This is a genomic window from Allobosea sp. GW823-FHT01F03 (assembly GCF_058798075.1).
The window spans coordinates 2870894-2926501 of the sequence record NZ_CM179505.1; the positions used below are offsets into that span (position 1 = coordinate 2870894).

Sequence of the window (55608 nt, forward strand, 5' to 3'; positions counted from 1 at the left end):
CTACGATCTGCTCGCCGCCTATGCGCAGCAGCGCCAGCGCCATGTGCGCACGCCGATGAGCGTCGGCCACCGACAGGTGCTCTCGCTGGTCGAGGCGCGCGAGGCGCTGTCGCGGCTGGTCGGCGAAGCCGGTGAGTGGACGGCGCTCGACGGCTATCTCGCGCAGTACATGCAGAGCCATGGCATGCCGGCCGAGACGATGACGGCGACGGTGAAGGCCTCCTCGCTCTCGGCCATGCTCGAAATGGTGCGCGAGGGCTTGCTCGACCTGCGCCAGGACGGCGCCTTCGCGCCGCTCTATGTCCGTCGGCGCTCGTCCCGGCCGCCGTCTCTGGGATTGTGAGGACCTGATCCGCATGGCCCCGGCCGAAGCCCAGAGGGACGAGGAAGACGAGCGCTGGGACGGCGCCGAGGCGCTGGCTCGCGCCTGTCGCATCGCGGAGGCGCTGCTCTTCGCTTCGACCGCGCCGCTTTCGGCCGAGGAGCTCGCCAAGTCGGTGCCGGCCAATGTGCCGATCGAAAAGGTGCTGGTGGCACTGGAGCAAAGCTATGCGATGCGCGGCGTGACGCTGAAGCGCGTCGCCGGCGGCTTCGCCTTCCGCACCGCGCCCGATCTTGCCTATCTGCTGGCGCCGGAGGCCGAGGCGCCGCGCAGGCTCTCGCGCGCCGCGCTCGAGATCCTGTCGATCATCGCCTATCACCAGCCGGTGACGCGGGCCGAGATCGAGGAGATCCGCGGGGTCGCCACGGCCAAGGGCACGCTCGACATCCTGCTCGAGGCCGGCTGGGTGCGGCTGCGTGGCCGCCGCCGCTCGCCCGGGCGGCCGGTGACCTTCGGCACCACGAAGGGCTTCCTCGACCATTTCGGGCTCGACCGCATCGACGACCTGCCCGGGCTCGACGAATTGAAGGGCGCCGGCTTCATCGAAGGCCGGCTCTCCAAGGACCTCTCGGTGCCGGTTCCGGACGACGATCCGGACCTGCGCGCCGACGAGGATCCGCTCGGCGACCTGTTCAGCCCGCTTGACGAAGGCGGCTAGCCGCCGCACAGCGCGGGCGAGTAGGGTATGTCGACCCCACGCCCGCCCCGTCGTCCTGGACAAGCCGCTTCAGCGGCGTAGTCCGAAATCCATCGTAGGTCTCCGCTCTTTGCGATGGATCCCGGGACTTCGCTGCGCGAAGCCCAGGATGACGAGGATTTCATCAATTTTGGAGAACGTATTGGCTCGTAGCGAAAGCATGATGCGCCGGCTGGGCTGGGGACGGCGCGGCACCGCCGGCGCCGCCATCCCGGTCTCGCTCGGCTTCGACGAGGTGACGCAGCGATTCGGCGGCGTGACCGCGCTGGACGCCGTCTCGCTGACGGTCGCGCCGGGAGAGGTCATTGCGCTGCTCGGTCATTCCGGCTGCGGCAAGACGACGCTGCTGCGGCTCGCCGCCGGCGTCGAGCGGCCGAGCGCTGGCCGGGTTCTGCTCGAGGGGAGGGATGTCGCCTCGGCCGACGCCTTCGTCGAGCCGGAGGAGCGCGGCGTCGGGCTGGTCTTCCAGGACTACGCGTTGTTCCCACATCTCAGTGTGCGCGAGAATGTCCGCTTCGGCCTGCGTGGCTATGGCGATGCGCAGGCGGATGCCACGGCCCTGCGGGCGATCGCGCGCGTCGGCCTCGCCGATCTCGCCGAGGCTTATCCACACATGCTTTCGGGCGGCGAGCAGCAGCGCGTCGCGCTGGCGCGGGCGGTGGCGCCGCGGCCCGGCGTGCTCCTGATGGACGAGCCCTTCTCCAATCTCGACCGGCGCCTGCGCGACACGGTGCGCGACGAGACCATGGCGCTGCTCGATGAAATCGGCGCGACCTCGATCATCGTCACCCATGATCCCGAGGATGCGATGCGGATCGCCGATCGGATCGTGCTGATGCGCCAGGGTCGGATCGTTCAGATCGGTACAGGCGAGGAGCTCTATCGCAAGCCCATCAGCCTCTTTGCCGCCCGATTTTTCTGCGATCTTACCGAAATCGACGGGACGGTCGTGCGCGGCGCCGTCGATACGCCGATCGGCCGCTTTCCCGCGAATGGACTGGCCGAAGGCGCGGCCGCGGTGGTCTGCGTACGCCCGCAAGGCGTCCGGCTCGTGCCCAGGGGCTTCTGCCTGCCCGGCAGGGTGGTGATGCGGCGCTTCCTTGGCGAGGTGGACGAGCTCCAGATCGCGGTCGACGGGCTCGACAAGCCGCTCACGGCGCGCTTCGCGCAACCGGGGTCGGTTCGCGAGGGCGAGGATGTCGGTCTCGACATCTCGACCGACGAAGTCCTTGTGTTCCCTGCTGGGGACACCTAGTTTCCGGCACAAGCGACTGGCCCGGCTGGGAGGTCGGAGGCTGGGTTCAATTCGGAGGAATTTGCGATGGGTGGCGTCAGTATCTGGCACTGGGTCGTCGTCGGTGTCATCGTCATGCTGCTCTTCGGCCGCGGCAAGGTCTCGGAGCTGATGGGCGACGTCGCGAAGGGCATCAAGTCGTTCAAGAAGGGCATGGCGGAGGATGATCCGCCGGAGACCGCCGCGCAGCCGGCCGATCCCAAGGTGATCGACCACAACGCGCAGACGGCCAATCCCGCCCCTGCCAAGGCCGAAACCAAGGCCTGATGGCGCGCCGCCAGCGTGCGTCCCGATCGGTCGCGCGCGGCCGGACGCAGAGGAATGCGCTGGATCGATATCTCGAGCAGGCCGGCCCGCAAAAGTGGTTTCCACTTGCGGCCGCGCATGCTCTAGAGCGGCGTGGGTGGCGAGAGGACTAGCCGTCGATGTTCGACATCGCCTGGAGCGAATTATTGCTGGTCGGGGGCGTCGCGCTCATCGTGATCGGCCCCAAGGAATTGCCGGGCGCGCTGCGCACTGCCGGACAGATGGTCGGCAAGGTCAGGCGCATGGCCGCGGAATTCCAGGGGCAGTTCAACGATGCGATGCGCGAGGCGGAGCTTCACGACCTGAAGAAGCAGGTCGAGGACATCGGCACCTCGGTGCAGGCCTCGACCAATTTCGACCCGATCGAGCCGATGAAGGACTTTGGTACGCCCGCGGCGCCGAAGCCCGACGAGGCGGCGGTCAAGGAGGCGGAAGCCAAGCTCGCGGCGATTCCCGGGCCGGAGCCCTTGCCAGAAATCGTGATCGATCCGGCACCGGTTGCGGCCGCCGAGGAGCCGGCCAAGCCGAAGCGCCGGCGCAAGACGGTCGCCACCGAGGAGCCCGTGATCCCGGAGGCCGAAGCCGCGTCGCCGGAGCCGGTCGCCAAGCCCGCCCGCAAGCGCAAGCCCAAGGCCGCCCAGAATGAAGACGGGAGCCCGGCATGAGCCTCGCCGAGGTGAAGACGCCTTCGGATCGCGAGGGCGAAGATGAGATCGAGGCCTCGCGCGCTCCGCTGATCGACCATCTGATCGAGCTGCGCGCGCGGCTTATCAAGTCGCTGGTCGCCTTCCTGATCATGTTCTTCGTCTGCTTCGCCTTCGCGACGCAGATCTACAATCTCCTGGTCCAGCCCTATGTCTGGGCGGCGGGGCCGGGCGCCAATGTCCAGCTGATCTACACGGCGCCGCTGGAATATCTCTTCACGCAGATCAAGATCGCGGCGTTCGGCGCGGGCTTCTTCGCCTTCCCGGTGATCGCGACGCAGATCTACAAATTCGTCGCGCCGGGGCTCTACAAGAACGAGCGCCAGGCCTTCGCGCCCTATCTCGCGGCAACGCCGATCTTCTTCGTGCTCGGCGCGGCCATGGTCTATTTCTTCGCCATGCCGGTGCTGATGAAGTTCTCGATCGGCATGCAGCAGGCGGCGACCGAGGGACAGGCCGGCATCCAGCTCCTGCCCAAGGTCAGCGAATATCTCTCGCTGATCATGACGCTGATCTTCGCCTTCGGCGTCTCTTTCCAGCTGCCGGTGATCCTGACCCTGCTCGGTCAGGCCGGGATCGTCTCCTCGCAGTTCCTGAAGGAGAAGCGCCGCTACGCCATCGTCTTCGTCTTCGTGGTCGCAGCCGTGCTGACGCCGCCGGACGTGATCTCGCAGCTGATGCTCGCCGTGCCGATGCTGTTGCTCTACGAGCTCTCGGTATTCGCGGTGCGCCATGTCGAGAAGAAGCGCGACGAGAAGAAGGCGGCGGAAGAGGCGGCAGAGAAGGCCGGCGAGTAGGTCGCTGAACGGCTTCGGCTGAACTCGTCATTCCGGCCGGAAAGCGGCGCAGATCCAGAATCCATCCTAGAGCGATGTGCACTACGATGGGTTCCGGTGCTTCGCTTCGCTGCGACCGGAATGACGGAGGTGATGGTGTGGGTCTACATCATGGCCAGCGGCTGGAACGGGACGCTCTATGTCGGCGTTACCAACAGCCTGAGCCGGCGCATGGCCGAGCACCGAGAGGGCAGGGGCTCTGAGTTCGCCCGGAAATATGGGGTCGTCCATCTCGTCTATGCCGAGCGTTTCGCGCGCGCCGCCGAAGCCATCGCGCAAGAGAAGTTGATGAAGCGCTGGCGGCGCGAGCGGAAGGTCGCGCTGATCAATGCCAGCAACCCAACTTGGCGGGACCTCTACGACACCATCCATTTGGATTGATCGGGGTGCTCCCTTTCCGTCATCCTGGGCTTCGCGCAGCGAAGTCCCGGGATCCATCGTAGAACTCCGGAGTTCCGTGATGGATCCCGGAGCTGCGCCGCTGGCGCGGCTTGTCCAGGATGACGGGGAGGGCGGTGGATAGGCAGCTGCCAAGGATGGCAGTTCCCTCGCGCGCCGTCCCGGTCTACAGCATCACGCTCTTTCGATTAACGGCGTGACTGGCGATGTACGACATCAAATGGATTCGCGAGAATGCGGAAGCGTTCGACCGGGGGCTGAAGCGGCGCGGGCTGGAGGCGCTGTCCTCCTCGCTGCTCGCGCTCGACGACACCCGCCGTGCGGCCATCGCCAAGGCGCAAGCCGCGCAGGAGCGCCGCAACGCCCTCTCCAAGGAGATCGGGAAGGCGATGGGCGCGAAGGACCTCGCCCTCGCCGAGAAGCTCAAGGCCGAGGTCGCGGCGCTGAAGGATGCCGGTCCTGCGCTCGAGGCGGAGGAGCGGGCCGCGGTCGAGGCGCTCAGCGAGCAGCTCGCGGCGATCCCGAACCAGCCGCATGAGGACGTGCCGGAAGGCGCCGACGAGCACGGCAATGTCGAATACAGCCGCCATGGCGAAAAGCCGGAGCAGGGCGGCAAGCGCCTGATCGGCGTCAACCAGCCGAAGGAGCATTTCGAGCTCGGCGAGGCGCTCGGCCAGATGGACTTCGAGAAGGCGGCGAAGCTCTCGGGCTCGCGCTTCGTCGTGCTCGACCGTGGGCTCGCGCGGCTCAACCGCGCCATCGGCCAGTTTATGCTCGACACCCATGTCGAGGAGCATGGCTACACCGAGGTCAACCCGCCGCTGATGGTGCGGGACGACGCGATGTTCGGCACGGCGCAGCTGCCGAAGTTCCGCGACGACCAGTTCATGGCAGCCGATATGGAATGGCGCGGCAATAGGTTGAACGAAATCCTTGCGCCGTTGGACCAACAGCTGGAGGCTAAAGGATCAGCCTTCGAAAAAGTGCAAGAACTTATTGAAGCCGCTGACACTAGCGAGCAGTTCTGGCTCATCCCCACCGCCGAGGTGCCGCTGACCAATCTGGTGCGCGAATCGATCCTCTCCGAGGAGGAGCTGCCGCGCCGCTTCACCGCGTTGACGCCGTGCTTCCGGGCCGAGGCCGGCTCTGCCGGTCGCGACACCCGCGGCATGCTGCGCCAGCACCAGTTCGAGAAGGTCGAGCTCGTCTCGATCACCGCACCGGAAAAGTCGCACGAGGAGCATGAGCGCATGCTCGCCTGCGCCGAGGCCGTACTGAAGAAGCTCGACCTGCATTATCGCGTGATGACTTTGTGCACCGGTGACATGGGCTTTGCCTCGCAGAAGACCTACGACATCGAGGTCTGGCTGCCGGGCCAGAAGACCTATCGCGAGATCTCGTCCTGCTCGGTCTGCGGCGATTTCCAGGCGCGGCGGATGAACGCCCGCTACAAGACTAGGGACGGCAAGGGTCCGTTCTTCGTCCACACCCTCAACGGCTCGGGCACGGCGGTCGGCCGCGCCCTGATCGCGGTTATGGAGAACTACCAGAACGCCGACGGCTCGATCACCGTGCCGGAGGCGCTGGTTCCCTATATGCGCGGGGCGACCCGCATCGAGAAGGCGTGACGGCGGGCGCCGCCTCACCCTTCTCCCCCTGCGGGAGAAGGTGGCCCGAAGGGCCGGATGAGGGGTCGCGCCACCGCTCGTGCTTGGGTATCGGGAGAGAGATGGCCGGCAACGCCGCGCGACCCCTCACCCCAACCCTCTCCCGCAGGGGGAGAGGGCGTCCGTCGCGGTTCGCCGCCCCTTCATTGCCTAGCTGAGAGACCGTTCGACATGCGCATCCTGGTGACCAATGACGACGGCATCCATGCCGAGGGGCTGGCCGTGCTGGAGCGCATCGCCGCCCAGCTCTCCGACGATGTCTGGGTCGTCGCGCCCGAGACCGACCAGTCGGGCGTCGCGCATTCGCTGTCGCTGTCGAACCCGCTGCGCCTGCGCCAGATCGAGGAGAAGCGCTTCGCCGTGCAGGGGACGCCGACCGATTGCGTGATCATGGCGGTGCGCTCGATCCTCGCCGACGCCAAGCCCGATCTCGTGCTCTCCGGTGTCAATCGCGGCCAGAACGTCGCCGAGGACGTGACCTATTCCGGCACCATCGCCGCAGCGATGGAGGGCACCCTGCTCGGCATCCCCTCGATCGCGGTGAGCCAGGCCTACACGCCGGGCGACCGCAACAAGATCAGCTGGGACTGCGCCGAGCAGCACGCGCCGCCGATCATCCGGCGTCTGCTGGAGGAGGGGATTCCCAAGGACATCCTGTTCAACCTCAACTTCCCGAATCTCCCGCCGGCCGAGGTCAAGGGCGTGGCGGTGACGGTGCAGGGCCGGCGCGACCAGGAACTGGTCAAGCTCGAGCCGCGCCAGGATGGCCGTGGCAACCCGTATTTCTGGATCGCCTTCCAGCGCTCGAAGCGCGACCCGGCGAACGGTACGGATCTGCGGGCGCTGGCCGAGGGCAAGATCTCGCTGACCCCTCTGGAACTCGACCTGACCCACGAGCCGACACTGACCCGCTTCGCACAGGTCTTCGCGTGACGGAGGGCGCCGGCTCGGCGGTGCTTGGCTGATGAGCTGTGACCGTCATGCCGGGCAAGCGGAGAAGCTGCGCAACTCCGGAAATCTTCGGAGGGCTCTGCGCCCTGCGATGATTTCACGCGCTCCGCTGCGCTGCGGCCGGAATGACGGCGTTCGGTTTCAGCGCGGCGAGCGACCACTCCGGTTCGGGACGGGAATGCGATGACCGAGGAGGGGGCCAGCAGCGAGAGCGAGCGCACCGTCGCCTTTCTCCTCTCGCTTCGCGCGCGCGGCGTGCGCGACCTCGCTCTGCTGCGGGCGATGGAGAAGGTGTCGCGCGAGCATTTCGCGCCGTCGCGCTTCGCCGATCTCGCGCGTCAGGACGTCTCCGTGCCCTTGCCCTGCGGCCAGACCATGACGGCGCCGCACACGGTCGCGGCCCTGCTCGGCGCGCTCGAGCTCAAGCCCGGCTGCCGGGTGCTCGAGATCGGCTCCGGCTCCGGCTATGTCGCGGCGCTGATGGGGACGATGGGCGCGCAGGTCGTCTCGCTCGAGCGCTACCGCACGCTCGCTCTCGCCGCCCATGAGCGGCTGGCCGGAGGCGGCTTTTCCGGATCGGTCGAGCTGCACCATGCCGACGGCTTCCAGCCCGATCGCGCGCTCGGCCGCTTCGATCGCATCCTCGTCAATGGCGTGATGCAGGCGTTGCCTGAGGCGCTATTGGCCCGGCTCGGGCAGGGCGGGCGCCTCGTCGCGGCGCTGCCGGGCGAGGGGGGCACCCGGCGCGTCGTGGTGACGAGCGGTGAGAACGGTTTCGAGCATGCGCTCGGCCCGGCGATCCGCCTGCCGCCGCTGGCGCCCGGCCTGGCGCTGGCGCTCTGAAGGCCGGTCGGGAAAGGAAGCCCTCAGCCTGAGGCGCCGTGCGGCAGCGTCTCGCAAGGATGCTCGGGATGGTTTTCCTGAACCTGCCGAGGCGTCTTTCGCCACTCCATCCATGCGGAACGGCTCCTCAGGATCAGGGCTGCGGGAAACTCGAACAGGCGCCGAGGCAGAGTTCGCCGGCTTCAAAATTTACGCCGGCTCCTCCTCGCGAAACGGTTTCGTAACCTAACCGCCGCTTTAATGCGGACCATAGAGTTGCGTCGTTCGCGAGTGCTGAGTCCATGCGTAAGCAAGTTGAGTTGGCAATGCCGAAGCCCCTGGTCCGCCTCGTGTCGGTCTGCGCCCTCACGGTCGCTCTCGGGGCCTGCTCGGAGGCTACGCGCTTCACCGAGGCGCCGTTCAGCAATCCCTTCAGGACCGCTCAGGCCCCGTCCGGCTACGATCCGGCCACGACCGGTTCGATCGGGCGGTCGTCTCCGCAGCCGGCCCCGTCGCGTTCCTACGAATCCGCTTCGGTCGCCCCTGCCGGAGGTGTTCGCAGCCAGCCGCTGCCGCCGCCCAGCTCGGCCGTCACCTTGCGCTCGGCTCCTGCGGCCTTGCCGTCCTCCTCTCCCGCTGTCGTCGGTTCTGCGGCGGGCTGGAGCGCCCAGGGCGGGACGCCGATCGTCCTGGCTCATGGCGAGACGCTCGATACGATCTCGGGCCGCTACGGTGTACCGCGTTCGGCGCTGATGTCGGTCAACGGCCTGTCGAGTGCCGAGGTCACGCCTGGCACGCGCATCGTCGTCCCCGTCTACAATGCCAGCGGTAGCCAGACCGCCTCGCGCCAGCCCTTGCCGAACGAGAGCCGCAACGACGCCAACCGGTTGGCGCCGCCGCCCGCTTCGTCGCCGGCGGCGCGTCCGGTCGCCGCCATCCCCGCTGCGCGTCCCGTCGCCGCCGCCCCGAAGGCGGTCAGTGCTGCCGAGGCGAAGGCGCAGGCCGCTGCCGAAGCCAGGGCCAAGGCCGCCGCCGACGCCAAGGCGATGAACGAATCGCGGGCCCGCTTCGCTGCCGAGGCCAAGGCCAAGGCGGCTGCGAAGCCGGTGGCCGAGGCCAAGCCTGCGACGCCGGCTCCCGTCGCTGCCGCCAAGCCGAAGGCCGCGACCCAGGTCGCCAGCCTGCCGGCCGAGCAGAAGCCGGTGGTCCAGTCCAGGCCGGAGCCGAAGCCGGTCGCCGAGCCGCAGACCACCGCCAGCCTGCCGCCGAAGGCGGAAGAGCCGGCTGCCGGCCCGAGCGCCGATTTCCGCTGGCCGGCCCGCGGCCGCGTCATCGCCGGCTACAATGGCAAGGGCGGCAACGAGGGCATCAACATCGCGGTGCCGGAAGGCACACCGGTCAAGGCGGCCGAGGGCGGCGTCGTCGCCTATGCCGGCAATGAGCTCAAGGGCTACGGCAATCTCGTGCTGATCCGCCACCCGAACGGCTACGTCTCGGCCTACGCCCATAATGGCGAGATCAACGTCAAGCGTGGCGACCAGGTCAAGCGCGGCCAGGTCGTCGCCAAATCCGGCCAGTCCGGCAACGTCAACTCGCCGCAGCTGCATTTCGAGCTGCGCAAGGGTTCGACGCCGGTCGACCCGGTTCCCTACCTGAACAACTGAGCCGAATTTCACCATTCGACCGGATTCGCGAGACCCTGCCGGTCGACACGAGACGGGGCGGTCCCAGGAAAGGCCGCCCCGTTTTCTATTTTTCCTTCTCCCCTCGGGGGAGAAGGAACTCACCCCTCGAGCTTCTTCTCCAGCCGCCCGGCCAGGTCCTGAATGTACTGCCAGGCGGTGCGGCCGGAGCGCGAGCCGCGCGTCGTCGCCCATTCCAGCGCTTCGCGGCGCAACTGCTCGGGCTCGATCGCCAGGCCGAAATGGCTGACATAGCCGTCGATCATGGCGAGATACTCGTCCTGGCTGCATTTGTGGAAGCCGAGCCAGAGGCCGAATCGGTCGGATAGCGAGACCTTTTCCTCGACGGCCTCACCAGGATTGATCGAGGTCGAGCGCTCGTTCTCGACCATCTCTCGCGCCAGCAGGTGCCGGCGGTTCGAGGTCGCATAGAACACGACATTGGCCGGCCGGCCTTCGACGCCGCCGTCCAGCGCCGCCTTCAGCGATTTGTAGGAGGTGTCCTGCCCATCGAAGGAGAGATCGTCGCAGAAGACGATGGCCGGATGCGGGTCGGCCTTGAGCAGCCCCATCAGCACCGGCAGGCTCTCGATGTCCTCGCGATGGATCTCGATCAGCTTGAGCGGGAGGGCGCCGGGCGGCAGGCGCTCATTGGTGTCGGCGTGCACCGCCTTGACCAGCGAGGACTTGCCCATGCCGCGGGCGCCCCAGAGCAGGACATTGTTGGCGGGCAGGCCGCGGGCGAAGCGCTCGGTGTTCTCGGCCAGCGTGTCGCGCACCCGGTCGACGCCGCGCAGCAGCGTGAGTGCGACGCGGTTGACCTTCGGCACCGGCGAGAGCGCATGGGCGGAGGCCTGCCAGACGAAGGCGTCGGCGGCGGTGAGGTCGGGTACCCGCCGTGCCGGCGGGGCGAGGCGCTCCAGCGCCGCGGCGATCCGCAGCAGGGTGTCGAGGGTCTGGTCGGAGGCGATGTCGGTCATCGGAAAGGGCTTCCGCTGGTCTGGATTGTACCGAACGGTACGGTACGCTCCATAGATCGCAGCGCAAGCTCGAAATCAAGACCATTGCGCGAAGGGCAGGGACCTCATAGGTGAGGGCGGCGAAGGGGGAAAACCGTCCCCTCGCATTGATTTCAGCTCGCCGCTGACTATAGTCCGCCCGTTTTTGCAACCCCCGCGCCGGCCGGCCGAACACTCGGCCCGGCGACGTGAAGGAGCCTTCCCGTGATCACCCCCGCTTTCGCCCAGGGCCTTGGAGGCGGCGGCACCAACGACATCCTGATGTCGCTCGTGCCGTTCGTCCTGATCTTCATCATCATGTGGTTCCTGATCATCAGGCCGCAGCAGAAGCGGGTGAAGGCCCATCAGGAGATGATCAAGAACGTCCGCCGCGGCGACACGGTCATCACCTCCGGCGGCATCATCGCCAAGGTCTCCAAAGTGGTCGACGACAGCGAGATCGAGGCCGAGATCGCCGATGGCGTGCGCGTGCGCATCCTCAAGGGCATGGTCCAGGACGTTCGCTCCAAGGGCGAGCCGGTCAAGAGCTGAAGGCGCGCCGGGCACGGCTGCGCAGGGTATCTGAGGCGGGGGCCGGTCTTCTGATCGGTTTCCCTCGGAGCCCTCCCGGACCGCGCCGACGCAGAAAAGGCTTCCCAAGCAGATGCTTCGTTTCCAGGCCCGCAAGGTCATCGTCCTCCTCCTCGTCCTGCTCTTCGGCTGCGGGCTCGCATTGCCGAATCTGTTCTCGCCCGAGACCCGCAAGGCGATCGAGCAGGGCGCTCCGTCCTGGATTCCGAAGTTCCTGTTGCCGATCCATGCGGTCACGCTCGGGCTCGACCTGCAGGGCGGCTCGCACGTCCTGCTCGAGATCGACCGGGCCGATCTGATCCGCAGCCAGATCATGCAGCTGCGTGACGATGTCCGCCGCATCCTGCGCGAGGAGCGAGTCTCCTTCCAGGGCGGCATCGGCCTGACGCCGCGCGGCGTGCAGCTGCGCGTTCCGGATGCCGCCGACCGGGCCAAGCTGTTGCCGAAGTTCCGCGAGCTGGCGCAGCCGGTCGGGACCCTCGGCGCCTTCGGCCCCTCCGGCAACCAGACCATCGAGATCAGCGAGACGCCCGAGGGCGTGATCCAGCTCAACGTCACCGAGGCCGGATCGAACGAGCGCATCCGCCGCGCCGTCGAGCAGGCCATGGAAGTGTTGCGCCGGCGCGTCGACGCACTCGGCACGACCGAACCGAACATCCAGCGCCAGGGCCTCGACCGCATCCTGGTGCAGGTCCCCGGCCTGCAGGATCCGCAGCGCCTGAAGGATATTCTCGGCCAGACCGCCAAGCTGCAGTTCCGTATGGTCGCGGATTCGCCCGGCGGCGATGTCGACATGCTGCCCTCGCAGGATGCCGGCGGACAGCCGATCCCGGTGCAGCGGCAGGTGATCGTCGAGGGCGAGGACCTGATCGATGCGCAACCGGCCTTCGACCAGCGCACCAGCCAGCCGATCGTCAATTTCCGCTTCAACATCCGCGGCGCCCAGCGCTTCGGCCAGGCGACCACCGAGAATCTCGGCCGCGCCCTGGCGATCGTGCTCGACAACAAGGTGATCTCGGCCCCGGTCATCCAGTCGCCGATCACCGGCGGCTCCGGCCAGATCTCGGGCAACTTCACGGTCGAGGCGGTCAACAACCTCGCCATCCTGCTGCGCGCCGGCGCGCTGCCGGCGAAGATGACGATCGTCGAGGAGCGCACCGTCGGCCCCGGCCTCGGACAGGATTCGATCCAGGCCGGCAAGATGGCGACATTGATCGCGACCGTGCTGGTCATCCTCTACATGATCGGCACCTACGGGATCTTCGGGGCGATCGCGAGCGTCGCGCTGCTCGTCCATGTCTGCCTGATCTTCGGCCTGATGTCGCTGCTCGGAGCAACCATGACCCTGCCGGGCATCGCCGGCATCGTGCTCACCATCGGCACGGCGGTCGATTCGAACGTGCTGATCTATGAGCGCATGCGCGAGGAATCGCATCTGGGCCGCTCTCTGGTCTCGGCGCTCGAGGCGGGGTTCACGCGCGCCTTCGCCACCATCATCGACTCGAATATGACCATGCTGATCGCGGCGGTCGCGCTGTTCTCGCTCGGCTCCGGGCCGGTGCGCGGCTTCGCGGTCGTCTTCATCCTCGGCATCCTCACCACGGTCATCACCGCGGTGACGCTGACCCGGATGATGATCGCGTTGTGGTATCGCCTGGCGCGGCCCAAGACCTTGCCGTTCTGACGCTGCTGATTCAGGAGACTTAAGAGCATGCGTCTGCTTCGCATCGTTCCGGACAATACCCGTTTCAAGATCGTCCGCTTCCGGCGGTTCTCGTATCCTTTCTCGGCGCTCTACTCGATCCTGACGCTGGTGCTCTTCGTTACCGTCGGGCTCAATTTCGGCATCGATTTCCGCGGCGGCACGCTGATGGAGATGCAGGCCAAGAACGGCAAGCCCGACATCGCCCATGTCCGCCAGACCGCGAACGCCTTCGGCTTCGGTGAGGTCGAGGTCCAGGAGTTCGGCAGCGGCGGCGAACTCTCCATGCGTTTTGCGCTGCAGCCCGGCGGCGAAGTGGCGCAGCAGGGCGTGGTGACCAAGGCGCGCGCCGCCTTCGCCCAGGACTATGATTTCCGCCGTGTCGAGACCGTCGGTCCGCGTGTCTCGGGCGAACTCGTCCAGGCCGGCACGATCGGCGTCGTGCTCGCGATCATCGGCGTGCTGGTCTATCTCTGGTTCCGCTTCGAGATGCAGCTCGCGATCGGCGCCATCGTCGGCACGATGCACGATATCGTCCTGACGCTCGGCTTCTTCCTGTTCACGCAGCTCGAATTCAACCTGACCTCGATCGCGGCGATCCTGACCATCGTCGGCTATTCGCTGAACGAGACGGTGGTGGTGTTCGACCGCACGCGCGAGCTCCTGCGCCGCTACAAGACCATGCCGGTCGAGGAGCTGCTCGATCTTTCGGTGAACTCGACCCTGTCGCGCACCGCGATCACCTCGACCACGACCGTGCTCGCGCTGATCGCGCTGGTGCTCTTCGGCGGCACGGCGATCGAGGGCTTCGCGCTCGTCATGCTGTTCGGCGTGGTGGTCTGCACCTATTCGGCGATGTTCATCTCGACGCCGGTGCTGCTCTATCTCGACGTCCGCGCCGGTCGGCTCGACCAGAGCGAGGATGCCGCGGAGGCCAAGGCCCGCGTCTGAGCGGGTCTCCAGCCGGGATCGGATAATGGCGCGTTTCGACGGCTTCGTGCCCGGCAGGCACCTGATCGATGCCTTCGGCGCCGGCGGTTTCCGATTTGCCGAGATGAGCCATCGCGGCTCGATCCTGGCGACACCGGGCGGGATCAGGATCTGGCCGGTGTTGCGCTTCGCCGAGCTGACGCTCGAGAGCCTCAAGCCCGTCTTCGACGAGGCGGAGGCGATCGACTTCCTGATCCTCGGTATCGGCCACGAGATCGCCTTCCTGCCGCCGAGCCTGCGCGATCCGCTGCGCGAGGTCGGGATCACTGTCGAGGCGATGGCGACGCCGGCGGCGGCGCGGACCTATAATGTCCTGGTCGGCGAGGAGCGGCGCGTGGCGGCGGGACTGATCGCGGTGGAGTGATCGCGTCGTTCTCGGCTCTGCGCTGCGCTTCGCCCGAGAATGGACGGGTGTCGATCAAATCCCATCGGCCATGCCCGGCTCGCGTAGCCAATCGGGAATGGTGGGCCTAGACTGCCGGCGACTTCGGATCGCGCTGCGGCGATCGCAGGAGGGCACATGACAACCGAAACCGAGCATCGTGCCGGCACCGCACCGGCACCGTTGTCGCAAGCCTATGCGCATTGCGCGGCGCTGCTGCGGGAGGCCGATCCCGACCGCTATCTCGCTTCGCTCTATGCGCCGGAGGCGCTGCGGCCGGGGCTGCACGCACTCTATGCCTTCAGCCATGAGGTCGCGCGCGTGCGGGAGCTGGTCAGCGAGCCATTGCCGGGCGAAGTTCGCCTGCAATGGTGGCGCGACGTGCTGGAAGCTGGAGACAGCGGCGGGGGGGCAGCGCATCCGGTGGCCCAGGCGCTGCTCGATACGGTGCGGCGCTTCAGATTGCCGGTTGCGCCGCTCTCGGGGCTGATCGAGGCGCGCGTCTTCGATCTCTATGACGATCCGATGCCCTCGCTCTCGGATCTGGAAGGCTATGTCGGCGAGACCTCGAGCGCGCTGATCCGGCTCGCCTGCCTCGTGCTGGCGCAGGGACGCGATCCTGGTGGTGCGACCGCTGCCGGCCATGCCGGCGTCGCCTATGCGCTGGCCGGGCTGATGCGTGCCTTTCCCTGGCATGCGGCGCGGGGACAGGTTTATCTGCCGGCCGACATCCTCGCCCGCAACGGCGTCACCCGCGAGGACATCGTGCGCGGGCGCGGCGGCCCCGGCGTCGACTACTCGCTGAAGGAATTGCGGGCGCTGGCGCGGATCCATCTGCGCAAGTTGAACGATCTCAGCGCGACCGTGCCGGCGGCGATCCGGCCGGCCTTCCTGCCGGTGGCGCTGGTCGAGCCCTATCTGAGGGTGATGGAGCGGCGCGGCTATGATCCCTACCGGACCATCGTCACGCTCTCGCCGCTGCGGCGGCAATGGTCGCTCTGGCGCGCCTCGCGGGGGCGCTGAGGCGAAGATCGTCGCTGCCTATGGTGGTTGTGCTCGCGGGAGGTAGCCATCGGCGCGCCTGCGACGCGCCGATGGGTGTAGGGTGGGCCGTTATTCGTGCACCGAGCGATTCTGGATGACCAGGATCGCGAAGATCGCCAACGCACAGCAGGCCATCAGATAGGCGGCGACATAGGTCGGCCGGCCATCGGCGGCGCCGACCAGTGCCTGGGCGATCAGCGGCGTCGGCCCGGCGACCAGCACTCCGTTGAGCTCGCGCGACATGGCGAGGCCCGAGAAGCGATAGCGCGTCGGGAACAGGTTGGTCAGGAAGGCTCCCTGCGCGCCGGCCATAGCGCCGAAGCCGATGCCGTAGCCGAGGCTGATGCCGAGCGTCGACCAGAACAGGCTGCCGGTGTCGAACATCCAGAACAGCGGATAGGCCAGCAGCAGCACGAACAGTGCGCCGCCCATATAGACCCTGGCGCTGCCGATCCTGTCGGCGAGCGTGCCCATGAAGGGCACGCCGGCAATGCCGAAGAGCGAGCCGATGGTGACGGCGATCAGCCCGTCAGTGCGGGCCATGCCGACCGTGTTGGTCATGTAGCTCAGCGAGAAGGCGCTGAGGATGTAGGCATTGGCGTTGTGGCCGGTCACCGAGAGGAAGCCGAACAGCACCTCCTTCGGGCTCTTGCGGAAGAGTTCGCCGAGCGGGACCTGCTGCTCGTGCTTCTTGGCTTCGGCGCGGGCCATGGCCTCGACATATTCCGGGGTCTCGTCGAGATGCTTGCGGATGTAAATCGCGACGAGGAAGAGCGCGCCGGAGAGCAGGAAGGGCACGCGCCAGGCCCAGCCGAGCAGCACCTCTTCCGGCAGATAGGAAATCACCAGGAAGGAGAGCGTCGCCAGCATGATGCCGACCAGCGTCGCCGCATTGGGCAGGCCGGTATAGAAGGCGCGCCGGTTCGCCGGGGCGTATTCGGCGACGAGGACGATCGCGCCGGCGAGTTCGGCGCCAGCGCCGAAGCCCTGGACCAGGCGCAGCAGCACCAGCAGGATCGGCGCGGCGATGCCGATGCTCTGATAGGTCGGCAGCAGGCCCATCGCGACGGTGGCGAGGCCCATCAGCAGGATGGTGAGGATCAGCGCCGGCTTGCGGCCGAACTTGTCGCCGATATGCGAGATCACGATGCCGCCGACCGGCCGGGCGAAATAGCCGACCGCGAAAGTCGCGAAGGCGGCGAGAAGGCCGGTGGCGGGCGACAGGTTGGGGAAGAACAGCTTGTTGATGATCAGCCCGGAGGCGGCGCCGTAAAGCGCGTAGTCATACCATTCGATGACCGTGCCGACCGTTGCGGCGGTCACGGCCTTGCGGATGTTCGCGGCGCTGGCCTGCGGCCGCGAGCTATGCGTACTAGTCATAATTTAGAGCGTCTCCAGTCCTTGGTCCTGCATTTGAAGCGGGACTGTTAGAGGCCTGGAGCAGGCGCAGCCACGGCCTCAGGGCCTGCCTGCCATGCATCGGGCGACCGCGCCGGAGGCGCTCGCGTCGCCGCCGGCGCATGCGCTGAGGAAGCCGCGAAGCGGTTCCTGGAAGCTATTGAATATCAAAGGCTTGCGAGCGCCGCTTGCGTGCCTGATTCAGCTTACGGAAGGGCATGGTCAGCGCCGCCGCGCAGGGCGGCGGCGTTCACATTCGTGTGGGTGTAGCCGCTGCTACTCGGCCGCCCGCGCTTGCGTGCCCGAGATCCAGCCGTCGAGCGCGCTCTTCGCCCTTGCCGTGAGCGCCTGCTTGCGGGCGACGCTCTTGGCCGGGCCTTTCAGGCGCTTTCCGTCCGGGCCATGGCTGGCGACGCCCTCGATATGCGGGAACAGGCCGAAATTGATGTTCATCGGCTGGAAGGAGCGCGGGCCCTCGTCGATGGTGACGATATGGCCGCCGGTGATGTGGTTGACCAGCGCGCCCAGCGCCGTCGTCGCCGGCGGCAGCTCCAGTTCCCGGCCGAGCCGCTCGGCAGCGGCGAGGCGGCCGGTGAGTAGCCCGATCGCGGCGCTCTCGACATAGCCCTCGCAGCCGGTGATCTGCCCGGCGAAGCGCAGGCGCGGATCGGATTTGAGGCGCAGGGTCGGGTCGAGCAGCTTCGGCGAATTGAGATAGGTGTTGCGGTGAATGCCACCGAGGCGCGCGAATTCGGCGTTCTGCAGGCCGGGGATCATCCGGAAGATCGAAGCCTGCTCGCCATATTTCAGCTTGGTCTGGAAGCCGCTCATGTTGAACAGTGTGCCGAGCGCATTGTCCTGGCGGAGCTGGACGACGGCATAGGCCTTGACCGTCGGGTTGTGCTTGTTGGTCAGGCCGACCGGCTTCATTGGTCCCCAGCGCAGCGTCTCGCGGCCGCGCTCGGCCATGACCTCGATCGGCAGGCAGCCGTCGAAATAGGGCGTGCCCTCCCATTCCTTGAATTCGGTCTTCTCGGCGGCGAGCAGCGCGTCGATGAAGGCCTCGTACTGGTCGCGGTCGAGCGGGCAGTTGATGTAGTCGGCTCCGGTGCCGCCGGGGCCCGGCTTGTCGTAGCGCGACTGGAACCAGGCCGTTTCCATGTCGATCGAGTCGAAATGGACGATCGGGGCGATGGCGTCGAAGAAGGCGAGCTCGCTTTCGCCCGTCAGCGACTTGATGCCCTCGGCCAGGGCCGGCGAGGTCAGCGGGCCGGTGGCGATGATGACCTTGTCCCATTCGGCCGGGGGCAGGCCGGCGATCTCGCCGCGGGCGATGGTGACCAGCGGATGCGCCTCGAGTGCCGCCGTCACCGCCTGCGAGAATCCGTCGCGGTCGACCGCGAGCGCACCGCCGGCCGGGACCTGATGGGCGTCGCCCTTGGCCATGATCAGCGAATCGAGTCGGCGCATCTCCCAATGCAGCTGGCCGACCGCATTGCTCGTCGAATCATCGGAGCGGAAGGAATTGGAGCAGACCAGCTCGGCCAGCCCCTCCGTCTTGTGCGCGTCGGTGCCGCGCACCGGGCGCATCTCGTGCAGGATGACGGGAACGCCGGCCTGGGCGATCTGCCAGGCGGCTTCGGAGCCGGCGAGGCCGCCGCCGACGACGTGGATGGGTGAGGTGCTCATCGCCGCGATGTGTCCGCGCGCGCGCGGAAGGTCAAGGGGCAGGAGGCGTGTCAGGCCCCAAAACGCAAAATGCCCGCTCGAAAGCGGGCATTCGCTCTTCGACCAGACCGAGGGGAGGACACGGTCCGGGAGAAATCAGGCGTCTTGTGTTCAGACCGCGGCGTGCGAGCGCGCGACGAACTGGATCTCGGAGCGCGACAGGCCGAGATCGTCGAGCTCGCGGTCGGTCAGACGGGACAGCTCACGGACGGTCTCGCGGTAGCGAAGATAGGCGCGGATCTTGGCGGCGATCATGGTGACGAACATGGTGGTTCTCCTTGTTATTGCAGGGCTCAACCCCTGACAGCGATGAATTCGTTGTGCACTGCATATAGAGCGATCAGCCTGCTTATTGCAGGGGCTGTTCCATCAGTTCCGTTATGCTCTGGATGCATGGTGAATTAAGAGACCGTTTGGAAAGTTCCCCAGACCCGCGCAGGGCGCTTAACAATTCGGTAGGAACTGTGAAATTCATGCCTTTAATCTGGGCAAATCGGGCGATCGGCGACGGCGCTTGAGGAAGATGCCCAAATATGCGTCGAAATGCCCGAATCTGCCATGCGATGTTGCGCCGCAATATGGTTAGGGCCGGCGCCGCCGCCGAAAGAGGGCGTTCACCATGACGGGTTTCGCATATGCGATATGGTCGCGAGGGCGCCGTTCGGCAATGACAGGCCGGGCCTCGCAAGCGGGAGGCGAGGGCGCGGCAGGAGAGGGCGAATGGGCAGCTATGGCTATTGCGAGCGCACGGATCCGTCGTTCTGGGCCGAGCCGCTGAATGCGTGGAGCAACGGTGCCTTCCTGCTTGCGGCGCTGGCCGGTCTGATTCTGCTGTGGCGTGTGCGCCGCGCCGACTGGCCGGTCGCCATCTTGATTGCCCTGGTCTTCGCCATCGCGATCGGCTCGTTCCTGTTTCACACCATGCCGCGGCGCTGGACGCTGCTTGCCGATGTGGTGCCGATCCAGCTCTTCGCCTTCTTCTATTTCGGTCTGGCGCTGCGACGCTTCTTCGGGCTGGCGCCGGCGGCCGCGCTCCTCGGCACGCTCGCCTTCCTGGCTGCCTCCTCGGCGCTGGCGGCAGTTCTCGCGCTCTGGCTGCCGCCGGTCCTGCGCGGCTCGACCGGTTATGCGGGCTTCGTGCTGGCGCTGTTCGGGGTCGCGGCGGTTCTGGTGGCGCGCGGACAGGCCGGCGCGACCGCCCGCCAGATCGGGCTGGCCGGCCTCGTCTTCGGGCTGTCGCTGGCCTTCCGCTCGCTCGATGGACTGGCCTGCCAGCACGTGCCGTTCGGGCTGCACTGGGCCTGGCATCTGCTCAATGCGACCGTGCTCTACCTACTGCTGCGTGCGGCGCTCACGCATCGCAGCGCTTCAGCTCGCATCTAGCGCTGCTGCCGGTCGGGCGCTGCTCAGCGCACGACGACCACGCCGCGGCGCGCCGGCACGACGACGGTGCCGCGGCGGGCAGGGGCGACCACGACCGGGGCCGGGCGGCGGACTGCGACGGCACCGCGCGGGCCCGCGCAAGCGGCGCCGCGAACCCCGCGGGCGCAGGCCGTGGCGTCGGCCGGCGTCGAGATCGCTGGCGCCAGGGCTAAAAAGCCGCCTGTGGAGACGGTGAGCAGGACAGCGAATCTCAGAAGGCTGTGCATGGTGGCATCTCTCCGTTTCGGGGATGGTGAGCCTTGTTTCCTGCGTCGCGGCAACTGGCGGCGCTGCATCTGATCGTCTGCCCCGCTCTGGTGTTCCGCAAGGGAATTCTGTCTCGCTCAGGCTGTCAGGGCGCTTGACGATGTGTGATCCATTATATAACAAATAAATTATATAAGGAGATGGAGATGAACGGGCTCGATGCCGCCTTTTCGGCGCTCGCCGATCCGACCCGACGGGCGATCCTGGCGCGGCTGGCTTTGGGTGAGACCACGGTGATGGAGCTCGCCCGGCCGTTCGAGATGACCCAGCCCGCGGTGTCGCGGCACCTCAAGGTGCTCGAGGAGGCGGGGCTGATCATCCGGCGCGTCGAGGGCACGAAGCGGCCCTGCAGCCTGGCGCCGACGGCGCTGAACGAGATCGACCAGTGGCTCGGAATGCTGCGCCGGGCACTGGAGGCGAATTACGACCGGCTGGACGCGGTTCTGGCCGAGATGGAGCCCGGCAAGGAGAAGGATGGCAGATGAGCAGGCTTACCCTCGAGACCGAAGGCGACACCCATGTCGTCGTCACCCGCCGCTTCAGGGCTTCGCCGGAGGCGGTCTATCGCGCGCATACCGAGCCGGAGCTGATCCAGAAATGGCTGCTCGGGCCGGATGGCTGGACCATGCCGGTCTGCATCAACGAGGCGCGGGCCGGCGGCCGCATCCGCTATGAATGGAGCGACGGCAACGGCAATGGTCTCGTCCTCACCGGGGAATATGTTTCGCTCGAGCCGTTCGGCCGTATCGTCCATGTCGAGCGCTTTCACATGCCGGACCCGACGCCGGACAATCACGTCGAGACCCGCTTCGAAGCGGATGGAGCTGGCACGCTGATGACCATGCGTATGACCTTGCCGGACAATGCGACCCGCGCCGCCATGCTGGCGACCGGTATGGAGGACGGCATGGAGGCGAGTTACGCTCGGCTTGACGCCGTGGCTGGCTGATTCTGTTCGCTTTCGGCGCGGTGTTCAGCACTTGGACGGGGCCTTTGTGGCCCTGTCCTCCTTTTGGCTGGGCCCTCAGCCCTGCGTTTCCCGCACTGCCCCAAGACGGCCCGGTCGGTTGACCCTTGGGGAGGGCGTCGACAAGCTTCCACAAAACATAGGGGGAAGCGATGTCCGACTTGGCTGCCACATTCGATCTGGAATCTCTGAAGACCCGACTCTATTCAGCCGTGCTTTCGGACGTGCTCGACCAGCTCGGCTATCCGAGCCAGGCCGTGAAGCCCTTCGTCCGACCGGTCGACGACAATGCGATCCTCTGCGGCTTCGCCCGCACCGGCCTCTACATGAAGCGCTATCACCTGCCGGAAGGGCATAATCCCTACGCGCTCGAAATGGACCTGATCGATAGCCTGAAGCCCGGTGAGATCCCGGTCCTGGCCTGCGACGGGCCGACCGACCGGATCGCACCCTGGGGCGAATTGCTGACCACTGCCTCGATGGTGCGCAAGGCGGCGGGTTGCCTGACCGACGGGCTGGTGCGCGATGTCCGCCGCATCCGCGAACTCGGCTTCCCGCTCTTTCACGGCGGCATCGGCCCGCTCGACACCAAGGGCCGGGCCGAGATGATGGCGGCCGACGAGCCGGTCGAGGTCGCCGGCGCCCGTGTCGAGCCCGGCGATTTCATCTTCGGCGATGTCGACGGCGTCGTGATCGTGCCGCGGAAGATCGCGGCCGAGGCGGTCAAGCTTGCCCTCGAGAAGATCGAGGCCGAGGACAGCACGCGCGACGAGCTGCTGGCGGGCGCTAGCCTGCGCTCGGTGTTCGAGCGTCACGGCGTGCTCTGAAACTCCACATCATGCTCGCCCTCGGTGGCGAGTATCCATGTCTTGAGCGCCGCATGCGATCAGTGAAGGCGTGGATGGTCGGGACAGGCCCGACCATGATGGTGGCGCGGTTGACGGCCGCCCTCAGCTGCACTGATCGAGCAGGCGCGAGGCGGCGGTGATGCCGCTGAGCGAAAAGGTGTAGCTGGTGTCGTTGCCGCGGGCCGAGGTCGCCTCCAGCACCATGGACGAGCCCGCCTTCATCGCCGCGAGCAGGTCGCTTTCGCGCTCCAGCCGGTTCAGCCAGGCGCCCTTGCCGAGCGTCAGCATCTGGAATTCCGCATCGCCGATGGTGATGCGGACCACCGAATCCTTGGCGAATTCATAGCCGGTCTGGAAACTGGTCTCGGTGTTACTTGTCTTGCCATCACTGGTCTGCACGAAGAAGAATACATCTCCATGCCGGAGTTGCTCAGGTTTTGCTGTTGTCGGAACACTCGAGATGTAGCAACGCTGGCTATTGCCGTTCTGATAGGACGCGGCGTTCCAATCCTTGAACTGCCCCATGGACTTGGCGGGGCTAGCCTGTGCCGTGCCGGCAGCGGCAAGAAGCAGGATCACTGCTGGCGCCGTCAGTTTCATCATGGCCTCATCTCCTTTTCCTGCGCAAGGGATGAAACCTCGGAGATTAACGAGGCGTAAAAAAGATCGTTAAAAATGCGTGGGGTGACGATCCGCGTCAGGGGGGCGGGGCTGCTGCGATGCGAGCCAGCGCGGCCTGCCACTGGTCGTCGTCGAGCACGATTCCGAAGCGGTTTTCGAGCGCCCGGCGCAGCGCGGCGTCGTCCGTGATCTGCTCCGGCAGCGAGGCTTCGCCGAGCCGGTGCTCGGTCAGCCGGCGGTCGAGCAGGGTCAGGCGGCCATGCGGCAGGATGCGGGCGGCGCGCAAGGTGAAGGTGAAGGCCGAGGCCGGATGGGTCGCGACATAATGGTTCGCTACCACCTCGTCGATCGCAGGCACCGGCTGCAGCGTGAAGCGGTAGAGCAGGCGCCATTCGCCCGATATCTCGGCGCGCAGCCACCAGTCCTCGCCGCCGCGGTCGAGCCGGTAGGGCTCGTGCGGCGTCTTCTGCGGGGCGCCTTCGGCGAGGCGCAGCGGCCCGGTCAGCGTCATGCCGCCGAAGCCGACATCGGCGATCAGATCCTCGCCCTCGCAGATGACGCGTAGCAGCTTGTGGGTGCGGGCGACCTGCGCATCCTCGGCCTGGCCCATCAGCACGCGCCCGCCGAGCGCCGTCACCGGAAAGCCGAAGGCCTCGAGCACCGCATGGAACAGGGTGTTGTGCTCGAAGCAGTAGCCGCCGCGCCGCTCGCGGACGAGCTTGGCGAAGACCTCCGGCAGCGCGATGCGCACGCCGCGGCCGGCGAGTGCGTCGAAATTCTCGAAGGGGATCGCCTGCGGGTGCAGGAAGTGCAGCCGCGCCAGCGCCACCCGGGTCGGCGCGACCTCGCCATCATAGCCGATGCGGGCGAGATAGGCGGAAAGATCGGCCGGGGCGAGCATGGTTGCCTCAGCGCGGCGGCAGGGCGGCGTAATAGGCCGCGATCGCCGCGACCTCCTGCACCGTCATATGGCGGGCCATGAAGCGCATCTCCTTGTGCGGGCGCTTGCCGGCGCGGAAGGCCATCATCTGGTTGAACAGGTATTTCTCGTTCTGCCCGGCGAGATGCGGCACCTCGGTATCGCGCGCGATGCCGTCCTCGCCATGGCAATAGGCGCATTGCTCGATCGGCGACGCGCGCGGCTCGGCCATGGCCGGAGCGGCGCCCGTAGCCAGCACCACTGCCGCGGCCCAGTGCCGCACGCTCCGATATCGTCCCGTCAACGTTCGAATCCCCCGCTTGTCGTTGCGGCGAGATTAGACGGGCGGAGGGTAAATAAAACCGCTTCTTCGGACTGCGAGCGCGATGGCACGGCCGACAAGGCCCGGCGGGGCGGGGCGCGCTGCCCTTGACTTGATTAGGACTCCTAATAAAACTTCGACCTGCCCCGAGCTTCCGGGCCGGACCTTGCCGCATGAAGCGGCGGGTCGGCCCCAGAAGGCGGCGGGCGTCGACTGCCATCGGCGCCCGCCTGTGAGAAAACCCCGCGAAACAGGAGAAATCCCATGGCACGAGTTAATCTTGTCGATCCCGGCACCGCAAGCGGCGAGGCCGGCGCGCTGCTCAAGAGCATCGACCAGGCCTTTGGCGTGACGCCGAACATGTTCCGCGCCGTCGCCAATTCGCCGGCGGCGCTGAAGAGCATGTGGGGCTCGTTCGGTGCGCTCGGCCAGGGCCGCATCGACGCGAAGCTCGGCGAGCAGATCGCGGTGGCGATCGCCGATCGCAATGCCTGCGAATACTGCCTCTCGGCCCATACCGCGCTCGGCCGCAAGGCCGGGGCGAGCGCCGAGGAGATGGCGCAGGCCCAGGCCGGCCGCTCGGCCGATCCGAAGACGCAGGCCGCGCTCGCCTTCGCCCTCAAGGTGGTCGAGAACCGCGCCGCCGTCGCCGAGGCGGATGTCGCGGCGCTGCGCCAGGCCGGCTTCGACGATGGCGCGATCGTCGAGATCCTCGCCCATGTCGCGCTCAACCTGTTCACCAACTACGTCAACGTCGCGCTCGACGTGCCGCTCGACTTCCCGGCGGTGAAGCTGCGCAAGGCGGCCTGAGCCGAAGCGGGCTCCGGAAGCGCCGGGGCCCGCGCCTGATCCGGAAAGGCCGAGGAACCGGAACGGAAAACCCTCTCCTGTAAGGAGAGGGCAGGGTGAGGTGTACGCGCTCGGACCAGTTTGCGTCGCGCTGACCGCGGCGATGTCGACGCCAGCGATATCTCTCCCGAACACCTCACCCCTACCCCTCTCCTTACAGGAGAGGGGACCCCGCACCCCCTTTGCTTCACGCGCGCGCCAAACCCCGCCCGCAGGCCTGCCGGCGGGCGCTTCAGAATACGGGGCTGGCGGAGCGCCGCGAGGCGCGTCGAGTAGCATCCGCTTCCGTTGAGCCAGGAAGCGGCGCGGATGGTCCCCGTCCGCACGCCCCGTGGCGCGCGCAGGCAAGTCTACGCAGCCTGCGCAAGCTTGGCTGCCTGCTTCGGCGATTTTAAAGCTCCGGGCCGCGCTTCTGCGAAGCCGGCTGCTGGCCAGGCCGCGATGCCGTTGGAAGCCAGGTCCCCTCTTCGGGTCGTCGCTCCCTCAGCGCCATCGCGATGGCCGCTGCAGCCGCTTCATCTAGCGAGCTCCTCGCACAGGGATCGTAGTGTCCCACGCAGACAAGCTTGCGCAGTCTGCGATCTCAAAGTCGGAAGACGCCGCCGCAGGCGGCGGCTTTCGGCGGTGCCCCGAAGCCTCCCGGGAGCGGGGCGTAACCCCCGCCCGCAGGCGCCGACCCGCCCCTGGCATACCTCCGGACGGCCGCCCCGTTTGGGTGATGGGCGAGGGGAGTTTACGGGAGGTTTTGGCGGCGGGGATAAATTCGCCTCACCCGTCATGGTCGCCCTTGTGGCGACCATCCACGTCTTCGCGCCGGAACGACCGGGCGAACGGCGTTTCGGGAGCCAGCTTGCCGTTTGCGTCGCAAGGCGTGGATGCTCGGGACAAGCCCGAGCATGACGGGGTGGGGAACCTCGACCTTGCCTTCTCCCGGATGGGAGAAGGTGGCGCGGAGCGCTGGATGAGGGCCTGTGCTTGCCGCAGAAGGCCGCAGCGGCTCCGTTGCATTCAGATGATCCGCGGCGGGCCCTCACCCCTGCCCCTCTCCCATCCGGGAGAGGGGGTCCCCGCGCTCTGTCCTGGAAAGGGCGGTGCTCCGAAGCCTCCCGGGAGCGGGGACCCGCCGCAGGCGCCGACCCGCCCCTGGCATACCTCCGGACGGCCGCCCCGTATGGGTGATGGGTGAGGGGAGTCTACGGGAGGTTTTGGCGGCGGGGATAAGTTAGCTCAGCTTTTTTGCTGGTCTTTGGCTTCATGGCCGCTAACGTTCCTAGCGGATTCTGCCCAAACGCTTGGTAAGACAAGATTACGATATAGAAGATTCACGAATTCGGCTTGGTGTTTCTGACCATGAGGTTGCCATGGCTTTTCGATGGATAAGGAGGCGTGCGCATCACCGCTCACTAAGCGGCGGACGTTTCACCGCGGTGAGAGAAAGCTGGGTGTTGGTTGAAGGGTCTCAAAAAGAAACCAAAAGCTACCAGCATTCCTGCCCGGTTTGCGGTGCGACGATAGTAAGCACAAATATGCCAAACGGCGGATGGGTACATTTCGAGGGAGGCAAAGGCTTGGGTCGGATAAAGCACGCTTGTTTGCATAGGGGTGAGGGATTGTCTAAAGCGCGTGATAAAGATACATCTGATTTATTTGAGGAAATTGATGACAATTAATAGATGTTTTATTATATAATATTGAGTTTATTTCAGATCACATGTTAGCGCAATTTCAATATAACGTTTGCGACTAGATCGGTAATCATTTCGTCTGCAGAATGTTGCGTTATGGATACTCGTGATGGGTGTGCCGCCATGTTTCGGCGGCCAAGTTTTTCTCTAAGAATTTGTGCAGTATTCTTGTCTAGCAAGCCGCCGCTGCGCGCAGCCTCAATGAATTCAGATTCTTTTATTTCATCCGCATCTTCGCGATTTATGAGGAAAAGATTCTTTTTAGGGTACTTTGCAGCGATCCCCGCGTTCATTGATTTCAAACGCGCTGGGTCGGCAAAAACCCAATCCAAGACGTGACTGTAAGTTAAATTCCAAGCCATAACGACCGTCGCGCGGTAGGCTTTAACCCGATAGCAATTGAGTGCTTCTGTTAAAAATTCGCGCTCAGCCAAATCTGGAACTTGTGCGGGTAAGTCAGTGAGCGCCTTGGCAACAGCTATTACAGTTGGGTCATTCCCGAATCTTGCGTCCAAGACGCGTCGAACTGCTGCTGCGAGCCGATAGCCTCCTTTCTCTTTGATAAGCTGGGGCGGCTTTTTCGCCGCAAGGCGAGGTAGATACACGCTTAAATCAGGAGGATCGACGCCTGCATCCTTGAAGCACTGGCGCATGTAGGCACTATCTATAGCAGTTCTTTGCTGGCGTGCTTCAGCAAACCATGCAAGCGCGAGCAGTTGCTCTACTGCTGTGTTTCGATAAAAGCCGGGAATGGAACCCGCAAAATCGGCGACGCCGCTCAAGCTCCAGACCCCATCCTCTCGACACGTGCTATACCAAGATGATTGATTTCATACTGCCCCCGACCGGTGCTCTTCACCAATTGCTGTTGCTTCAACGAGCGGAGAATTGAGCCAAAATCATCAATGCCAGATGGCCATTTCATCGCCCGATAGCATGTATACACGTGGTTTGCGGTCACGATCTCGCCCGGCCGATGCTCTTTAAACCAAGCCAGAACCACGAGGTTTCGTTCCGTATCGTTCTTAGATGCGTGATTGTTCGCAAAAACCTCAAAAGAAGGTTCACTCGTCAAATCGAGGTCCAAGACTTTCATCGATATCGGTTTACGTACCTTTTGCTCTCGGGGCGCGCGAGGCGGCGCAAGATCGGCCGAAACTTCCTCTTCGGAACCTGCGGCCTCCCCATCAATATCCATTTCCGCCTCATGCTGGCCATTGGGCAGAACAGCAGACGTTAGAGTTGATGGAGTTCGTTGTTGGACGACGGTTGCGGTTGGCTTGAGTGCGTTCTGAATCGCCAGCGTAATTTGATTCAGATCTCCCTCAGGAATTTCAGCTTCGAGCATAATAAAGCGAATACGTGAGGTATTCCCAGATTTGACCGGCCCCTTAGCCATAACGCCCCCAGCTTGTGTGACGCCCAATGAAACAGATGATATCTCTTTCGACTATCCCTTCCGCAAGGGGTGTTGTTGGCGTTTTGTTCCCATTCCTTCCGGGGTAGCCGATTTCTCTGTGGACAGCTCAGGAATCAGCGACATTGGGGACGTTGTCGATGCCGTGTGGCGCGCTCACGCATTTGAGTCCGCTGGACCCCTAGCTGGCATCGATAGGCTTCTTTTGCCGCCAACTACGCGCTGCTTTCACTCCGCCGCCTGCCTCGCCCCCTTGCCCTTCAACGGCCGCCGCTCCAGCACCTCCTTGAGGAAGCGCGCGGTGTGGCCCTTGCCGATCCGGACGACATCCTCCGGCGTGCCTTGGGCCACGACCTCGCCGCCGCCGTCGCCGCCTTCGGGGCCCATGTCGATGATCCAGTCGGCGGTCTTGATCACTTCGAGATTGTGCTCGATCACCACCACGGAATTGCCCTGCTCGACCAGCTCGTGCAGCACCTCCATCAGCTTGGCGACGTCGTGGAAGTGCAGGCCGGTGGTCGGCTCGTCGAGGATGTAGAGGGTGCGGCCGGTGGCGCGCTTGGAGAGCTCCTTGGAGAGTTTTACGCGCTGCGCCTCGCCGCCCGACAGGGTGGTGGCCTGCTGGCCGACCTTGACATAGTCGAGCCCGACGCGGGCGAGCGTCACCATCTTGTCGCGGATCGACGGCACGGCCTTGAACAGGTCCTTGGCCTCCTCGACCGTCATGTCGAGCACGTCGGCGATCGAGCGCTCGCGATATTTCACCTCGAGCGTCTCGCGGTCATAGCGCTTGCCCTTGCAGACATCGCAGGTGACGTAGACGTCGGGCAGGAAGTGCATCTCGATCTTGATGACGCCGTCGCCCTGGCAGGCCTCGCAGCGGCCCCCTTTGACATTGAAGCTGAACCTGCCTGCTTGATAGCCGCGCGCCTTGGCCTCGGGCAGGCCGGCGAACCATTCGCGGATCGGCGTGAAGGCGCCGGTATAGGTCGCCGGGTTCGAGCGCGGCGTGCGGCCGATCGGCGACTGGTCGATGTCGATGACCTTGTCGAGATGCTCCATGCCCTCGATGCGCTCATGCGGGGCAGGGTGCTCGATCGAGCCGTTGAGCTTGCGCGCGATCGCCTTGTAGAGCGTGTCGATGACCAGCGTCGACTTGCCGCCGCCCGAGACGCCGGTGATGCAGGTGAACAGGCCGAGCGGGATGTCGACCGTGACGTCCTTGAGGTTGTTGCCGCGGGCGCCGACGATTCTGAGGCTCCGGCCCTTCTGCGGCTTGCGGCGCTTGCCGGGCACCGCCACGCTCATCTCGCCGGTGAGGTATTTGCCGGTGAGCGAGTTCGGGTCGGCGAGGATGTCCTGCGGCGTGCCCTTGGCGACGATCTCGCCGCCATGGATGCCGGCGCCGGGGCCGACATCGACGACATAATCGGCGGTGAGGATCGCGTCCTCGTCATGCTCGACCACGATCACGGTGTTACCGAGGTCGCGCAGGCGGCGCAGCGTGCCGAGCAGGCGCTCATTGTCGCGCTGGTGCAGGCCGATCGAGGGCTCGTCCAGCACATAGAGCACGCCGGTGAGGCCGGAGCCGATCTGGCTGGCGAGGCGGATGCGCTGGCTCTCGCCGCCCGACAGCGTGCCGGAGGCGCGGGCCAGGGTGAGGTATTCGAGGCCGACATCGAGCAGGAAGGTCAGCCGGTCGCGGATCTCCTTCAGGATGCGCGGGGCGATCTCGTTCTGCTTCTTCGAGAGCTTGCCGGGCAGAGCGCTGACCCAGGCGAGCGCGTCCTTGACCGAGAGCCGCGAGATCTCGCCGATATGGCGCATGTCGAGCTTGACCGCCAGCGCCTCGGGCTTGAGCCGGAAGCCGTTGCACGCCGCGCAGGGCGTCTCCGACATGAAGCGGCCGATCTCCTCGCGGGCCCAGTCGCTCTCGGTCTCCTTCCAGCGCCGCTCCATATTGGTGATCACGCCCTCGAAGGGCTTCTTCACCTCATAGGCGCGCAGGCCGTCATTGTAGGCCATGCGCACGGCCTCGGTGCCGGTGCCGAACAGGATCGAGTCCTTGGCCTGCTGCGGCAGCTCCGACCAGGGTTTTGTGGTCGAGAAGCCGAAATGCCGGGCGAGCGCATCGAGCGTCTGGCCGTAATAGGGCGAGGTCGACTTGGCCCAGGGCGCGATCGCGCCCTTCTTCAGCGAGAGCGAATGGTCCGGGACGATCATCTCCGGATCGATCCGCATCTCGTGGCCGAGCCCGTCGCAGGCCGGGCAGGCGCCGAACGGATTGTTGAACGAGAACAGCCGCGGCTCGATCTCGGGGATGGTGAAGCCGGAGACCGGGCAGGCGAACTTCGAGGAGAAGGTGACGCGCTTGGCCTCGCCATTCTCCTCCTTCTCGTCGGCATATTCGAAGACGGCGATGCCCTCGGCGAGGTCGAGCGCCTGCTCCAGCGAGTCGGCGAGCCGGGCGCCGAGATCGGGCCGGATCACGATGCGGTCGACCACCACGTCGATGTCGTGCTTGAACTTCTTGTCGAGGCTGGGGGCGTCGGCGATCTCGTAGAACTCGCCATTGACCTTGACGCGCTGGAAGCCGCGCTTCAGCCAGTCGGCCATCTCCTTGCGGAACTCGCCCTTGCGGCCGCGCACCACCGGCGCGAGCAGGTAGCCGCGGGTCTTCTCCGGCAGCTCGACCAGGCGGTCGACCATCTGCTGCACGGTCTGGCTCTCGATCGGCAGGCCGGTCGCCGGCGAATAGGGGATGCCGGCGCGCGCCCAGAGCAGGCGCATATAATCGTGGATCTCGGTGACGGTGCCGACCGTCGAGCGCGGGTTCTTCGAGGTCGTCTTCTGCTCGATCGAGATCGCCGGCGAGAGCCCGTCGATCTGGTCGACATCGGGCTTCTGCATCATCTCGAGGAACTGGCGGGCATAGGCCGAGAGCGACTCGACATAGCGGCGTTGACCCTCGGCATAGATCGTGTCGAAGGCGAGCGAGGACTTGCCCGAGCCGGAAAGCCCGGTGAACACCACGAGCTTGTCGCGGGGAATGGCGAGGTCGACATTCTTGAGATTGTGCTCGCGAGCGCCGCGCACGGAGATGATGCGGGCGTTGCGGTCGGCCGCCGAATCCTGCTCGGCCTTGCGGTCGAACATGTCTTCCAGCGTCGCGGCCTGTTCGGCGAGCGTGGCCTTCTGGGCCGAGATCTTGCGGGCCATTTCGGTGTCCGGTTCGGGTAAGCCGTAGAGATAGGGCAAATGCCGGGTCCTGCCAGTGCGGCCCGACGAAAGGCTGGCATGAGTAGCACGCAGCCGCGGATGTTGCTGCATTGTTCTTGTCGCGCTTGCTGACAGGCGCTGTCAGGAGCGTGGCAGGCTGCGGAAGCGTCGCCGCAGCAGGAAAGCGGAGACCAGCATGGCGATCGCCAGCGTCCCGGACAGGACCAGCGCCGCCGAGGCGCCATGGCGTTCGATCAGCAGGGCATAGCCGAGCGGGGCTGCGGCCGAGAGGAAGAAGCCGGGCGCCAACAGACGCCCGACATAGGCGCCATAGCTCTTCGGATCGAACAGCATCAGCGGCAAGGTGCCGCGCGTGATCGTCAGCACGCCATTGCCGGCGCCGTAGCAGAAGGCGAAGGCGAGCGCGGCAAGGGCGCTCGCGCCGCCGGCAAGGCCGAGGACGAAGCAGAGCGGCAGGACGAGGCAGGCGACGAGGTTGAGGTCGAACGGGCTGGTCCGCGCGCCGAACAGCACCTCGCCGAGCCGCGCCAGCGACTGGCCGATGCCGCGCGTCGCGCCGATCCAGACCGCGGCCGCGGCGGGCAGGCCGAGCCCGGCGAGGATGCCGATCATATGGGCGGACATGCCGGCATTGAGGATGCCGGCGAAAGTGACGATCAGCGCATAGAGCAGGCCGGCGAAGCGGGTATCGGCCGGGCTGAGCGCGATGGCGGGCTTCGCGGCGGCTGCGCCAGGCTGGGCCCGCGCCGAGGCCGCCGGCAGCGTCAAATGCAGCGGCAAGGTGAGCAGCGCGAAACCGGCATAGACCAGAAGCGCGCCGCGCCAGCCGAACTGCTCGGCGAGGATGTGCCCCAATGGCCAGAACACGGTCGAGGCGAGGCCGCCGAGCAAGGTGATCTGGGCGATCGGCCGGCGGGCGGCACTGCCGCCGATCCGGGCCAGGGCGGCGAAGGCGGCGTCGTAGAGGCTGAGCCGCATGGCGAGGCCGAGACAGATCCAGGCGGCGTAATAGGCGGGGATCGTCTGGGCGAAGGCGAGGCCGGCGATGCCGGCCGCCGTCAGCAGCGAGCCCAGGCACATCACGGCGCGGCCGCCATGGCGGTCGATCAGGCGGCCGACAGTGCCGGAGGTCAAACCCATGACCAGGAGCCCAGCCGAGAGCCCGCCATGGATGATCGCCTGCGACCAGCCGAGCTCGCCGGCGATCCGCTCGCCGAAGGCGCCGACCAGGTAGTACGAGACGCCCCAGGAGATGAGCTGCGCCAGCCCGAGGCAGAAGACGGTGCTGCGGGGGATCACTTGGCCGATCCGACCGCCCATGGCTGTGGCAACGTCTGGTCGCCCGGTCCGAGGCTGCGCTGCATCAGCACGGTGTCGACCCAGCGGCCGAGCTTGAAGCCGGCGGAACGCAGGGTGCCGACCGGCTCGAAGCCGAAGCGGCGGTGCAGGCCGATCGAGCCGGCATTGCCGCTGTCGCCGATTACCGCCAGCATCTGGCGCCAGGGGCCGGCCTCGCAACGGGCGATCAGCGCGCCGAGCAGCGAACCGCCGATGCCGCGGCCGGCCTGTCCTTCTGCGACGTAGACCGAGTCCTCGATCGTGTGGCGATAGGCCGGGCGGGGGCGGTAGAGGCTGGCATAGCTGTAGCCGACGACGCGGCCATCGAGCTCGGCGGCGAGATAAGGCAGGCCGAGCCCGAGCACCGCCTGCCGGCGCGCCAGCATCTCCTCGACGCTCGGCGGCGTCTCCTCGAAGCTGGCAAGGCCGTGCAGGACATGGTGGCTGTAGATCGCCTGGATCGCGGCCATGTCGTCCTCCTGGGCATCACGGACGAGGATGGGCGCCGTAGCGTTGCCGGTGAACTCGGAGGTGGTCATCGTCATGGTTCCGGCCCGGCCGGGCCGCCTTTCCGTCTGGTCGGGGCGCCCGGTCAGCGCCTCCCGTCGCGTCACGCCGATATCGGCGAGCTGGTGGTCGTCGAGGTCGCGCAGGGCCCGCAATTGCTGATAGCGCGAATGCCGGGAGGCGCCGAGATAGGCGGCGGCCTCGCGCAGCACGCTTCGCCCTGCATCGCACAGCCTCGTTTTCATGAGACGCCGTCATTCCGGCCGCTGCGAAGCGTAGCGCCGGAAGCCATCTTTGGGCTCGGCGTCCTGCGATCGATTCCGGAGCTGCGCGCCTGTGGCGCTTGTCCGGAATGACGTGACGCCAGATCGCAGCAGCGCATGACCTTGCGACAGCCTCCAACTTCTCAACCGGGTGTCAGCTTGCGCTTTGCCCAGCCATAAATGAAGCTTCTCGAAATTATGCAGAGCATAAGAAACTCTTTGAGATGCGCGACCTCCGCCTCGACCAGCTCGACAGCTTCCGCCAGGTGATCGCGCTCGGCAGCTTCTCGGCGGCGGCCGAGAGGCTCGGCCTGAGCCAGCCGGCGGTCAGCCTGCAGATCCGCGAGCTCGAACGCCGGCTGGGCGTGACCCTGATCGAGCGCGTCGGGCGCCGGGCGCAGCCGACCGCGGCGGGCACCGAACTGCTCGACCATGCCGGGCGGATCGAGGCTGCTGTGGCAGCGGCGCAGGAGGCGATGGCACGCCACGCGACCGGGGCGATGGGCCGGGTGCGGATCGGCACGGGCGCCACCGCCTGCATCTTCCTGCTTCCGCCGCTATTGCGAGACCTGCGCCAGCGCCACCCGACGCTGGAGATCACGGTCAGCACCGGTAACACCTCGGATATCGTCAAGGCGATCGAGGACAACCAGATCGACATCGGCCTGGTCTCGCTGCCGGCCGCCGGTCGGAGCCTCGACGTCACCCCTCTGCTGGAGGATGAGTTCGCCGTGATCGCTCCGCCGGGCATGGAGCTGCCGGCGCGCCTGACGCCGGAAGCGCTGGCGCGCCTGCCTGTCCTGCTGTTCGAGCCCGGCGGCATCACGCGGCGCATCGCCGATGAATGGTTCGCCCGTGCCGGCGTGACGCTGAAGCCGGTGATGTCGCTCGGCAGTGTCGAAGCGATCAAGCGGCTGGTCGGTGCCGGCCTCGGCTGTGCCGTGCTGCCCGGCATGGCGGTGCGCGGCGAAAGCGAGGGGCTGGTGGTGCGTTCCCTGTCGCCGCGGGTGCACCGCACGCTCGGCCTCGTCCTGCGCAAGGACAAGCCGCTGCATCGCGGCCTGCGCGAAACGCTGAAGGCGCTGCGGGCGCTGGGCACGCCCGGCTGAGCGCAAACAGCAACAAGCCCTCATCCTGAAGAGCAGCCGATAGGCTGCGTCTCAGGATGAGGGCTTGGAGCATGGGAAGCTTTCGCCCAACGCTGCTGACAGGCGCGGTCGGCGGGGCGGTCCATGCCATCACCCGTTTGCGCAGTGCCCTGGGCGGGAAGTGGCGCTAAGGTCGTCGCCTGCCGGGCGGAACATTTCGCTCGCTTTCGCGCTTCGTGGACATGCCCAACCGTCAAGTGCCCGGACCGGGGCACAGCAGCCAGCGGGGGATCGTCATGATGAAAGCCGTTCTGCGCACTGCAACTCTGCTGCTTGGTCTCGGGCTGGCCGCGCCCGCTCTCTCCTGTGAGCTCGACAGGCCGCTGAAGATCGCTGGGCTCGACTACGATTCCGCCGCCTTCCACACAGCCGTGGCTCGGGCGGTGGTCGAGAAGGGGTTTGGCTGCAAGGTCGAGCGCGTGCCGGGCGTGGTCGCGCCGCTGGTCAACGGGCTGGCGCGCGGCGATGTCGACGTGATCATGGAGATCTGGCTGGCGAACCCGGTCGAGGCCTGGACCAGGGCGGAGGCCTCCGGCAAGGTGATCCCGCTCGGCACGACCTTTCCCGACGCCAATGAGGGCTGGTACGTGCCGCGCTATCTCGTCGAGGGCGCGGATGCCAAGGCGAAGGACCTGAAGACCGTCGCCGATCTCAAGCGCCACAAGGCGCTGTTCCCCGACCGGGAGGAGCCGGGCAAGGGGCGCTTCTACAATTGCGTCGCCGGCTGGGTCTGCGAGGGCATCAACACCAAGAAGCTTACCGCCTATGGGCTGGCGGACGACTATAACAATGTCCGTGGCGGCTCGGGCGAGGCGCTGGTCGCGGCGATCGAGGCGAACCTGAAGCGCAGGCAGCCGGTGCTGTTCTACTATTGGAGCCCGAGCTGGCTGATCGGCGCCTATGATCTGGTCAAGCTCGGGGAGCCGGCCTTCGACCCGGCGATCTGGGCCGAGCTGAAGGCGAGCGACAAGCCGACCAGGGCGACCGCCTACCCGGTCAGCAAGGTGGTGATCGGCGCCAATCTCGCCTTCACCCAGTCGGCGCCGCAGCTGACGAGCTTCTTCAAGAATTACGGCATCAGCAGCGCGCTGACCTCGCAGATGCTGGGCGAGGCCCGCAAGGCCGGGATCACACCGGAGGAGCAGGCGCTGCGCTTCCTCAAGGACCGGCCGGATGACTGGCGCCATTGGCTCACCGCCGAGGTCGCTGCGAAGGTTCAGGCCGGCTTGTGAGCGCTGGCCTGCTGCCTGATCTCGGCAAGCCGCTCCAGGGCGTCGTCAACCGGCTGGTCGATGCGCTGGTCACCGGTTCCGGCGACAAGCTCGATGCCGTTTCGGACGGGCTGACCGCGCCGGTCAGGCTGCTCGAAAGCGCGCTCGCGCAGGTGCCGCCGGAGGCGGGTATCGTCCTGGTCGGGCTTGCGGCCTGGCTCGCCACGCGACGGATCGCCTTCGCCACCGGCATGGCCGCGCTCGTGCTGATGCTAGCTCTGCTCGGGGTCTGGCCGGCCGCGATGCAGTCGCTGGCGCTGATCGTCGTCGCCGTCGTGCTGGTCGTGCTGCTTGGGCTGCCGCTCGGTGTCGTAGCGGCGAGGACGCCACGGATCTCGCGGGCGCTGACGCCGCTCTACGATTTGATGCAGACCGTGCCGAGCTTCGTCTATCTCATCCCCGTCGCTATGCTCCTCGGGCTCGGCCGTGCGCCTGCCCTGGTCGCGACCCTGATCTATGCCCTGCCGCCCTTTGCCCGCCTGACCGAACTCGGCCTGCGCGAGGTGGACGGGCGGGCCGTCGAGGCGGCACGGGCGCTGGGTCTGAGCGCAAGGCAGAGCCTCTGGTTGATCGAGCTGCCGCTCGCCCGCCCGGCGATCCTGCAAGGGCTCAACCAGGCGATCATGATGGCGCTGGCCATGGTCGTCGTCGCCTCGATGATCGGCGCCAAGGGGTTGGGCGAGACCGTTCTCCTCGGTCTGCAGCGCGCCGATCCCGGGCTCGGTTTCGTCGGCGGGCTCGGCATCGTGCTGCTGGCGGTGCTGCTCGACCGGCTGGCCCAGGCGATTTTTCGCGCACAGCCTTCGTCGCGCCGGCCCGGCGTGCCGTGAGGTTGCTGACATTGGCCGTCAGGGAGCCGGTTGCGCTTGCCCCGGCGCTTCGGCAGCTTGCCGGCCGCGACGATAGTGGAGAGACGCGCCATGTACGGTCTGATCGGGCGGATGCTGGCGAAGCCGGGCGAGCGCGAGGCGCTGATCGGCCATATCCTGGGTAGCAGCGCGGCGATGCCCGGCTGCCTGAGCTATGTCGTCGCCCGCGATCCCGCCAATCCCGACGCGATCTGGGTGACCGAGGTCTGGGATCGGCAGGAAAGCCATGCCGCCTCGCTGCACCTGCCGGCCGTGCAGGCGGCGATCGCCAAGGCCCGCCCGCTGATCGCCGGCTTCGACAATCACACCGTGACCGAGCCGGTGGGTGGGCATGGCTTGGCGCCGGGCTGAGTGTCGGCTTGGACTTGTCTTTCCGCTCTCTCCAGACGTCATTCCGGAGCGGCTCCGTTTCGATGTGACGGCAGTAGCGGGCCGGGCATGACCAGTGCGGCTTCCGCTGGCGGATTGCACGGGCTAAGAGCCTCGCAACGCAGCCGAACGGCGAGGGCGAGCCTGTCATGACCGATTCCGAAGTCCGCAAACTCACCATCGTGCCCTTCGCCGGGGCACTGCACGGCAAGGTGACGCCGCCGGGCTCGAAGTCGATCACCAACCGGGCGCTGCTCGTCGCGGCGCTGGCCAAGGGCACCAGCCGGCTTTCGGGTGCGCTGAAGAGCGACGACACGCGCTATATGGCGCAGGCGCTGCGGGCGATGGGCGTCACCGTCGAGGAGCCGGACGCGACCAGCTTCGTCGTCACCGGCGATGGCCGTTTGCGGGCTCCTGCGGCGCCGCTCTTCCTCGGCAATGCCGGCACGGCGACGCGCTTCCTCACCGCCGCGGCGGCGCTGGTCGAGGGGCAGGTCGTGGTCGATGGCGACGAGCATATGCGCAAGCGGCCGATCGCGCCGCTGGTCACGGCGCTGCGCACGCTCGGCGTCGCGGTCGAGGCGCCGAGCGGCTGCCCGCCGGTGTCCGTTGCGGGGCAGGGCGGCTTTGCCGGCGGCCGCGTCGAGGTCGATGCCGGGCTCTCCAGCCAATATGTCTCGGCGCTGCTGATGGCCGGCGCCTGCGCACGCGGGCCGGTCGAGGTCGCGCTCAGCGGCTTGGGAGACAGCCAGGAGATCGGCGCCCGCGGCTATGTCGACCTGACGCTCGCGACGATGGCGGCCTTCGGCGCCAAGGTTTCGCAGCCGGATCCCGCGACCTGGCGGATCGAGCCGACCGGCTACCGCGCCGCCGATTATCTGATCGAGCCCGACGCCTCGGCCGCGACCTATCTCTGGGCGGCTGAAGTGCTCACCGGCGGCAAGATCGACCTCGGCGTGCCGGCGGCCGCCTTCACCCAGCCCGATGCCAAGGCGCATGCGCTGATCGCCGCCTTCCCGAACCTGCCGGCCGAGATCGACGGCGCGCAGATGCAGGATGCGGTGCCGACGCTCGCCGTGCTCGCCGCCTTCAACAAAACGCCGGTGCGCTTCACCGGCATCGCCAATCTGCGCGTCAAGGAATGCGACCGGGTTTTTGCGCTGTCGCAGGGCCTGTCGCGGATCCGGCCGGGGCTCGGCGTCGAGGAGGGCGACGATCTCCTCGTCGCTTCCGATCCCGGTCTCGCCGGGCAGACGCTGCCGGCCGAGATCGACACCTTCGCCGATCATCGCATCGCGATGAGCTTCGCGCTGGCGGGGCTGAAGATCGGCGGCATCACCATCCTCGATCCGGCCTGCGTCGCGAAGACCTATCCGGACTATTGGCGGGCACTCGCCGCGCTCGGCGTGCGCTTCGAGGGCGAGGCGCCCTGAGGCGCGAAATCCATGCAGTCCGGGGCTTGAAACCCGGTCGAGGTCGTAGCCAGGCGAGGCGGTTTGAGCGGTTGGAGTGCGCCGATTTTGGTTGGCGGGATGACGCTTCGGCAATGTCGCGTGCTTGCCAGCCGGGCGGGATGACGGCAATCTCCGCCCAGCGATACCTTAAGCGGGCCTATGCCGAAGCGTTCTCTCTTCGGGCAACAGGACATGGGAAGCCCAGAATCATGATCATCGACGATAGGAATGCCGATGCCGGCAAGCTGCACGCGGCCGCCTTGCGCGAGCCTCGGATCGGCGGGCTCGACCGCCGGTCGTTTCTGGCCGGCTCGGCCGCCGGTCTCGGCGCGCTGGCGCTGGGCGGCTGCGCGACATCCGACGGCATGAGCCTCGCCGAGGCGCAGAAGCTCTACGGGCCGGTGCCGGAAGAGAAGTTCCCGGTTCCGGCGATCGACGTCAGCAAGGTCGATCCGAAGTACTTCCGGCGGACGGTCGCCTATGACAGCAAGGAGCCGGCCGGTACGATCATCGTCGATCCCGCCAATTACTATGTCTATCGCGTCGCGGGCGACGGCACCGCGACCCGCTATGGCGCCAATGTCGGCCGCGACGGCTTCCGCTGGAACGGCAACGCCTATGTCGGGCGCAAATCCGAATGGCCGACCTGGACGCCGCCCAGGGAGATGATCAAGCGCCAGCCCGAGGTGGCGAAATATGCCCGCGGCATGCCGGGGGGGCTCGAGAACCCGCTCGGCGCGCGCACGCTCCATCTCTACCAAAACGGCGCCTACACGCTCTACACGATCTATGCGTCGCTCGACGCCGAATCGATCGGCAACGGCATCACCAGCGGCTGCGTCGGCCTGCTGACGCAGGACATGATGCACCTCTACGCTCAGACCCCGGTCAAGACGAAGGTGGTCGTGCTCCCGGCATAGGCGAGAGCTGACGAAACAGCTGCGACGATGTGAGGCAATGCGCCGCCGCTTCCCGGAAGCGGCGGCGTTGTCGTTCTGGCCGCGCTCGACGGGTGGAGCGCAACGAGAAGCGGTCCCGGCCGGCCTGTTCCGCAGGGCTACCTCCGAAGAGCCATGGCCTTGGGCGAGCCGCGTCGCCAACATGGCAGCCGCAAGCTGCGCATGTGCCGGGCGCCTGCCGCGCCGAGGTTGGGGCTTTCGCCGGAATGAGCATGGACGGCAAGTTCAGATATTTCCTGTGCCGCCACGCGCATGATCCCGTCGAGATCAATCTGTCGGATTATGTCGACCCGTTCGCCGATGTCTTCCTGGCCTACTGGGTCGGCGTCCTGAAGATGCTCGAGCCTCTCCTCGAGGCCGATGGCCTGATCTTCTACATCGTCTGGGGCACGGAGACGGTGCGGGAGCTGCCGAGCTATGGGAGGAACGTCGTCGTCCTGCTCCTGATGGAGGAGTTCTGCGAGATCCCGCCCTATTTCGACAAGGTGCGCTACGTCTTCAAGACGCATGGCTTCTTCCCCTATGTGAACACGCTTCAGATCGGCGCCGGCCTGGCGCTGCTGGCGAAGACGGTCCGGGACGCGCTGCGCTGGGCCTGGAGCAGCGGGCTGCTGGCGCTCCGGCACAAGGATGCGATCGCCCGAGAGGAGGGCGGCATGACCGTTCCCCTCGGCTACGCCAGACAGACGGACCTGCCCGGCAAGCCCTTCGTCGAGCGCCGCTACGCCGTCTCCTTCATCGGCAGCGTCAAGCAGCGCGCCTATCATCCGCTCTCGATCCGGGCGCTGCTGGGAACGCCGAAGGACATTGCGCGCTCGCGCATGCTCGAGGAGTTGCAGCGGCTCGCCGCGGAAATGCCGGGCGAGGTGTTCTGGGCCGACACCGGCTCCTACATGAATGGGATCCTCTCCGATGGGGTCCGCTATTCCGAGCTGATGGCCGATTCCAAGATCTGCCTCGCGCCGCGCGGTTCCTCGACGGAGACTTTCCGGCTGTTCGAGGGCATGCGACAGGGCTGCGTCGTGATCTGCGACCGGGTGCCCCGGCACTGGTTCTTCGCGGACTGCCCCTTCATCCAGCTCGACGACTGGTCCGAGCTAGGCCCTTGCGTGAACGGCCTGCTAGCCGACCCGGAGCGCCTCGCCGAACTGCACAGGAGCGCGCTCGACTGGTGGCGGCGGCGCTGCTCGTCCGAGGCGCTCGCTGGCGTCATGGCGGAGCGGCTTTCACGATTGGCGCGGGCCGAGGGCGGAGCGAAGCTCGCCGCTGCAGGGCCGGAGCCGCAGGTCCGGACGGCGGAAGGTGCCGAGAGTTGGCGAGTGGCTCCGGCCGTGCGATCGTCGCGTGCTGGGGGGTGAACAGGCGAGGGCGCTATGGATACGGACCCGGTGGCCAAGGACCGCGTCACGCAGATGCTCAGGAAGCATCTGGAGCTCGCGCAGGAACAGCTCGACATGGCCGAGCGCGGCGTCCTTCTGTCGATCGACGGCGCGCCGGAGGGCGTCAACCTGACCAGGGAAGCCCTGGCGATCCGCGTCGAGCAGTTGCAGGGCGCGCTGGATCGGCAGAGAGGGCGCGGTTGAAGTCTTCGGCGGCGGCTCGGAAGCCCTATTTGCCCGGGCTTTGATTTGCTCTCAGGTCCAGCGAACGGCCGATCTCGGCGGCAATGGTGCTGTAGTCGAGCGGGCCGGCATCGTCGCGCAGTGCCTGGCGCAGGAAGCGTATCGGAAAGCGGATTGCCTCCTGATTGGCATCGGAGAGCTCCGTCGCCCGGGCGGAGGCGCCCTGGTCGGCACGATCGAGCGCCGCCTCGATCTGGCTGCTGTCCAGCTGGCCTTTTCGCTTCAACTCTCCGAAGAGGGCAGCAGCCGCGAGCAAAAGACCTTCGAGTTGGAGATTTGCAGTGTTCATCCTGAACTCCGAATGATCGCCGGACCGAGGATTGCCGATGAACTCTAAATCTCCGGGCTGAAGCGCGCCAGATCGTCGCGCGTCCGAATGGACGCGCGGCGATCTATCTCATTGTTATCGCATCGGAGTTTTCCGAAAAGTGGCTTCCACTTTTTGGTCCGATGCCACAGGACCCTGCCGTGCCCAAGCCGATGCGGGCGCCGATGCCGCGGCGGATTTCAGGCCTGGGGAACGGACGGACCGGTTGCGAATCTCCGGGGACAACTCGGGATTTTATGCTTGAACAAAACAGGAACATCATTGATAAAGCGATGATGGATCGCTAGGGTCCGCTTCCGGTCGATCGGCCGGTTCGTGATGAAGTGCGCAGGAAAACGGAGCCTGTCATGGCTGGTAGCGTCAACAAGGTCATTCTGGTCGGCAATCTCGGGCGCGACCCCGAGGTGCGGCGCCTCGGAAGTGGCGAGCCGGTCGTCAATCTGCGCATCGCCACCTCGGAAACCTGGCGCGACAAGCAGTCGGGTGAGCGCAAGGAGCGCACCGAGTGGCATTCGGTGGTGATCTTCAACGAGAACCTCGCCAAGGTCGCCGAGCAATATCTGAAGAAGGGCTCGAAGGTTTACATCGAGGGCCAGCTGCAGACCCGCAAATGGCAGGACCAGCAGGGCGTCGAGAAGTACACGACCGAGATCGTGCTGCAGCGCTTCCGCGGCGAACTCACCATTCTCGACAGCCGCGGCCAGGGCGGCTCGGATGAATATGGCGAGGGCGGCGGCGGTTCCTTCGAGGATCGCTCCTCCGGCGGCGGCTCCTTCGGCCGCCAGAGCCCGATGGGCGGCAGCGGCGGCGGCTCGCGCCAGCCGGCGATGTCCGGCGGCGGTTCGGGCGGCGGCTCCTCGCGCTCGTCGAGCCATCTCGACGACGACATCCCGTTCTAGTTTCTCGCTGTTTGGGGGCGGCGTTGTCGCTCTGTGGTTCAGGGAGGCGTCTCGCAGGAGGCGCCTCTTTTCGTATGCTGCGAGATGAGGCGCGAGCAGGGGCGAGAAGCGAGGCATGCTGAGACTGGACCATCTCACCGTGATCGCACCGACGCTCGCCGAGGGCGTCGCGCATGTCCGCGCCTGTCTCGATCTCGATGTCCCCTTCGGCCAGCACCATCGCTACATGGGCACGCATAATCACCTGCTTCAGCTTGGCGACGGCGTTTATCTGGAGATCGTGGCGCTGGATCCCGAGGGTGAGGCGCCCGGCCGGGCGCGCTGGTTCGGCCTCGACGATCAAAGGCAGATGAGGGCCGACTGGGAGGAGGGGCGACGCCTGCGCGGCTGGGTGGCACGGACCGATGCGATCGATACCGTGCTCGCAGGCCGCGGCGGCGTCTTCGGCCGCAAGGTCGCGCTTCCGGCGAACGGCCCGGCCTTCGATTTCGCCATTCCCGACGACGGTGTGCTGCCGCTCGACGGGGCGGTGCATTCCGTGATCGACAGGCGCGGCAAGCTGCGCTCGATGGCGGCGATCGCCGATCTCGGGGCACGCTTGCGCGGCTTCTGCCTCGCGCATCCGGAGCTGGGTCCGATCGCCGCGCTCTATCGCGAGTTGGTGGTCGAAGGCGCTCCCGCGCTGATCCTGGGGCCAAGGCTGCGCTATCATGCGCAGATCGAGACGCCGGCCGGGCTGCGTTAGCTGAGCTGAGCGCGCCTGCCCGCGGACCGCAGGGCCGCTGCCCGCCAGCGGCGATGGACAAAGCCGGCGAAATGGCCAATCTCCTCGGTATCGCCACGCTGTCCTGCGAAACCAAGCCGTCATGACCATTCACGATCCCGCCGTTCCCGCGCTCTCCGTCTGGGTCGCGCTGGAGAGCCCCACCCATCACGTGCCCGGCGTCAACGGCATGATGGACCTCGTCGCCAGGGAGGTCGAAGGCCTGCCGATCGCCGTCGAGCGCATTCCCGGCCGTGACGGGCTCGGCGACAGCCTGGTGCTGCGCGCCGGCGTCGACAATGGCGAGAAGGCGGTCGCGCTGATGTCGCATCTCGACACGGTCCACCCGGTCGGCACCAGCGCCAAGGACCTGCCGGTCCGGGTCGAGGGCGACCGACTCTACGGCCCTGGCGTCTACGATATGAAGGGCGGTGCCTGGCTGGCGCTTCAGGCCTTCAAGGACGCCGCCAAGGGCGGCGCTGCCCGCCGGCCGATGGTCTTCCTGTTCACCCCGGACGAGGAGATCGGTTCGCCGACGACGCGCGGGCTGATCGAGGATATCGGGCGCCGGTCGATGGCGGTTCTGGTCACCGAGCCGGCACGCGAGGGCGGCAAGATCGTCACAGCGCGCAAGGGCGTCGGCCGCTTCGAGGTGAAGATCGAGGGGCGCCCGGCCCATTCGGGCTCGCGCCATGCCGATGGCCGCAACGCGATCCGCGAGGCGGCGCATCAGATCCTCGACGTCGAAGGCATGACCGACTATTCGCGCGGCATCACCACCACGGTCGCGCTGGTCGGCGGCGGCACCGCGGCGAATGTCGTGCCGCAGCATGCCTGGTTCAGCGTCGATTGCCGCGTCACCACCGTCGCCGACGGTGCGCTGATGGAACAGCGCATCCTCGGCCTCAAGCCGCATGACCCAGATGTGAAGGTCACGGTCAGCGGCGGCATGAACCGCCCGCCCTATGAGAAGAGCGCCGAGGTCAGCGCGCTCTTCGAGAAGGCACGGGCGATCGCTGCCGCAAACGGCTTCGACCTGCAGGACTGCCCGATGACCGGTGGTGGTTCGGACGGCAATTTCACCGCGGCGCTCGGCGTCCCGACGCTGGACGGGCTCGGCATCGATGGCGACGGCGCTCACACCCTGCAGGAATACGGGCTGATCCCGTCGATCGCTCCGCGCCGGGCGCTGATCAAGGGGCTGCTCGAGACGCTATAGCACTCCGCGTCATGGTCGGGCTTGTCCCGACCATCCACGTCTTCCTTCCTGCAATGCGCTGTTCAAGACGTGGATGCTCGCCACAGGGGCGAGCATGACGGGGGGCAAGCCCCCTTCCGTTAGCCGGCCAAATCCGCTCTGATCCGCTTCATGGCCGAGAAGCCGGCCGGAGCAAGGGAGCGCGGCATGAAGGGCTGGATCGCGGGCGTGCTGGGTGTCGTCGGGATGATGGTCACGGGAATGGTGGACGCTCAGGAATTGCTGGTCGAGAAGAAGGTCTTCGACCTGCCGAGCTTCACCACGCAGGGCGGGCGCACGCTGAAGAACGTCAAGGTCGGCTGGGAGAGCTATGGCACGCTCAACGCCGACAAATCGAACGCGATCCTGATCTGCCATTTCTTCTCGGGGAATTCGCACGCCGCCGGCAAATATGCGGCCTCGGATGCGGCGCCCGGCTATTGGGACGCGATCATCGGCCCGGGCAAGGCGATCGATACCGACAAATATTTCGTCATCGCCTCCGACACGCTGGTCAATCTCAACACCGGCGATCCGAAGACCACGACCACCGGCCCGGCCTCGATCGATCCCGATACCGGCAAGCCCTACGCGCTCGACTTCCCGGTCGTGACCATCGGCGATTTCGTCAATGTCCAGAAGGCCCTGGTCGAGAGTCTCGGGATCAGGAAGCTGGTCATGGTCGCCGGCCCCTCGATGGGCGCGCTGCAGACCTATGAATGGGCCGCGAGCCATCCCGACATGGTCGGCAAGGCGATGGCGGTGATCGGCGCGGCCGAGGCCGATGCCCAGCTGATCGCCTGGCTCGACGTCTGGGCGGCTCCGATCCTGGTCGATCCGAACTGGAACAAGGGCGACTACTACGGCAAGACGCCGCCCAATGCCGGCCTCGCCAAGGCTCTGACCGTCGTCACCCTGCAAGCCAATCACGGCGACTGGACCAATGGCACCTTCGGCCGCCGCCCGGCCAAGGAGGGCGAGGATCCGGCCAAGGCGTTCGGCAACAAGTTCCAGGTCCAGAGCGTGCTCGACAATGCCGGCGAGGCGCGTGCAAAAGTCTCGGACGCCAACCATTTCCTCTATCTGGTCAAGGCGAACCAGCTCTATGCGGCCGGCGGCAAGTCGCTTGCGGATGGGATGAGCCGGATCAGGGCGCCGCTGCTGATCGTCAGCCAGCCGAAGGACCTGGTCTTCCCCGACGAAATGATCCAGCGCAGCGTCTCCGAAGCGAAAAAGGCCGGGCGCGACGTAACCCACGTCACGATCAACGGCAGCCGCGGCCATCTCGACGGGGTGATCTCGATGAAGCAGGCCGAAGGGGCAGTGAAGGCCTTTCTGGAGAAATAGGCCGGCGCGCGCCCGCATCGATCCGCTGCGAGCCGCCCAAATCCGCGGCTGAGCCGGTCAGAGCGTCAGGCGCCCCGGCCGATCCTGCCTCAGCCGGCCCTGATCACCGCGCGCATGCCGTCGATGACGAACTGCACCGCCAGCGCTGCGAGGATGACGCCGAGCAGGCGCGTCAGCACGACATTGCCGGTGACCCCGAGCAGGCGCGCGATCGGCACGGCCAGCAGGAAGGTGGCGAGGCAGGAGAGGATGACGAGCCCGCAGATCACGGCGAGGGAGGTGAGCATCGCGATGTCGCCGCCGGCGCGGCCTGCGAGCAGCATGACCGCGGTGAGGGCGCCAGGGCCTGCCATCAGCGGGATCGCCAGCGGGAAGGCGGCGACATTGCGGATATGGTCCTGGGTGATCGCGGTCTCGGCCGTCGCCTGCTTGCGCTCGTTGCGGCGCTCGAACACCATCTCGAAGGAGATCCAGAACAGCAGCAGCCCGCCAGCGATGCGGAAGGCCGGCAGCGAGACGCCGAGCGCCTTCAACACGATGTCGCCGACCAGCCCGAAGAAGGCCAGGATGCCGAAGGCGATCAGGCAGGCGCGCACCGCGACCTGGCGGCGCTCGTCATTGGTCATGCCGCGCGTCAGCGACAGAAAGATCGGCGCGAGCCCCGGCGGATCGAGCGTGACCAGCAGCGTGACCAGGGCGGAAGTGAGATATTCGAGGAACATGCGCGGAGCTTACGCCTGGCGCAACGCCGGCGTCACGCGCGAAACATGGCGAGATTGCGGTCCGGTTGCCGAACCGATTCAAGAATGGCGCGTAAAGCACTGAAAGATCAGAGGCTTATTTTCACCCGATCGAATCGTGTTTCGCTGGCCTCGAAGCGTGGAATCGGGTAGCCAGAAAGCTGAAAAACTGGGTTGAATCGGGGCTTTTCCCTTGAGCGAAGACAACGACGACAAGCGCGACGACGGCCCGCAGTTCGGCGGCGAGATCAAGCCGATCGCGATCACCGACGAGATGAAGAAGAGCTATCTCGATTACGCGATGAGCGTGATCGTGAGCCGCGCTCTGCCCGATGTCCGCGACGGCCTGAAGCCGGTGCACCGGCGCATCCTGTTCTCGATGCACGAGAACAAGAACCTGCCCGAGCGGCCCTACACCAAATGCGCCCGTATCGTCGGCGACACGATGGGTAAATACCATCCGCACGGCAACCTCGCGGTCTATGACGCGCTGGTGCGCATGGCGCAGGACTTCTCGCTGCGCCTGCCGCTGATCGACGGCCAGGGCAATTTCGGCTCGATGGACGGCGACAGCCCGGCGGCCGATCGCTACACCGAGGCGAGGCTCGACAAGGCGGCGATGCCGCTGCTCGAGGATCTCGACCTCGACACGGTCAACTTCCAGCCGAACTATGACGGCAAGGAACATGAGCCGACGGTCCTGCCGGCGCGCTATCCGAACCTCCTGGTCAACGGCGCCGGCGGCATCGCGGTCGGCATGGCGACAAACATCCCGCCGCATAATCTCGGCGAGGTCATCGACGCCTGCATCGCGCTGATCGACAATCCCGAGATCACGATCGATGAGCTGATCGAGATCGTGCCCGGCCCGGATTTCCCGACCGGCGCCTCGATCATGGGCCGCAGCGGCATCCATTCGGCCTATCACACCGGCCGCGGCTCGATCGTGATGCGCTCGAAGACGCATATCGAGGAGCTGCGCAAGGAGCGCGAGGCGATCGTCGTCACCGAGGTTCCCTATCAGGTGAACAAAGCCTCGATGGTCGAGAAGATCGCCGATCTCGTCCGTGAGAAGCGGATCGAGGGCATCTCCGATCTGCGCGACGAGTCGAGCCGCGAGGGCGTGCGCGTCGTCATCGAAATCAAGCGCGACGCCGTCGCCGATGTGGTGCTGAACCAGCTCTATCGCTTCACGCCGCTGCAGACCTCGTTCGGCGCCAACATGGTGGCGCTGAATGGCGGGCGGCCGGAGGTGCTGAACCTCCGCGACTTCATCTCCGCCTTCGTCGAGTTCCGCGAAGAGGTCGTCTCGCGGCGCACGCGCTATCTGCTCAACAAGGCGCGCGAGCGCGCCCATGTGCTCTGCGGTCTCGCCACCGCCGTCGCCAATATCGACGAGGTCATCCGCCTGATCCGCACGGCGCCGACGCCGTCGGCGGCGCATGAGGCGTTGATGGCGCGCGACTGGCCGGCCGACGACATCGCGCCGCTGATCGCGCTGGTCGACGATCCGCGCCATCCGATGAATCCGGATGGCACCTACCGGCTCTCCGACGCGCAGGCCAAGGCGATCCTCGAGCTGCGCCTCGCCCGCCTGACCGCCCTCGGCCGCGACGAGATCGGCGACGAGCTCGAAAAGCTCGCCAAGGAGATCGCCGACTATCTCGACATCCTGCGCTCGCGCCAGCGCATCCAGGAGATCATCAAGACCGAGCTCTCCGAGGTGAAGGCCGCCTTCGCCACGCCGCGCCGGACCGAGATCATGGACTGGGGCTCGGATCTCGACGACGAGGACCTGATCGCCCGCGAGGACATGGTCGTCACCGTCAGCCATGCCGGCTACATCAAGCGCGTGCCGCTCTCGACCTATCGGGCGCAGAAGCGCGGCGGTAAGGGCCGCTCGGGCATGGCGACGCGCGAGGAGGATTTCGTCACCCGCCTGTTCGTTGCCGACACGCATACGCCGATCATCTTCTTCTCCTCGCTGGGCCAGGCCTATAAGGAGAAGGTCTGGCGCCTGCCGCTCTCGGCGCCGAATGCGCGCGGCAAGTTCCTCAACAACATGCTGCCGCTGGACAAGGACGAGCGCATCACCACGGTGATGCCGCTGCCGGAGGACGAGGAGAGCTGGAGCCGTCTCGACGTGATGTTCGCGACGAAGACCGGCAATGTCCGCCGCAACAAGCTCTCCGACTTCGTCCAGGTCAATCGCAACGGCAAGATCGCGATGAAGCTCGACGAGGGCGACGCCATCGTCGACGTGCAGATCTGCTCCGAGCATGACGACGTGCTGCTGACGACGGCGGAAGGCCAGTGCATCCGCTTCGCGGTGCCGGAGGTGCGGGTCTTCAAGGGCCGCGACTCGACCGGCGTGCGCGGCATCAACCTCGCCAAGGGCGACGAGGTGATTTCGCTCGCGATCCTGCACCATCTCGATGCGACCGCCGATGAGCGCGCCGCTTATCTCAAGCTCGCTTCGGCGGCGCGGCGTGCCGTGACCGGCGATGGCGAGGAGGCGGCGGTGCCTGCGGCCGAGGCCGAGGAAGCGGCCGGCGATATCGAGCTCGGCCAGGAGAAATATGCCGAGATGGGCGCTTCCGAGCAGTTCATCCTGACCGTTTCGGAAAACGGCTACGGCAAGCGCTCCTCGTCCTTCGAGTATCGGGTCACCGGGCGCGGCGGCAAGGGCATCGTCGCCATGGTGGTGAACGAGCGCAATGGCCGGTTGGTCGGCTCCTTCCCGGTCGAGGATCGCGACGAGATCATGCTGATCTCCGATGGCGGCCAGACCATCCGCATGCCGGTGGAAGGCGACAAGCCGATCCGCATCGCCGGCCGCTCGACGCAGGGCGTCACCATCTTCAACACCGCCGAAGGCGAGAAGGTGGTCTCGGTCGAGCGTATCGGTGACAGCGGCGAGAGCGAAGGCGAGGGCGAAGCCGGTGACACCGGCGTGGCTGAGGGCGGGGAGCCCGGCGCCGAAGCCTGAACCGGCACGACCGGGCCAAAATCGCGACAAGTCCGGGATCGCCCCGCATCCGTCGATGCGGGGCGATTTCTTTTTGGGTTGCCTGCGGGCCGTTCGGCGGTTGCCGCGCAGCGGTGCGGAAAGGGCGGAATTCAGAAAACGGGAGGACGGGCTCTCGCTGCTGCGATACCCCACCTTGCGGCGGGGTGGTGGTGGCGCTTTCGGGCGGCGTCAGCGCCCCAGAGGGGAGATCGAGCTCGTCGGGTGGAACGCGGCCTCGAAAGTCGGCGTGAACACCGCGTCGTTGAACGGGCCGCGAATCTCGAGCGGCGTGCGGGCCGAGCCGTTGGCCGCGCTCAGCAGGCCGGTGAGTTCCAACCAGCGCCGCCCGAGATCGGCGCTGCCGCTGAGCGACAGGGTGAAACCCGGGCCGGCCATCTGTCCCTCGGTCAGGGTCAGGACGCCGCGGTTCGCCAGGGCTGCGAACTGGGCGGTCTCGAAGCTGGTCTTGCCATGGCGCCATTCGCGTGCGGCCGGAGGCTTTTCGCTGCGGCGCAACAGCTCGGCGAAGGCGACTCCCTTGAACTCGCCCTGGCGCAGGCTCGCATTGGCACGGCCGGTCAGGGAGCCGACGACCTGCTCGAGGCTGTCGCCGGTGCCGTCGAGCGCGATCTGGCCGGTGGCGAAGCCGGTCAGGCCGCCGAGCAGTTCGGGCAGATCGGCGCCGGCCTGGCCGAGATTGACGCGGTCGAGTCCGGCCTGGAGCTTGACCTCGGCGCCTGACGGAACCGCGGTCGCCAGCAGCTTGGCACGCGCGACGCCGCCATAGGCGGAGGCACGCAGGATGGCAGCCTCGAAGCGCCCCTTGCGGACCATGAGCTGCGCGGCGAGCTCGCCGAGCCGGGCCGAGCCGAGCCGGGCAGCATCGAGCGAGACGCGCAGGTCGACGTCATGGGCCGTCCAGCTGTCGAATTCGAGCGGGGTCTCGCCTGGCTCGCCGGTTCCGGGCGGCTTCTGATAGCCGCCCTGGCGGAACAGGCGCGCGAGATCGAAATCGGCACCGGCCAGCGTTCCCGACAGCACCCGGCGCGCGCCGCCGCCGTCAATCTTCAGCGCGCCCTCGAGCTGGTCGCCATCGAGCTTGGCGATGACATTGCTGAGCGAGATGTTGTCGCCGGCGAGCTGCGCTTCGGCGGTGAGTTCCACCTGCCGGACCAGGGTGGCGATACGGGGGCGCGGGCCGATCCAGGCGAGTGCATCGGGCAGCGAGCGGCTGGTGAACTCGACCTGGCCGGTCGTGACGCCCTGCGCGGCGGAACGCGCGCCGTTGAGGCGGAAGCCCAGCAGATTGGAGGAGACCGCCAGGGCGATCCGCGAGCGCTCGCCCGTCACCGGCCAGAGCAGATTGACCTTGGTGGGCTCGCCGCGCCAGGTGAAGCTGCCGGCGAAGGCGATGGGCTCGGCTTCCTCGCGTTCCTCGATGACGAGGTTGACGTCGCGCAAGGTGGTCAGGATCGTGTTCCCCGAGCGCGCCATCAGGCTGCCGGAGCTGATCACGAGCCGGGTTTCGCCCGTGAGGGCGGCGAGATAGGCGAGCGGCGGCGCGACCCAGTTGCCGTAATTCTCGGGCTCACCGGGGACGGCGATGTCGATCTCGGGCCCGATCAGGTCGACGCGGTCGAAGTCGAGCTGGCCGCCGACCAGCGAGAGCAGGCGGGCGCGGGCGCGCAGCCTGAGCGCCGTCCCGGACAGGGTTCCGTCGGCCGCGCCGAAGCTGACTTCCGAGAGGCTGACGCGCGGCATCGGCAGAAAGGCGATCTCGGCGCGCTTCAGCGAGGTCACCTTCAGGCCGACGCGCTTCTCGATACCCGCGACGACATGCCGCTCGACCAGCGCCTGTGCCAGTCCCCAGGATTTCAACCCGAGCGCGACCAGGATCGCGACGGCCGCCAGGCCGAGAATGGAGTTGCGTCGTGACATGGGCCTCGATCTGCACTGCGGCTGCCGTTTCGGGCCACGGTGCGAGGGGATAATCGCAAGCGAATCGGCGTCGAACGGGCCGTAACGGCGCTCGCGCGGCAACGGGTTTATTCCGACCGCTCGGGAATGTCGAGTTGCCGGCCCGGAATCAGCTTCCCGCGGCCAGCTTCTCGCCATTGCCGGCGCGCGCCAGCATGATCGCGGGGTAGATGCCGATCAGCACGATCAGGAGCGCCGCCAGCGCGCCATCCTCGAAGACGCCGCGCGAGGCGTGACCGTAGACCTGGGTCGCCAGCGTTTCGAAGTTGAGCGGCCGCAGGAGCAGCGTCATCGGCAGCTCCTTCATGCAGTCGACGAAGACCAGGAGCGCTGCTGCGGCGATCGCCGGACGGGTCAGCGGCCAGTGCAGCCGGCGCAGCAATTCGCGCCTTCCGGCGCCGAGAGAGCGGGCGGCATCGTCGATACGCGGCGAGATGCGGGCGAGCCCGCTCTGCGTGCCCGCCAGCGCGATCGACAGGAAGCGGACGAGATAGGCGATCACCAGCGCCGCGCCGGAGCCGAGCAGGAGCAGGCCGGGGCTGGCGCCGAAAACGGCCCGGCTGGCATCGGCGACGAGATTGTCGAAGGCGGCGAGGGGGACGAGCAGGCCGAGCGCCAGCACGGTTCCGGGCAGGGCGTAGCCGAGCGAGGCCAGCCTGGCGACAGCCGGAAGCCAGGGCTCGCGCCCGAGCCTGACCGCGGCGGCGACGCCGACCCCGACGGCGACGACGATGGCCGTCGCGGCGGCCGAGATCGCGAGCGTGTTGGCGAGCGAGCGCAACATCGCCGCATCGGCCTGGGCGATCAGGTCGCGCCGCAGGAATTCGCCGAAGAGAAAGGCGAGGGGCAGGATCGCGCCGAGCAGAACCGGCAGCGCGCAGGCTGCGCTCGCCGCCCAGGCGGCGCCGCGCGGCAATGGGCTGCGGCCGACCGGTCGCAGGCGCTTCACCGGCAGGGAGAAGCGCCTGGCGCCGCGGCTTTGCATCTCGACCAGGATCAGCCCGACGACGACGAGCAGCATGACGCAGGCGATCTGCGCGGCGCCGGGCAGCGACGAGCGGTTGAGCCAGGTCGTGTAGACCGAGAGCGTTAGCGAGCGGACGCCGAGATATTCGCTGGCACCGATATCGTTGAGGGTTTCGAGCAGAGCGAGGGTAAGCCCCGCGGCCAGGGCCGGCCGGGCCATGGGCAGGGCGACGCGCCGGAACAGCGTCCAGCGCGAGGCGCCGAGGGTACGTGCCGATTCGACGATGGCGGCACTCTGCATGCCGAACAGCGCCCGGACGCTGAGATAGACGTAAGGGTAGAGCACGAGGCCGAGGATCAGGATCGCGCCGGTGAGGTTGCGCGGGTCCGGGAACCAGTAGTCGCGCAGCGAGCGGTAGCCTGTCAGCGCCCGGAAGAGGCTCTGCAGCGGGCCCTGGAAGCCGAGAATTTCGACGTAGACATAGGCGGTGATGTAGGTCGGCATCGCCAGCGGCAGCACCAGCAGCCATTCCAGGCTCTTCCGTCCGGGGAATTCGTGCTGGGTCACGAGCCAGGCGGTGCCGACGCCGACAATGCCGCAAAAGACGGCGACGCCGGCGAGCAGCAGCAAGGTGTCGCCGAGAGCCGCCGGCAGGACATTGGCGGTCAGATGCGGCCAGACCGCCAGGGCCTCGCGCGACAGGGCGGTGAGGCCGAGCGAGAGAACCGGCAGAGCGACCAGAGCCGCGGCGAGCGCGGCGAGCAGGGCAAGACGCGTCGACGGCCGCCACAGATGTGACGGCCGTCCATTGGCGGGGCTGATGACAGCCTGGCTCAATTGTCGAAGCCGACCTTGTCGACCAGTTCGGAAGCAGCCTTGCGGTTCTTGGCGACGTCGCCGAGCGGAGTCGTGTCGGGCGTCAGGGCGCCGAGCAGCTTGACCGAGGCGGCTTCCTTGACGTCGGCATTGACCGGGTACTCGAAATTGCCGTCGGCATAGAGATGCTGGGCCTTCTCGCCGAGCATGTACTCGACCAGCTTGACCGCGTTCTCCTTGTTCGGCGCATTCTTGGCGATCGCCGCCGCCGAGACGTTCACATGGGTGCCGCCGCCGGCGAAGCTGCTCTTCAGCGGCTTGATCGCCTCGTACCAGCCCTTCTGCTCGTTCTTCGCCTGGCTCATCAGTCCGATATAGTAGGTGTTGATGATGGCGATGTCGCACTGGCCGGAGAGAATGTCACGCGCGACGTCGCGGTCGCCGCCGCCGGGCTTGCGGGCGACATTGGCCTTCAGGGCCTTGAGATAGGCCTCGGTCTTCTCGGCGCCGTTGCGGGCGAGATAGGCCGCGAAGAAAGCGTTGTTGTAGGGGTGCTGGCCGGCACGGATGCAGAACTTGCCCTTCCACTTGGGATCGGCGAGCTCCTCATAGGTGATCGCATCCTGCTTCACCCGGTCCTTCGAGGCGACGACGATGCGGGCGCGCTGGGTCAGCGTGACCCAGTTGTTGCCGGGGCCGCGCAGCGCGGCCGGCACGGTCTTGTCGACGAGCGCCGACTGGATCGGCTGGGTGATGCCGGCATCAGCGGCTTCGTTGATCTGGCCCACATCCACCAGCAGCATCACGTCGGCCGGGCTGTTGGCGCCCTCGGCCTTGATGCGCTCCTGCAGACCGTCCTTCAGGAAGACGGCGTTGACCTTGATGCCGGTATCCTTGGTGAAGGCCTCGATCACCGGGTTGAGCAGGGCCGGCTCGCGCGTGGTGTAGAGGTTGACGCTCTGTGCGAAAGCCGGGCCGGCGAGCAGGCAGGAAGTCAGCGCTGCGGCATAGAGGCGGGACTTTACGGACATGCTTCACTCCTGGTGCGGGCCCGAATGGCCTCGGGCGTCGGCAATGCAGGTAGAGCGCCAGCCGCTGGCGGTCAAGGAAATATGTAGCTTTATCAATGGGTTATACCGATTCTAAACTGGCTTCATTTTGGATTAATTCTAAAGATTAGACTGAGGATTCGGCATGGCTGGGCTGCCGCGGCGGGGGAAAGTGGCCAGCCCTGGGATGCCTCGGTGCATGCAAGAAGACGGCGCTGTAAACATTGCGCCAGTCGTTAAAATTCGTGACATTTCTACAACAATTGTTCGGATTGCAGCGGCGGCAAAGCTGAGCGCGGCAATTGCCGCGATGCCGCCACAAAGCGCTCCCAGCAAATGAACCTGCCAATTCGTCGCGGTATGGAAGATTTGAGATTGATTTTCCGGGTTTCCGGAAAGGATTTCAGGCTTCCTGCAGGCGGAGGGGGTGGCGTTGCGTCCCGCGATGGCCGCGTGGCACATCGGGTCGCGCAGAAGGCGCGGCTTGCGGTCAGGAAGACAGAGTACGATGGACGGACGCGTTTTCGATAAGTCTAAGCTCCCCAGCCGGCATGTCAGCGTCGGCCCGGCCCGCGCTCCGCACCGTTCCTATTATTACGCCATGGGCATGACCGCGCGGCAGATCGCGCAGCCCTTCGTCGGCGTCGCCTCCTGCTGGAACGAGGCCGCGCCCTGCAACATCGCGCTGATGCGCCAGGCCCAGGCTGTCAAGAAGGGCGTCGCCTCGGCCAGCGGCACGCCCCGCGAATTCTGCACCATCACGGTCACCGACGGCATCGCCATGGGCCATCAGGGCATGAAGTCCTCGCTGGCCTCGCGCGAGGTCATCGCCGACTCGGTCGAGCTCACCATGCGCGGCCATTGCTATGATGCGCTCGTCGGGCTCGCCGGCTGCGACAAGTCGCTGCCGGGCATGATGATGGCGATGGTGCGCCTCAACGTGCCCTCGATCTTCATCTATGGCGGCTCGATCCTGCCCGGCAGCTTCAAGGGCAAGCCGGTGACGATCCAGGACGTGTTCGAGGCCGTCGGCAAGCATTCGGTCGGCGCCATGTCGGACGAGGATCTCAAGGAGTTGGAGGAGGTGGCCTGCCCGTCCTCCGGCTCCTGCGGCGCCCAGTTCACCGCCAACACCATGGCGACGGTCGCCGAGGCGATCGGCCTGGCGCTGCCCTATAGCTGCGGCGCGCCGGCGCCCTACGACGTCCGCGACACCTTCTGCTACACCGCCGGCGAGATGGTGATGGAGCTGATCGCCCGGAACATCCGGCCGCGCGACATCGTCACCCGCAAGGCGCTCGAAAATGCCGCCATGGTCGTCGCGGCTTCCGGCGGCTCGACCAATGGCGCGCTGCATCTGCCGGCGATCGCGCATGAATGCGGCATCGATTTCGATCTCTTCGCCGTGGCCGAGATCTTCAAGAGGACGCCCTACATCGCCGATCTGAAGCCGGGCGGGAAATATGTCGCCAAGGACATGTTCGAGGTCGGCGGCATTCCGCTGCTGATGAAGACCCTGCTCGACCACGGCTATCTGCATGGCGA

53 protein-coding genes and 1 pseudogene (2 of these 54 only partly in view) are annotated in these 55608 nt (G+C 66.7%); 35 read left to right on the top strand and 19 right to left on the bottom strand.

Features of this window, described 5'->3' with window-relative positions; translation table 11 throughout:
• From AC3RCC_RS13870 to AC3RCC_RS13920, 11 genes are all read left to right on the top strand, one after another.
• A protein-coding gene (locus AC3RCC_RS13870; RefSeq protein WP_492255631.1) for a segregation and condensation protein A crosses the window boundary here: on the top strand, nucleotides 1-343 show its final stretch. Its footprint begins 476 nt before the window's first position; only the last 343 of its 819 coding nucleotides appear in the window; the start codon falls outside the window, past its left edge; the stop codon is at nucleotides 341-343.
• A gap of 13 nt (nucleotides 344-356) precedes the next feature.
• A complete protein-coding gene (gene scpB / locus AC3RCC_RS13875; RefSeq protein WP_492255632.1) occupies nucleotides 357-1040 on the top strand; it encodes an SMC-Scp complex subunit ScpB in 684 nt (227 codons plus the stop codon).
• Between the two features lie 181 nt (nucleotides 1041-1221).
• Entirely contained in the window at nucleotides 1222-2334 is a 1113-nt protein-coding gene (locus tag AC3RCC_RS13880) for an ABC transporter ATP-binding protein (RefSeq protein WP_291648940.1), read from the top strand.
• Between the two features lie 66 nt (nucleotides 2335-2400).
• Nucleotides 2401-2640, top strand: coding sequence for a twin-arginine translocase TatA/TatE family subunit (locus tag AC3RCC_RS13885; protein WP_291638718.1), 240 nt, complete (start codon nucleotides 2401-2403; stop codon nucleotides 2638-2640).
• 158 nt (nucleotides 2641-2798) lie between these two features.
• Nucleotides 2799-3344, top strand: a complete 546-nt coding sequence (tatB, locus tag AC3RCC_RS13890; protein WP_492255633.1) for a Sec-independent protein translocase protein TatB — start codon at nucleotides 2799-2801, stop codon at nucleotides 3342-3344.
• A complete protein-coding gene (gene tatC, locus AC3RCC_RS13895; protein ID WP_492255634.1) occupies nucleotides 3341-4180 on the top strand; it encodes a twin-arginine translocase subunit TatC in 840 nt (279 codons plus the stop codon). The genes tatB and tatC overlap by 4 nt, the downstream gene beginning before the upstream one ends.
• Before the next feature lie 132 nt (nucleotides 4181-4312).
• Complete coding sequence (locus AC3RCC_RS13900) at nucleotides 4313-4600, top strand: GIY-YIG nuclease family protein (protein WP_291638721.1); 288 nt, start codon at nucleotides 4313-4315, stop codon at nucleotides 4598-4600.
• Nucleotides 4601-4824: 224 nt separating this feature from the next.
• Entirely contained in the window at nucleotides 4825-6246 is a 1422-nt protein-coding gene (serS, locus tag AC3RCC_RS13905; protein WP_492255635.1) for a serine--tRNA ligase, read from the top strand.
• A 210-nt stretch (nucleotides 6247-6456) separates the two neighbouring features.
• Entirely contained in the window at nucleotides 6457-7218 is a 762-nt protein-coding gene (gene surE / locus AC3RCC_RS13910; protein ID WP_452115990.1) for a 5'/3'-nucleotidase SurE, read from the top strand.
• A gap of 201 nt (nucleotides 7219-7419) precedes the next feature.
• Nucleotides 7420-8079: a protein-L-isoaspartate O-methyltransferase family protein gene (locus AC3RCC_RS13915; protein ID WP_492255636.1), complete on the top strand. Its 660-nt coding sequence runs from the start codon at nucleotides 7420-7422 to the stop codon at nucleotides 8077-8079.
• A 305-nt stretch (nucleotides 8080-8384) separates the two neighbouring features.
• Nucleotides 8385-9722, top strand: a complete 1338-nt coding sequence (locus AC3RCC_RS13920) for a peptidoglycan DD-metalloendopeptidase family protein (RefSeq protein WP_492255637.1) — start codon at nucleotides 8385-8387, stop codon at nucleotides 9720-9722.
• Nucleotides 9723-9841: 119 nt separating this feature from the next.
• On the opposite strand, the gene AC3RCC_RS13925 is transcribed toward AC3RCC_RS13920, so the two are convergent.
• On the bottom strand, nucleotides 9842-10711 hold the full coding sequence (locus AC3RCC_RS13925) for an ATP-binding protein (protein ID WP_492258787.1): 870 nt from the start codon (nucleotides 10709-10711) through the stop codon (nucleotides 9842-9844).
• A gap of 309 nt (nucleotides 10712-11020) precedes the next feature.
• Here AC3RCC_RS13925 and yajC point away from each other — a divergent pair, with 309 nt between their 5' ends.
• From yajC to AC3RCC_RS13950, 5 genes are all read left to right on the top strand, one after another.
• Nucleotides 11021-11290 carry a preprotein translocase subunit YajC gene (gene yajC, locus AC3RCC_RS13930; RefSeq protein WP_291638739.1) on the top strand — a complete coding sequence of 90 codons (270 nt, stop codon included), beginning with the start codon at nucleotides 11021-11023 and terminating at the stop codon, nucleotides 11288-11290.
• Between the two features lie 112 nt (nucleotides 11291-11402).
• On the top strand, nucleotides 11403-13013 hold the full coding sequence (gene secD, locus AC3RCC_RS13935) for a protein translocase subunit SecD (protein ID WP_452115993.1): 1611 nt from the start codon (nucleotides 11403-11405) through the stop codon (nucleotides 13011-13013).
• A gap of 27 nt (nucleotides 13014-13040) precedes the next feature.
• Nucleotides 13041-13982: a protein translocase subunit SecF gene (gene secF, locus AC3RCC_RS13940; protein ID WP_291638728.1), complete on the top strand. Its 942-nt coding sequence runs from the start codon at nucleotides 13041-13043 to the stop codon at nucleotides 13980-13982.
• A gap of 25 nt (nucleotides 13983-14007) precedes the next feature.
• Nucleotides 14008-14385 carry an Mth938-like domain-containing protein gene (locus tag AC3RCC_RS13945; RefSeq protein ID WP_492255638.1) on the top strand — a complete coding sequence of 126 codons (378 nt, stop codon included), beginning with the start codon at nucleotides 14008-14010 and terminating at the stop codon, nucleotides 14383-14385.
• A gap of 156 nt (nucleotides 14386-14541) precedes the next feature.
• The gene (locus tag AC3RCC_RS13950; RefSeq protein ID WP_492255639.1) at nucleotides 14542-15426 is read left to right on the top strand and encodes a phytoene/squalene synthase family protein; all 885 of its coding nucleotides are present in this window, start codon (nucleotides 14542-14544) and stop codon (nucleotides 15424-15426) included.
• Between the two features lie 90 nt (nucleotides 15427-15516).
• Here the strand turns inward: AC3RCC_RS13950 and AC3RCC_RS13955 are convergent, their stop codons facing one another.
• The 3 genes from AC3RCC_RS13955 to AC3RCC_RS13965 form a co-directional block, all read right to left on the bottom strand.
• Nucleotides 15517-16827, bottom strand: coding sequence for an MFS transporter (locus AC3RCC_RS13955; RefSeq protein WP_291638731.1), 1311 nt, complete (start codon nucleotides 16825-16827; stop codon nucleotides 15517-15519).
• A 294-nt stretch (nucleotides 16828-17121) separates the two neighbouring features.
• On the bottom strand, nucleotides 17122-18534 hold the full coding sequence (trmFO, locus tag AC3RCC_RS13960; RefSeq protein WP_492255640.1) for a methylenetetrahydrofolate--tRNA-(uracil(54)-C(5))-methyltransferase (FADH(2)-oxidizing) TrmFO: 1413 nt from the start codon (nucleotides 18532-18534) through the stop codon (nucleotides 17122-17124).
• 150 nt (nucleotides 18535-18684) lie between these two features.
• Nucleotides 18685-18840: a DUF1127 domain-containing protein gene (locus AC3RCC_RS13965; RefSeq protein WP_083533033.1), complete on the bottom strand. Its 156-nt coding sequence runs from the start codon at nucleotides 18838-18840 to the stop codon at nucleotides 18685-18687.
• A gap of 453 nt (nucleotides 18841-19293) precedes the next feature.
• Between AC3RCC_RS13965 and AC3RCC_RS13970 the strand changes: the two genes are divergently transcribed.
• Nucleotides 19294-19956 carry a ceramidase domain-containing protein gene (locus AC3RCC_RS13970; RefSeq protein WP_492255641.1) on the top strand — a complete coding sequence of 221 codons (663 nt, stop codon included), beginning with the start codon at nucleotides 19294-19296 and terminating at the stop codon, nucleotides 19954-19956.
• Between the two features lie 23 nt (nucleotides 19957-19979).
• Here the strand turns inward: AC3RCC_RS13970 and AC3RCC_RS13975 are convergent, their stop codons facing one another.
• Nucleotides 19980-20222: a hypothetical protein gene (locus AC3RCC_RS13975; RefSeq protein ID WP_452115998.1), complete on the bottom strand. Its 243-nt coding sequence runs from the start codon at nucleotides 20220-20222 to the stop codon at nucleotides 19980-19982.
• Between the two features lie 186 nt (nucleotides 20223-20408).
• Here AC3RCC_RS13975 and AC3RCC_RS13980 point away from each other — a divergent pair, with 186 nt between their 5' ends.
• From AC3RCC_RS13980 to AC3RCC_RS13990, 3 genes are all read left to right on the top strand, one after another.
• Complete coding sequence (locus tag AC3RCC_RS13980; protein WP_492255642.1) at nucleotides 20409-20747, top strand: ArsR/SmtB family transcription factor; 339 nt, start codon at nucleotides 20409-20411, stop codon at nucleotides 20745-20747.
• Nucleotides 20744-21211, top strand: coding sequence for an SRPBCC domain-containing protein (locus AC3RCC_RS13985; protein ID WP_492255643.1), 468 nt, complete (start codon nucleotides 20744-20746; stop codon nucleotides 21209-21211). Before AC3RCC_RS13980 ends, AC3RCC_RS13985 begins: the two co-directional genes overlap by 4 nt.
• Before the next feature lie 170 nt (nucleotides 21212-21381).
• Nucleotides 21382-22056: an RraA family protein gene (locus tag AC3RCC_RS13990; protein ID WP_452116001.1), complete on the top strand. Its 675-nt coding sequence runs from the start codon at nucleotides 21382-21384 to the stop codon at nucleotides 22054-22056.
• Between the two features lie 123 nt (nucleotides 22057-22179).
• On the opposite strand, the gene AC3RCC_RS13995 is transcribed toward AC3RCC_RS13990, so the two are convergent.
• The 3 genes from AC3RCC_RS13995 to AC3RCC_RS14005 all read right to left on the bottom strand — a co-directional run bounded on the left by AC3RCC_RS13995 (nucleotide 22180) and on the right by AC3RCC_RS14005 (nucleotide 23900).
• Nucleotides 22180-22680, bottom strand: a complete 501-nt coding sequence (locus AC3RCC_RS13995) for an invasion associated locus B family protein (RefSeq protein WP_291638738.1) — start codon at nucleotides 22678-22680, stop codon at nucleotides 22180-22182.
• Between the two features lie 94 nt (nucleotides 22681-22774).
• Nucleotides 22775-23599: an arylamine N-acetyltransferase family protein gene (locus AC3RCC_RS14000; protein WP_492255644.1), complete on the bottom strand. Its 825-nt coding sequence runs from the start codon at nucleotides 23597-23599 to the stop codon at nucleotides 22775-22777.
• Between the two features lie 7 nt (nucleotides 23600-23606).
• A complete protein-coding gene (locus tag AC3RCC_RS14005; protein ID WP_291637842.1) occupies nucleotides 23607-23900 on the bottom strand; it encodes a c-type cytochrome in 294 nt (97 codons plus the stop codon).
• Between the two features lie 303 nt (nucleotides 23901-24203).
• Between AC3RCC_RS14005 and AC3RCC_RS14010 the strand changes: the two genes are divergently transcribed.
• On the top strand, nucleotides 24204-24749 hold the full coding sequence (locus tag AC3RCC_RS14010; protein WP_291637844.1) for a carboxymuconolactone decarboxylase family protein: 546 nt from the start codon (nucleotides 24204-24206) through the stop codon (nucleotides 24747-24749).
• Nucleotides 24750-26502: 1753 nt separating this feature from the next.
• On the opposite strand, the gene AC3RCC_RS14015 is transcribed toward AC3RCC_RS14010, so the two are convergent.
• The 6 genes and pseudogenes from AC3RCC_RS14015 to AC3RCC_RS14040 form a co-directional block, all read right to left on the bottom strand.
• Complete coding sequence (locus tag AC3RCC_RS14015) at nucleotides 26503-27255, bottom strand: hypothetical protein (RefSeq protein ID WP_492255645.1); 753 nt, start codon at nucleotides 27253-27255, stop codon at nucleotides 26503-26505.
• The gene (locus tag AC3RCC_RS14020) at nucleotides 27252-27872 is read right to left on the bottom strand and encodes a hypothetical protein (protein ID WP_492255646.1); all 621 of its coding nucleotides are present in this window, start codon (nucleotides 27870-27872) and stop codon (nucleotides 27252-27254) included. The genes AC3RCC_RS14015 and AC3RCC_RS14020 overlap by 4 nt, the downstream gene beginning before the upstream one ends.
• Before the next feature lie 246 nt (nucleotides 27873-28118).
• Nucleotides 28119-31109 (bottom strand): excinuclease ABC subunit UvrA, encoded by a 2991-nt coding sequence (gene uvrA, locus AC3RCC_RS14025; protein WP_492255647.1) that lies wholly within the window; start codon nucleotides 31107-31109, stop codon nucleotides 28119-28121.
• Nucleotides 31110-31250: 141 nt separating this feature from the next.
• Nucleotides 31251-32429 (bottom strand): MFS transporter, encoded by a 1179-nt coding sequence (locus AC3RCC_RS14030; protein WP_492255648.1) that lies wholly within the window; start codon nucleotides 32427-32429, stop codon nucleotides 31251-31253.
• Nucleotides 32426-33013, bottom strand: a complete 588-nt coding sequence (locus tag AC3RCC_RS14035) for a GNAT family N-acetyltransferase (RefSeq protein ID WP_492258788.1) — start codon at nucleotides 33011-33013, stop codon at nucleotides 32426-32428. The genes AC3RCC_RS14030 and AC3RCC_RS14035 overlap by 4 nt, the downstream gene beginning before the upstream one ends.
• A gap of 90 nt (nucleotides 33014-33103) precedes the next feature.
• A pseudogene (locus AC3RCC_RS14040) lies at nucleotides 33104-33220 on the bottom strand (hypothetical protein); the annotation flags it as partial.
• 242 nt (nucleotides 33221-33462) lie between these two features.
• On the opposite strand from AC3RCC_RS14040, the gene AC3RCC_RS14045 reads away from it, so the two are divergent.
• From AC3RCC_RS14045 to AC3RCC_RS14080, 8 genes are all read left to right on the top strand, one after another.
• On the top strand, nucleotides 33463-34347 hold the full coding sequence (locus tag AC3RCC_RS14045; RefSeq protein ID WP_492255649.1) for a LysR family transcriptional regulator: 885 nt from the start codon (nucleotides 33463-33465) through the stop codon (nucleotides 34345-34347).
• A 275-nt stretch (nucleotides 34348-34622) separates the two neighbouring features.
• Entirely contained in the window at nucleotides 34623-35618 is a 996-nt protein-coding gene (locus AC3RCC_RS14050; protein ID WP_492255650.1) for an ABC transporter substrate-binding protein, read from the top strand.
• Nucleotides 35615-36487: an ABC transporter permease gene (locus AC3RCC_RS14055; protein ID WP_492255651.1), complete on the top strand. Its 873-nt coding sequence runs from the start codon at nucleotides 35615-35617 to the stop codon at nucleotides 36485-36487. Before AC3RCC_RS14050 ends, AC3RCC_RS14055 begins: the two co-directional genes overlap by 4 nt.
• A 90-nt stretch (nucleotides 36488-36577) precedes the next feature.
• Nucleotides 36578-36877 carry a putative quinol monooxygenase gene (locus tag AC3RCC_RS14060; RefSeq protein WP_492255652.1) on the top strand — a complete coding sequence of 100 codons (300 nt, stop codon included), beginning with the start codon at nucleotides 36578-36580 and terminating at the stop codon, nucleotides 36875-36877.
• A 167-nt stretch (nucleotides 36878-37044) separates the two neighbouring features.
• Nucleotides 37045-38328, top strand: coding sequence for a 3-phosphoshikimate 1-carboxyvinyltransferase (gene aroA, locus AC3RCC_RS14065; protein ID WP_492255653.1), 1284 nt, complete (start codon nucleotides 37045-37047; stop codon nucleotides 38326-38328).
• A 230-nt stretch (nucleotides 38329-38558) separates the two neighbouring features.
• On the top strand, nucleotides 38559-39269 hold the full coding sequence (locus AC3RCC_RS14070; RefSeq protein ID WP_492255654.1) for a L,D-transpeptidase: 711 nt from the start codon (nucleotides 38559-38561) through the stop codon (nucleotides 39267-39269).
• A 251-nt stretch (nucleotides 39270-39520) separates the two neighbouring features.
• Nucleotides 39521-40666: a glycosyltransferase family protein gene (locus tag AC3RCC_RS14075; RefSeq protein WP_492255655.1), complete on the top strand. Its 1146-nt coding sequence runs from the start codon at nucleotides 39521-39523 to the stop codon at nucleotides 40664-40666.
• 30 nt (nucleotides 40667-40696) lie between these two features.
• Nucleotides 40697-40891 carry a hypothetical protein gene (locus AC3RCC_RS14080; protein ID WP_452116018.1) on the top strand — a complete coding sequence of 65 codons (195 nt, stop codon included), beginning with the start codon at nucleotides 40697-40699 and terminating at the stop codon, nucleotides 40889-40891.
• A gap of 25 nt (nucleotides 40892-40916) precedes the next feature.
• On the opposite strand, the gene AC3RCC_RS14085 is transcribed toward AC3RCC_RS14080, so the two are convergent.
• Complete coding sequence (locus AC3RCC_RS14085) at nucleotides 40917-41219, bottom strand: hypothetical protein (protein WP_492255656.1); 303 nt, start codon at nucleotides 41217-41219, stop codon at nucleotides 40917-40919.
• A 386-nt stretch (nucleotides 41220-41605) separates the two neighbouring features.
• On the opposite strand from AC3RCC_RS14085, the gene ssb reads away from it, so the two are divergent.
• The 4 genes from ssb (at nucleotide 41606) to AC3RCC_RS14105 (ending at nucleotide 45504) form a co-directional block, all read left to right on the top strand.
• Nucleotides 41606-42157 (top strand): single-stranded DNA-binding protein, encoded by a 552-nt coding sequence (gene ssb, locus AC3RCC_RS14090; protein WP_291649786.1) that lies wholly within the window; start codon nucleotides 41606-41608, stop codon nucleotides 42155-42157.
• 115 nt (nucleotides 42158-42272) lie between these two features.
• Nucleotides 42273-42902 carry a VOC family protein gene (locus AC3RCC_RS14095; RefSeq protein WP_492255657.1) on the top strand — a complete coding sequence of 210 codons (630 nt, stop codon included), beginning with the start codon at nucleotides 42273-42275 and terminating at the stop codon, nucleotides 42900-42902.
• 121 nt (nucleotides 42903-43023) lie between these two features.
• Entirely contained in the window at nucleotides 43024-44139 is a 1116-nt protein-coding gene (locus tag AC3RCC_RS14100) for a M20 family metallopeptidase (protein ID WP_492255658.1), read from the top strand.
• A gap of 150 nt (nucleotides 44140-44289) precedes the next feature.
• Nucleotides 44290-45504 (top strand): E22 family MetX-like putative esterase, encoded by a 1215-nt coding sequence (locus tag AC3RCC_RS14105; protein WP_492255659.1) that lies wholly within the window; start codon nucleotides 44290-44292, stop codon nucleotides 45502-45504.
• 89 nt (nucleotides 45505-45593) lie between these two features.
• On the opposite strand, the gene AC3RCC_RS14110 is transcribed toward AC3RCC_RS14105, so the two are convergent.
• Nucleotides 45594-46226, bottom strand: a complete 633-nt coding sequence (locus AC3RCC_RS14110) for a MarC family protein (RefSeq protein ID WP_291637878.1) — start codon at nucleotides 46224-46226, stop codon at nucleotides 45594-45596.
• A gap of 211 nt (nucleotides 46227-46437) precedes the next feature.
• Here AC3RCC_RS14110 and gyrA point away from each other — a divergent pair, with 211 nt between their 5' ends.
• Entirely contained in the window at nucleotides 46438-49233 is a 2796-nt protein-coding gene (gene gyrA / locus AC3RCC_RS14115; RefSeq protein ID WP_291637880.1) for a DNA gyrase subunit A, read from the top strand.
• A gap of 210 nt (nucleotides 49234-49443) precedes the next feature.
• Here the strand turns inward: gyrA and AC3RCC_RS14120 are convergent, their stop codons facing one another.
• The 3 genes from AC3RCC_RS14120 to AC3RCC_RS14130 form a co-directional block, all read right to left on the bottom strand.
• On the bottom strand, nucleotides 49444-51192 hold the full coding sequence (locus AC3RCC_RS14120; RefSeq protein ID WP_291637882.1) for an AsmA family protein: 1749 nt from the start codon (nucleotides 51190-51192) through the stop codon (nucleotides 49444-49446).
• Between the two features lie 148 nt (nucleotides 51193-51340).
• Nucleotides 51341-53035, bottom strand: coding sequence for an ABC transporter permease (locus AC3RCC_RS14125; RefSeq protein WP_492255660.1), 1695 nt, complete (start codon nucleotides 53033-53035; stop codon nucleotides 51341-51343).
• On the bottom strand, nucleotides 53032-54045 hold the full coding sequence (locus AC3RCC_RS14130; RefSeq protein WP_291637886.1) for an extracellular solute-binding protein: 1014 nt from the start codon (nucleotides 54043-54045) through the stop codon (nucleotides 53032-53034). The genes AC3RCC_RS14125 and AC3RCC_RS14130 overlap by 4 nt, the downstream gene beginning before the upstream one ends.
• Before the next feature lie 526 nt (nucleotides 54046-54571).
• Here AC3RCC_RS14130 and ilvD point away from each other — a divergent pair.
• On the top strand, nucleotides 54572-55608 hold the 5' portion of the coding sequence (gene ilvD, locus AC3RCC_RS14135; protein WP_492255661.1) for a dihydroxy-acid dehydratase. 694 nt of this gene lie beyond the right edge of the window; the window shows 1037 of its 1731 coding nt (coding positions 1-1037); it begins with the start codon at nucleotides 54572-54574; its stop codon lies off the right edge, out of view.

Coding starts and splice junctions, on each gene's coding strand:
- scpB (WP_492255632.1), top strand. CDS start 357: ATGGCCCCGGCCGAAGCCCAGAGGGACGAGGAAGACGAGCGCTGGGAC.
- AC3RCC_RS13885 (WP_291638718.1), top strand. CDS start 2,401: ATGGGTGGCGTCAGTATCTGGCACTGGGTCGTCGTCGGTGTCATCGTC.
- tatB (WP_492255633.1), top strand. CDS start 2,799: ATGTTCGACATCGCCTGGAGCGAATTATTGCTGGTCGGGGGCGTCGCG.
- tatC (WP_492255634.1), top strand. CDS start 3,341: ATGAGCCTCGCCGAGGTGAAGACGCCTTCGGATCGCGAGGGCGAAGAT.
- AC3RCC_RS13900 (WP_291638721.1), top strand. CDS start 4,313: ATGGTGTGGGTCTACATCATGGCCAGCGGCTGGAACGGGACGCTCTAT.
- serS (WP_492255635.1), top strand. CDS start 4,825: ATGTACGACATCAAATGGATTCGCGAGAATGCGGAAGCGTTCGACCGG.
- surE (WP_452115990.1), top strand. CDS start 6,457: ATGCGCATCCTGGTGACCAATGACGACGGCATCCATGCCGAGGGGCTG.
- AC3RCC_RS13915 (WP_492255636.1), top strand. CDS start 7,420: ATGACCGAGGAGGGGGCCAGCAGCGAGAGCGAGCGCACCGTCGCCTTT.
- AC3RCC_RS13920 (WP_492255637.1), top strand. CDS start 8,385: ATGCCGAAGCCCCTGGTCCGCCTCGTGTCGGTCTGCGCCCTCACGGTC.
- yajC (WP_291638739.1), top strand. CDS start 11,021: ATGTCGCTCGTGCCGTTCGTCCTGATCTTCATCATCATGTGGTTCCTG.
- secD (WP_452115993.1), top strand. CDS start 11,403: ATGCTTCGTTTCCAGGCCCGCAAGGTCATCGTCCTCCTCCTCGTCCTG.
- secF (WP_291638728.1), top strand. CDS start 13,041: ATGCGTCTGCTTCGCATCGTTCCGGACAATACCCGTTTCAAGATCGTC.
- AC3RCC_RS13945 (WP_492255638.1), top strand. CDS start 14,008: ATGGCGCGTTTCGACGGCTTCGTGCCCGGCAGGCACCTGATCGATGCC.
- AC3RCC_RS13950 (WP_492255639.1), top strand. CDS start 14,542: ATGACAACCGAAACCGAGCATCGTGCCGGCACCGCACCGGCACCGTTG.
- AC3RCC_RS13955 (WP_291638731.1), bottom strand. CDS start 16,827: ATGACTAGTACGCATAGCTCGCGGCCGCAGGCCAGCGCCGCGAACATC.
- trmFO (WP_492255640.1), bottom strand. CDS start 18,534: ATGAGCACCTCACCCATCCACGTCGTCGGCGGCGGCCTCGCCGGCTCC.
- AC3RCC_RS13965 (WP_083533033.1), bottom strand. CDS start 18,840: ATGTTCGTCACCATGATCGCCGCCAAGATCCGCGCCTATCTTCGCTAC.
- AC3RCC_RS13970 (WP_492255641.1), top strand. CDS start 19,294: ATGGGCAGCTATGGCTATTGCGAGCGCACGGATCCGTCGTTCTGGGCC.
- AC3RCC_RS13975 (WP_452115998.1), bottom strand. CDS start 20,222: ATGCACAGCCTTCTGAGATTCGCTGTCCTGCTCACCGTCTCCACAGGC.
- AC3RCC_RS13980 (WP_492255642.1), top strand. CDS start 20,409: ATGAACGGGCTCGATGCCGCCTTTTCGGCGCTCGCCGATCCGACCCGA.
- AC3RCC_RS13985 (WP_492255643.1), top strand. CDS start 20,744: ATGAGCAGGCTTACCCTCGAGACCGAAGGCGACACCCATGTCGTCGTC.
- AC3RCC_RS13990 (WP_452116001.1), top strand. CDS start 21,382: ATGTCCGACTTGGCTGCCACATTCGATCTGGAATCTCTGAAGACCCGA.
- AC3RCC_RS13995 (WP_291638738.1), bottom strand. CDS start 22,680: ATGATGAAACTGACGGCGCCAGCAGTGATCCTGCTTCTTGCCGCTGCC.
- AC3RCC_RS14000 (WP_492255644.1), bottom strand. CDS start 23,599: ATGCTCGCCCCGGCCGATCTTTCCGCCTATCTCGCCCGCATCGGCTAT.
- AC3RCC_RS14010 (WP_291637844.1), top strand. CDS start 24,204: ATGGCACGAGTTAATCTTGTCGATCCCGGCACCGCAAGCGGCGAGGCC.
- AC3RCC_RS14020 (WP_492255646.1), bottom strand. CDS start 27,872: ATGGCTAAGGGGCCGGTCAAATCTGGGAATACCTCACGTATTCGCTTT.
- uvrA (WP_492255647.1), bottom strand. CDS start 31,109: ATGGCCCGCAAGATCTCGGCCCAGAAGGCCACGCTCGCCGAACAGGCC.
- AC3RCC_RS14035 (WP_492258788.1), bottom strand. CDS start 33,013: ATGACGATGACCACCTCCGAGTTCACCGGCAACGCTACGGCGCCCATC.
- AC3RCC_RS14045 (WP_492255649.1), top strand. CDS start 33,463: ATGCGCGACCTCCGCCTCGACCAGCTCGACAGCTTCCGCCAGGTGATC.
- AC3RCC_RS14050 (WP_492255650.1), top strand. CDS start 34,623: ATGATGAAAGCCGTTCTGCGCACTGCAACTCTGCTGCTTGGTCTCGGG.
- AC3RCC_RS14060 (WP_492255652.1), top strand. CDS start 36,578: ATGTACGGTCTGATCGGGCGGATGCTGGCGAAGCCGGGCGAGCGCGAG.
- aroA (WP_492255653.1), top strand. CDS start 37,045: ATGACCGATTCCGAAGTCCGCAAACTCACCATCGTGCCCTTCGCCGGG.
- AC3RCC_RS14070 (WP_492255654.1), top strand. CDS start 38,559: ATGATCATCGACGATAGGAATGCCGATGCCGGCAAGCTGCACGCGGCC.
- AC3RCC_RS14075 (WP_492255655.1), top strand. CDS start 39,521: ATGGACGGCAAGTTCAGATATTTCCTGTGCCGCCACGCGCATGATCCC.
- AC3RCC_RS14085 (WP_492255656.1), bottom strand. CDS start 41,219: ATGAACACTGCAAATCTCCAACTCGAAGGTCTTTTGCTCGCGGCTGCT.
- ssb (WP_291649786.1), top strand. CDS start 41,606: ATGGCTGGTAGCGTCAACAAGGTCATTCTGGTCGGCAATCTCGGGCGC.
- AC3RCC_RS14095 (WP_492255657.1), top strand. CDS start 42,273: ATGCTGAGACTGGACCATCTCACCGTGATCGCACCGACGCTCGCCGAG.
- AC3RCC_RS14100 (WP_492255658.1), top strand. CDS start 43,024: ATGACCATTCACGATCCCGCCGTTCCCGCGCTCTCCGTCTGGGTCGCG.
- AC3RCC_RS14105 (WP_492255659.1), top strand. CDS start 44,290: ATGGCCGAGAAGCCGGCCGGAGCAAGGGAGCGCGGCATGAAGGGCTGG.
- AC3RCC_RS14110 (WP_291637878.1), bottom strand. CDS start 46,226: ATGTTCCTCGAATATCTCACTTCCGCCCTGGTCACGCTGCTGGTCACG.
- AC3RCC_RS14120 (WP_291637882.1), bottom strand. CDS start 51,192: ATGTCACGACGCAACTCCATTCTCGGCCTGGCGGCCGTCGCGATCCTG.
- AC3RCC_RS14130 (WP_291637886.1), bottom strand. CDS start 54,045: ATGTCCGTAAAGTCCCGCCTCTATGCCGCAGCGCTGACTTCCTGCCTG.